General features: G+C 39.6%; 49 protein-coding genes (2 of these 49 cut by a window edge). 20 read left to right on the forward strand and 29 right to left on the reverse strand.

Going from position 1 to position 57,671, the window contains the following annotated elements; genetic code table 11:
* From AAEU30_RS16830 to AAEU30_RS16845, 4 genes are all read right to left on the reverse strand, one after another.
* Nucleotides 1-501, reverse strand: partial view of a sigma-54-dependent transcriptional regulator gene (locus AAEU30_RS16830; protein ID WP_421961507.1) — the start only. The gene continues 864 nt to the left of window position 1, outside the view; only the first 501 of its 1,365 coding nucleotides appear in the window; it begins with the start codon at nt 499-501; its stop codon lies off the left edge, out of view.
* Entirely contained in the window at nt 498-2,234 is a 1,737-nt protein-coding gene (locus tag AAEU30_RS16835; RefSeq protein WP_421961508.1) for a sensor histidine kinase, read from the reverse strand. Before AAEU30_RS16835 ends, AAEU30_RS16830 begins: the two co-directional genes overlap by 4 nt.
* A gap of 27 nt (nt 2,235-2,261) precedes the next feature.
* The gene (locus AAEU30_RS16840; protein ID WP_421961509.1) at nt 2,262-4,199 is read right to left on the reverse strand and encodes a TonB-dependent receptor plug domain-containing protein; all 1,938 of its coding nucleotides are present in this window, start codon (nt 4,197-4,199) and stop codon (nt 2,262-2,264) included.
* 161 nt (nt 4,200-4,360) lie between these two features.
* Nucleotides 4,361-4,624 (reverse strand): CBU_0592 family membrane protein, encoded by a 264-nt coding sequence (locus AAEU30_RS16845; RefSeq protein WP_421961510.1) that lies wholly within the window; start codon nt 4,622-4,624, stop codon nt 4,361-4,363.
* Nucleotides 4,625-4,835: 211 nt separating this feature from the next.
* Here AAEU30_RS16845 and AAEU30_RS16850 point away from each other — a divergent pair, with 211 nt between their 5' ends.
* Both AAEU30_RS16850 and AAEU30_RS16855 read left to right on the forward strand, forming a co-directional pair.
* Nucleotides 4,836-5,750, forward strand: a complete 915-nt coding sequence (locus AAEU30_RS16850) for a M14 family metallopeptidase (protein ID WP_421961511.1) — start codon at nt 4,836-4,838, stop codon at nt 5,748-5,750.
* A 208-nt stretch (nt 5,751-5,958) separates the two neighbouring features.
* On the forward strand, nt 5,959-6,372 hold the full coding sequence (locus AAEU30_RS16855) for a hypothetical protein (RefSeq protein ID WP_421961512.1): 414 nt from the start codon (nt 5,959-5,961) through the stop codon (nt 6,370-6,372).
* 23 nt (nt 6,373-6,395) lie between these two features.
* Here AAEU30_RS16855 and ccoG read toward each other — a convergent pair whose 3' ends face one another.
* The gene (gene ccoG / locus AAEU30_RS16860) at nt 6,396-7,778 is read right to left on the reverse strand and encodes a cytochrome c oxidase accessory protein CcoG (protein ID WP_421961514.1); all 1,383 of its coding nucleotides are present in this window, start codon (nt 7,776-7,778) and stop codon (nt 6,396-6,398) included.
* 144 nt (nt 7,779-7,922) lie between these two features.
* Complete coding sequence (locus tag AAEU30_RS16865; RefSeq protein WP_421961515.1) at nt 7,923-9,341, reverse strand: sigma-54 interaction domain-containing protein; 1,419 nt, start codon at nt 9,339-9,341, stop codon at nt 7,923-7,925.
* Nucleotides 9,342-9,480: 139 nt separating this feature from the next.
* Between AAEU30_RS16865 and AAEU30_RS16870 the strand changes: the two genes are divergently transcribed.
* Complete coding sequence (locus AAEU30_RS16870; RefSeq protein WP_421961516.1) at nt 9,481-10,416, forward strand: ABC transporter ATP-binding protein; 936 nt, start codon at nt 9,481-9,483, stop codon at nt 10,414-10,416.
* The gene (locus tag AAEU30_RS16875) at nt 10,413-11,612 is read left to right on the forward strand and encodes an ABC transporter permease (protein ID WP_421961517.1); all 1,200 of its coding nucleotides are present in this window, start codon (nt 10,413-10,415) and stop codon (nt 11,610-11,612) included. Before AAEU30_RS16870 ends, AAEU30_RS16875 begins: the two co-directional genes overlap by 4 nt.
* Nucleotides 11,613-11,649: 37 nt before the next feature.
* Here the strand turns inward: AAEU30_RS16875 and AAEU30_RS16880 are convergent, their stop codons facing one another.
* Nucleotides 11,650-12,195 carry a TIGR00645 family protein gene (locus tag AAEU30_RS16880; RefSeq protein WP_421961518.1) on the reverse strand — a complete coding sequence of 182 codons (546 nt, stop codon included), beginning with the start codon at nt 12,193-12,195 and terminating at the stop codon, nt 11,650-11,652.
* 287 nt (nt 12,196-12,482) lie between these two features.
* On the opposite strand from AAEU30_RS16880, the gene AAEU30_RS16885 reads away from it, so the two are divergent.
* On the forward strand, nt 12,483-12,725 hold the full coding sequence (locus AAEU30_RS16885; protein ID WP_421961519.1) for a hypothetical protein: 243 nt from the start codon (nt 12,483-12,485) through the stop codon (nt 12,723-12,725).
* 99 nt (nt 12,726-12,824) lie between these two features.
* Here AAEU30_RS16885 and topA read toward each other — a convergent pair whose 3' ends face one another.
* Together topA and AAEU30_RS16895 are read right to left on the reverse strand one after the other, a co-directional pair.
* Nucleotides 12,825-15,545, reverse strand: coding sequence for a type I DNA topoisomerase (topA, locus tag AAEU30_RS16890; RefSeq protein ID WP_421961520.1), 2,721 nt, complete (start codon nt 15,543-15,545; stop codon nt 12,825-12,827).
* Nucleotides 15,546-15,803: 258 nt separating this feature from the next.
* Complete coding sequence (locus AAEU30_RS16895; protein WP_421961521.1) at nt 15,804-19,664, reverse strand: hypothetical protein; 3,861 nt, start codon at nt 19,662-19,664, stop codon at nt 15,804-15,806.
* A 204-nt stretch (nt 19,665-19,868) separates the two neighbouring features.
* On the opposite strand from AAEU30_RS16895, the gene AAEU30_RS16900 reads away from it, so the two are divergent.
* Nucleotides 19,869-21,200, forward strand: a complete 1,332-nt coding sequence (locus AAEU30_RS16900; RefSeq protein ID WP_421961522.1) for a dicarboxylate/amino acid:cation symporter — start codon at nt 19,869-19,871, stop codon at nt 21,198-21,200.
* 578 nt (nt 21,201-21,778) lie between these two features.
* Here AAEU30_RS16900 and AAEU30_RS16905 read toward each other — a convergent pair.
* The 3 genes from AAEU30_RS16905 to AAEU30_RS16915 all read right to left on the reverse strand — a co-directional run bounded on the left by AAEU30_RS16905 (nt 21,779) and on the right by AAEU30_RS16915 (nt 24,307).
* Entirely contained in the window at nt 21,779-22,702 is a 924-nt protein-coding gene (locus AAEU30_RS16905) for a pirin family protein (RefSeq protein ID WP_421961523.1), read from the reverse strand.
* A gap of 63 nt (nt 22,703-22,765) precedes the next feature.
* A complete protein-coding gene (gene ycaC / locus AAEU30_RS16910) occupies nt 22,766-23,389 on the reverse strand; it encodes an isochorismate family cysteine hydrolase YcaC (protein ID WP_421961524.1) in 624 nt (207 codons plus the stop codon).
* Between the two features lie 51 nt (nt 23,390-23,440).
* Nucleotides 23,441-24,307 carry a pirin family protein gene (locus AAEU30_RS16915; RefSeq protein WP_421961525.1) on the reverse strand — a complete coding sequence of 289 codons (867 nt, stop codon included), beginning with the start codon at nt 24,305-24,307 and terminating at the stop codon, nt 23,441-23,443.
* A gap of 112 nt (nt 24,308-24,419) precedes the next feature.
* On the opposite strand from AAEU30_RS16915, the gene AAEU30_RS16920 reads away from it, so the two are divergent.
* The gene (locus tag AAEU30_RS16920) at nt 24,420-25,325 is read left to right on the forward strand and encodes a LysR family transcriptional regulator (protein ID WP_421961527.1); all 906 of its coding nucleotides are present in this window, start codon (nt 24,420-24,422) and stop codon (nt 25,323-25,325) included.
* 134 nt (nt 25,326-25,459) lie between these two features.
* Here the strand turns inward: AAEU30_RS16920 and AAEU30_RS16925 are convergent, their stop codons facing one another.
* Nucleotides 25,460-25,903 carry a hypothetical protein gene (locus tag AAEU30_RS16925; RefSeq protein WP_421961528.1) on the reverse strand — a complete coding sequence of 148 codons (444 nt, stop codon included), beginning with the start codon at nt 25,901-25,903 and terminating at the stop codon, nt 25,460-25,462.
* Between AAEU30_RS16925 and AAEU30_RS16930 the strand changes: the two genes are divergently transcribed.
* Nucleotides 25,888-27,069: a PQQ-dependent sugar dehydrogenase gene (locus tag AAEU30_RS16930; protein ID WP_421961567.1), complete on the forward strand. Its 1,182-nt coding sequence runs from the start codon at nt 25,888-25,890 to the stop codon at nt 27,067-27,069. The two genes, AAEU30_RS16925 and AAEU30_RS16930, sit on opposite strands and share 16 nt — an antisense overlap.
* A 168-nt stretch (nt 27,070-27,237) precedes the next feature.
* Here AAEU30_RS16930 and AAEU30_RS16935 read toward each other — a convergent pair whose 3' ends face one another.
* The 8 genes from AAEU30_RS16935 to lrp form a co-directional block, all read right to left on the reverse strand.
* The gene (locus tag AAEU30_RS16935; RefSeq protein ID WP_421961529.1) at nt 27,238-27,657 is read right to left on the reverse strand and encodes a hypothetical protein; all 420 of its coding nucleotides are present in this window, start codon (nt 27,655-27,657) and stop codon (nt 27,238-27,240) included.
* Nucleotides 27,654-28,139, reverse strand: coding sequence for a hypothetical protein (locus AAEU30_RS16940; protein ID WP_421961530.1), 486 nt, complete (start codon nt 28,137-28,139; stop codon nt 27,654-27,656). Before AAEU30_RS16940 ends, AAEU30_RS16935 begins: the two co-directional genes overlap by 4 nt.
* Before the next feature lie 631 nt (nt 28,140-28,770).
* A complete protein-coding gene (gene serS, locus AAEU30_RS16945; protein WP_421961531.1) occupies nt 28,771-30,069 on the reverse strand; it encodes a serine--tRNA ligase in 1,299 nt (432 codons plus the stop codon).
* 9 nt (nt 30,070-30,078) lie between these two features.
* A complete protein-coding gene (gene crcB / locus AAEU30_RS16950) occupies nt 30,079-30,465 on the reverse strand; it encodes a fluoride efflux transporter CrcB (protein WP_421961532.1) in 387 nt (128 codons plus the stop codon).
* Complete coding sequence (locus AAEU30_RS16955; protein WP_421961533.1) at nt 30,452-31,795, reverse strand: replication-associated recombination protein A; 1,344 nt, start codon at nt 31,793-31,795, stop codon at nt 30,452-30,454. The genes crcB and AAEU30_RS16955 overlap by 14 nt, the downstream gene beginning before the upstream one ends.
* Nucleotides 31,796-31,800: 5 nt before the next feature.
* Nucleotides 31,801-32,427 carry an outer membrane lipoprotein periplasmic chaperone LolA gene (lolA, locus tag AAEU30_RS16960; protein ID WP_421961534.1) on the reverse strand — a complete coding sequence of 209 codons (627 nt, stop codon included), beginning with the start codon at nt 32,425-32,427 and terminating at the stop codon, nt 31,801-31,803.
* Nucleotides 32,428-34,908 carry a DNA translocase FtsK gene (locus AAEU30_RS16965; protein ID WP_421961535.1) on the reverse strand — a complete coding sequence of 827 codons (2,481 nt, stop codon included), beginning with the start codon at nt 34,906-34,908 and terminating at the stop codon, nt 32,428-32,430.
* 122 nt (nt 34,909-35,030) lie between these two features.
* Nucleotides 35,031-35,510, reverse strand: a complete 480-nt coding sequence (gene lrp, locus AAEU30_RS16970; protein ID WP_058558927.1) for a leucine-responsive transcriptional regulator Lrp — start codon at nt 35,508-35,510, stop codon at nt 35,031-35,033.
* 141 nt (nt 35,511-35,651) lie between these two features.
* Here lrp and ald point away from each other — a divergent pair, with 141 nt between their 5' ends.
* On the forward strand, nt 35,652-36,773 hold the full coding sequence (gene ald / locus AAEU30_RS16975) for an alanine dehydrogenase (RefSeq protein WP_421961536.1): 1,122 nt from the start codon (nt 35,652-35,654) through the stop codon (nt 36,771-36,773).
* Between the two features lie 90 nt (nt 36,774-36,863).
* Here the strand turns inward: ald and pssA are convergent, their stop codons facing one another.
* Nucleotides 36,864-38,189: a CDP-diacylglycerol--serine O-phosphatidyltransferase gene (gene pssA / locus AAEU30_RS16980; protein WP_421961537.1), complete on the reverse strand. Its 1,326-nt coding sequence runs from the start codon at nt 38,187-38,189 to the stop codon at nt 36,864-36,866.
* Nucleotides 38,190-38,476: 287 nt separating this feature from the next.
* On the opposite strand from pssA, the gene trxB reads away from it, so the two are divergent.
* The 5 genes from trxB to infA all read left to right on the forward strand — a co-directional run bounded on the left by trxB (nt 38,477) and on the right by infA (nt 44,445).
* Complete coding sequence (trxB, locus tag AAEU30_RS16985) at nt 38,477-39,427, forward strand: thioredoxin-disulfide reductase (RefSeq protein WP_087533738.1); 951 nt, start codon at nt 38,477-38,479, stop codon at nt 39,425-39,427.
* Between the two features lie 350 nt (nt 39,428-39,777).
* The gene (locus AAEU30_RS16990; protein ID WP_421961538.1) at nt 39,778-42,591 is read left to right on the forward strand and encodes a bifunctional aconitate hydratase 2/2-methylisocitrate dehydratase; all 2,814 of its coding nucleotides are present in this window, start codon (nt 39,778-39,780) and stop codon (nt 42,589-42,591) included.
* 131 nt (nt 42,592-42,722) lie between these two features.
* Nucleotides 42,723-43,439, forward strand: a complete 717-nt coding sequence (gene aat, locus AAEU30_RS16995; protein ID WP_421961539.1) for a leucyl/phenylalanyl-tRNA--protein transferase — start codon at nt 42,723-42,725, stop codon at nt 43,437-43,439.
* Nucleotides 43,432-44,136 (forward strand): arginyltransferase, encoded by a 705-nt coding sequence (locus tag AAEU30_RS17000; RefSeq protein ID WP_421961540.1) that lies wholly within the window; start codon nt 43,432-43,434, stop codon nt 44,134-44,136. The genes aat and AAEU30_RS17000 overlap by 8 nt, the downstream gene beginning before the upstream one ends.
* 90 nt (nt 44,137-44,226) lie before the next feature.
* Complete coding sequence (gene infA / locus AAEU30_RS17005; protein ID WP_002962494.1) at nt 44,227-44,445, forward strand: translation initiation factor IF-1; 219 nt, start codon at nt 44,227-44,229, stop codon at nt 44,443-44,445.
* A 177-nt stretch (nt 44,446-44,622) separates the two neighbouring features.
* Here the strand turns inward: infA and clpA are convergent, their stop codons facing one another.
* A complete protein-coding gene (clpA, locus tag AAEU30_RS17010) occupies nt 44,623-46,887 on the reverse strand; it encodes an ATP-dependent Clp protease ATP-binding subunit ClpA (protein ID WP_421961541.1) in 2,265 nt (754 codons plus the stop codon).
* Between the two features lie 68 nt (nt 46,888-46,955).
* A complete protein-coding gene (gene clpS, locus AAEU30_RS17015; protein ID WP_421961542.1) occupies nt 46,956-47,264 on the reverse strand; it encodes an ATP-dependent Clp protease adapter ClpS in 309 nt (102 codons plus the stop codon).
* A gap of 209 nt (nt 47,265-47,473) precedes the next feature.
* Here clpS and cspD point away from each other — a divergent pair, with 209 nt between their 5' ends.
* On the forward strand, nt 47,474-47,689 hold the full coding sequence (gene cspD, locus AAEU30_RS17020; RefSeq protein WP_058558936.1) for a cold shock domain-containing protein CspD: 216 nt from the start codon (nt 47,474-47,476) through the stop codon (nt 47,687-47,689).
* Between the two features lie 433 nt (nt 47,690-48,122).
* The gene (locus AAEU30_RS17025) at nt 48,123-50,345 is read left to right on the forward strand and encodes an NADP-dependent isocitrate dehydrogenase (protein ID WP_421961543.1); all 2,223 of its coding nucleotides are present in this window, start codon (nt 48,123-48,125) and stop codon (nt 50,343-50,345) included.
* 109 nt (nt 50,346-50,454) lie between these two features.
* On the opposite strand, the gene AAEU30_RS17030 is transcribed toward AAEU30_RS17025, so the two are convergent.
* The 3 genes from AAEU30_RS17030 to AAEU30_RS17040 all read right to left on the reverse strand — a co-directional run bounded on the left by AAEU30_RS17030 (nt 50,455) and on the right by AAEU30_RS17040 (nt 53,990).
* Nucleotides 50,455-51,696, reverse strand: coding sequence for an amidohydrolase family protein (locus AAEU30_RS17030; protein WP_421961544.1), 1,242 nt, complete (start codon nt 51,694-51,696; stop codon nt 50,455-50,457).
* A gap of 12 nt (nt 51,697-51,708) precedes the next feature.
* Nucleotides 51,709-53,091, reverse strand: a complete 1,383-nt coding sequence (locus AAEU30_RS17035; RefSeq protein WP_421961568.1) for an amidohydrolase — start codon at nt 53,089-53,091, stop codon at nt 51,709-51,711.
* Nucleotides 53,092-53,204: 113 nt separating this feature from the next.
* Nucleotides 53,205-53,990: a hypothetical protein gene (locus AAEU30_RS17040; protein WP_421961545.1), complete on the reverse strand. Its 786-nt coding sequence runs from the start codon at nt 53,988-53,990 to the stop codon at nt 53,205-53,207.
* A 339-nt stretch (nt 53,991-54,329) separates the two neighbouring features.
* Here AAEU30_RS17040 and AAEU30_RS17045 point away from each other — a divergent pair, with 339 nt between their 5' ends.
* Nucleotides 54,330-54,698 carry a DUF3718 domain-containing protein gene (locus AAEU30_RS17045; RefSeq protein WP_421961546.1) on the forward strand — a complete coding sequence of 123 codons (369 nt, stop codon included), beginning with the start codon at nt 54,330-54,332 and terminating at the stop codon, nt 54,696-54,698.
* A gap of 63 nt (nt 54,699-54,761) precedes the next feature.
* Here AAEU30_RS17045 and AAEU30_RS17050 read toward each other — a convergent pair whose 3' ends face one another.
* Nucleotides 54,762-55,457, reverse strand: coding sequence for a DUF445 domain-containing protein (locus AAEU30_RS17050; protein ID WP_421961547.1), 696 nt, complete (start codon nt 55,455-55,457; stop codon nt 54,762-54,764).
* A 124-nt stretch (nt 55,458-55,581) separates the two neighbouring features.
* On the opposite strand from AAEU30_RS17050, the gene AAEU30_RS17055 reads away from it, so the two are divergent.
* Both AAEU30_RS17055 and AAEU30_RS17060 read left to right on the forward strand, forming a co-directional pair.
* The gene (locus AAEU30_RS17055; RefSeq protein WP_421961548.1) at nt 55,582-56,442 is read left to right on the forward strand and encodes a fructosamine kinase family protein; all 861 of its coding nucleotides are present in this window, start codon (nt 55,582-55,584) and stop codon (nt 56,440-56,442) included.
* A 147-nt stretch (nt 56,443-56,589) separates the two neighbouring features.
* Nucleotides 56,590-56,793: a CPXCG motif-containing cysteine-rich protein gene (locus tag AAEU30_RS17060; protein ID WP_421961549.1), complete on the forward strand. Its 204-nt coding sequence runs from the start codon at nt 56,590-56,592 to the stop codon at nt 56,791-56,793.
* Here AAEU30_RS17060 and AAEU30_RS17065 read toward each other — a convergent pair.
* Entirely contained in the window at nt 56,790-57,413 is a 624-nt protein-coding gene (locus AAEU30_RS17065) for a riboflavin synthase subunit alpha (protein ID WP_421961550.1), read from the reverse strand. The two genes, AAEU30_RS17060 and AAEU30_RS17065, sit on opposite strands and share 4 nt — an antisense overlap.
* Nucleotides 57,414-57,547: 134 nt before the next feature.
* Here AAEU30_RS17065 and AAEU30_RS17070 point away from each other — a divergent pair, with 134 nt between their 5' ends.
* On the forward strand, nt 57,548-57,671 hold the start of the coding sequence (locus AAEU30_RS17070) for an MATE family efflux transporter (protein ID WP_421961551.1). Its footprint extends 1,229 nt past the window's final position; only the first 124 of its 1,353 coding nucleotides appear in the window; the start codon lies at nt 57,548-57,550; the stop codon falls past the right edge of the window.

Consider the following 57,671-nt stretch of genomic DNA (forward strand, 5'->3'; position numbering starts at 1 on the left):
AATAACAGTGTTAAGTAAGTGCATCATATGCTGCATTTGCGGGGTGTCACCTAAAATTCTCACCCCGGGCGCAGATGTTTTCTCAACAGCTAGCTTTAATGCTCTATTTTCCATTACTAACGCGCGCTTATCACATGCTCGGGTTAGACAATCTAATAACTGCTCAGTAAGCGGTTTCTCAAATAAATCATATGCGCCTAACTGCATTGCTTTAACAGCAATTGAGACATCAGCAAAACCGGTTAAAAAAATGACGGGAAGTTCACTATCAAAAGCTTTTATTTGTTCAAGCAATTCCAAGCCGTCCATTTTTGGCATATTTATATCACTCAAAACAATACCGTGAAAACGGCGATTTAATTTACTAAACGCACTAATCGGATCACTAAAACATTGAACTTTATAGCCTTCAAGCGAGAGTAATTGTGATAATGAATCTCGAATTATCAATTCATCATCAATTACAATGATATGGTTACAATCTTGATTTAATTCGCTCATAAAGCTCCCTTATCTGAGGCCAACGTTATAATAAACTGAGCGCCACCATTAGGCCTATTATGCGCAGTTAAGCAGCCATCAAATGACTGAATAATTTGTTTTGAAATAGATAAACCTAGCCCTAACCCATTACTTGATTTAGTGCTATAAAACGGCTCAAAAATGGAGCTCAAAGCATGCTGTTCAATACCTGGGCCGGTATCCAATATTGATAATTTCACTCGGTCATCAAAAAGTTCAAGTTCAAAACTTAGCTCTTTAACCACTTGCGTATCCATCGCTTGACTTGCGTTTGTGATCACATTCACTAACACCTGTTCAAACTTAATCCCATCAACCCATACACAAACTGCATCATCAATTTGGATAGGTTTTACCTTTACGTGATTTTGCTTTAATTGTGCGCTTGCAATCAACATGGCATTTTTTAATAACTGAGCGAGACTTATCGAGCGCAATTGAGTTTGTGCCGGTTTACTAAAATGCTTTAGTTGTCCAACTATCTGGTGAACGCGGTCAATTAAACCTTGTACTATGACGATGGTCTCCTGTGCAGCAGTTATATCACCCTTAGCAATCAACCTTTTAACACTTACTAAATAGGTATTCATTGCACTTAATGGCTGATTAATTTCATGGTTAATACCGGCACTTAGTTGGCCAATGGTTGCCAGCTTTGCAGTTTGTATAAGTGCAAGCTGCGCCTTTTCAAGTGCTTGGGTACGCTCAATCACTTCTTGCTCAAGGCTATGGCGAGAATATAGAAGCTTTTTATACCCGGCAAAACGTGCCATTAAGCTGTAACTTAAAACTAATGCTAAAACATAAAACAAACTCAGCCATATTAATCGCGGTATTTGCTCTAAGCTGACCGATGTTACATCAACTAATACTGATATTTTTCCATTCAATTGACCAATTTTCGCATCAGCAAACACATACTGTTTCGTTGTAGTATTTTGTTTTATGTTTAATAAATTTATACCTTGAACGTTAATTATTGTTGAGCTTACATTACTTGGCTTATGCTCAAGATACCTTCGTGATTTAATCAGCTTTTGCAGGACTGTGTCGCTTAACTCCTGAAATGTATTTAAACGCCAACTAGGCTGGTTCGACATAGCAACCACACCATCATCAAGCATCAAATAGAAATCACTTGCCTGAGAAGTGTTTAACAATTGTCTATCATTTTCAAATTTAGACACATTGATTTTCAACACGACTACGCCAATCACTTGATTAGCATTGTAAATAGGCTCTGAAAAATAAATCCCGCGCTCTTTTGAGCGCTGTCCAAGGGCAAAATATGCCAAAGGTTGTCCCGCTAAGGCTTGATAAAAATAAGGGCGAAACGCGAAATTACTGCCAACATAAGTGTAGTCCAACAACCAATTACTCGATGCAATAACATCTCCTTTAGTATCGAGTACATAAGCATCAGAAGCACCACTAGCTTGCTGAATATCTATTAAGTAACTATTGATTGCATTGTTTGATAGATCATTATTCTCAATAAATTGGCTAAGCAGTTTATTATCACTTATTAAATGTGGAATTGAAGCAAAGCGCGTTAGTTCTGCTTTTAAGTAATGACTAAGTTGCTGGACTTGTTGCTCAGCTTGACTCTGACTTTTAGACAGGTCGTAATGCCGACCATAGAAATACACACCAAGTAATAATACCAATAGTACAGCAAAGCAAACTGTATTTCGTTTTAATAGAGCTTGCATTTATTACCTAGCTTGCAAGAGGACAACTTAAAATTTTAATCGGTAGTGTAACGATATTTCTCTCGATACTCCAGCAACCGCACCATTCCCTACTCTGGGATCAAAACTATTATATTGTTTATCAAAAAGGTTATCGGCTTTTAAGGCTATATTACTGCGTTCTGTTAATTCATAAGATATCGTTGCGCCAAACAATAAGTAACTTGGCTGTGAAAATTTAGATAAATCATGCCCTGTAACGTTAACCTCATCACGCCATATTGTATTCACGCTGTACATCATTGGTGTCATCTCGAAGCTTGCCAGAAAACTCGCAAAACGTTTAAAGGTTGGATTCATTGGTTGATCAAAATACTGTGTATAAGTGCCAGTTAATGAAAAATCAGGTGCTATGTGCCATTGAGTATCTACTTCAATCCCACGGTTGGTATCATTTAACTGATTTTCAAAGGTAAACATATTTGTGTTAGATGCATGAGGAACTGTGATAATAAAATCATTAAGTTGGTTATGAAAAAATACTGTATTAAAATGCCATTGCTCCGCCTGATAACGCCAAACTAACTCAGTTGTTTTTACATATTCTGATTTTAAGTTTGTATTACCTATTGTTACATCGTCATTGGAATACAACTCGTTCGTTACCGGCGTTCTAAATGATTCCCCATATTGTAATTTAACTGTATTAGCTAAACTTGGTTGGTAAATAGCGGCTATTCTGGGAGAAAGTTTACTATCGATGTGTTTAACGTCATCATATCGCCCCCCCACAAATAATGTGAATTGATGTGATAAAGGTAGTTTTAATTGGGAATATAAACTGTGTGTTTCAAACGTAGCTTTGAGGTTTTTAAATGCTGCATAGCCTTTAATCGTCGTTATCGCCCCTAAATAATAGGGTTGTTCAACGATTATTTCACCGCTCACTTGGTCATAATAATTAGAGCGGACATCTGCTGATATTTGTTTTGAATTTGCATATTCATAGCCCGCATTTATCACCCAATCATTATTAAAGTGATGGCTATAATCAATGTCTATATTCAAGTCAGTGGTTTGCCAATCAGGCCCTAATAAAAAGTCTTCACTTGCCTTAGGGTTATCCGCACCCGCTAAGATCAATCCTGCACTGGCTATTTTGTGATCTGAATAAGCTATTTTAGTGGCAAGTTCTGTCGTCGCGTTTTTTATCACGCTATAAGCAAGTGACACAAAACTATTTTCGCTGTTGTGCTGGTTTTGTTTCGAGTAGCCAGCTAAGTTAATAAACTCATCGAGTTCAACCTGATTATAGCGACCTCTTAACTCTAATTCAGCTATATCGAGACCAAATTCAAAATACACTGATTGCAGCGGATCTTTTACACCTTGTGGGTAATTTTCTCCCTCTTTTTGGTTTATCGCAATTGACACAAAACCCATTAGATCATCGGTAAGTTGCTTAGAAACGCTGGCCGAAACCCCATACTTACCGTGTGTACCAGTCATAGCGGCTAAAGTATTATCAGTATGCTTAGTAATTATATTCATTACACCGAGAAATGCATTACTGCCATACAAAGCAGAACCAGGGCCACGAATAAACTCGACCTTATCGATGACTTCAATTGGAATAAACGGCATATACACAGATGCTTTACCAAAGGATGACTCGTTAATTCGCTCACCGTTAATCATCACTAAGATATTACCACTATCTAAATAAACACCTCGGGCATGATCTTTTGGGACAGCACCAACCCAATCGCCTCGGGTAGAGTGCATACCAGGCACAAAATTCATTAATTCGTAGGCACTTTCAACCCCTAATAATTGAATGGATTTTTCATTAAATATTGTGATTGTTGAAGGAGCTGATGCAATTGTTTCTGGTGTTTTTGATGCAATATCGACCTGTACTTCCAGTAAATCTTCAAGTTGCATAGTGAATAAATCATCAGATTCAATTGCAAATAAGGAAGCCATGTGGAAACACAAAAAGATACAAAAAGAATGCTTTAGAGTCATTACGCCGCATTACACCTAGGATATATTGAATTTATTAGCTTGTTTACACAAACTACTATTAACAATAATAATACAAATGCACGGCGGCGTGAGGTTTTTTTCTAACTATTTACATTTACTTAGGCAGTAACTGCAGTGCGTTTCGCTTTAATATACTTATACAAGCCTATTAGCGAAGCCGCTATCCAAAATATTTCAATAACAAAACTTGCTAAATTAAAGTTATAACAAAGACTTATAAGCAATAAAATAGCACCTGAAAGGTTCATCATATTATAAAGCAAGCCAGTAGGTGTAGCCTTACCAAGTTGTAGCATAAAAAATGCGCCAACCACTAAAAAAGTACCTGTCATACCAATAATATCAAATAAAAGTGCAATCACGAGGGGTTCCCTTGTCCATTACGATAATCACCCACACTACTGGCCCATTCCATGGGGAGGGTTGTTTTCATTCATTGAAACAGCAAACCGAATAATTCTAACAAACTAATAATAACAACACAGGATAAATGTCCGCTATCAGTACCCAGTTGTTGCGTTGAGGTATCGCCATCGATAAGCTATGGCCTTTATTTATAAACGTGAAGATTTTATGAGCGAAAAAATATACCCAATTGGCACCAGCGGCACTCCTTGGTCAGATCAAGAAAAACAACTATGGTTTAATAATCAAACGATTAAGCGCAGCTATAAGCAGCAAGTAGTGTCTGTGATTAATGAATTAAATGAGCAGTTTGATGTACAGCAGTACGGCGCACTGAAGTACAACATTGAACGCTACCCACTTTATGTCATCAAAACTAAAAACTGGCAAGCTGATAAACCATGCGTATTAGTTACAGGTGGTGTTCATGGTTATGAAACCAGTGGTGTACATGGAGCACTGCGATTTGTAAAAACAAAGGCTGCGCAATACAGCGAACATTTCAATTTACTTATTGCCCCTTGCATTAGTCCGTGGGGTTACGAAACGATTAATCGCTGGAACCCTGCAGCCGTAGACCCTAACCGCTCGTTTTATGCTGATAGTCCAGCCCCTGAGTCGGCAGCAATAATGGCCTATATGCAAAACAACAATATCTCGCCAATTGCACATATTGATTTACATGAAACCACAGACACTGATAACAGTGAGTTTAGGCCAGCCCTTGCGGCCCGCGAAGGTACGGTAAATACAAATTGGAATATACCTGATGGGTTTTACCTCGTTGCAGATTCAGTAAAACCAGAGCCTGCATTTCAAACAGCGATTATTAAGACGGTTGCACAAGTTACTCATATTGCGCCAAGTGATGAGAACAATGAATTGATTGGTGTACCTCAAGAGCAGTTGGGTGTAATTAATTATAGTGCTCGTAAATTAGGTTTATGCATGGGTTTTACTGACGCACGATATGTAACGACAACAGAGGTATACCCTGATAGCCCAACGGCGACAGAGGAAGAATGTATCCTTGCCCAAGTTGCCGCTATTACTGGCGGATTAGATTACATTTTAGCAAAATAATTAACAGTTTGGACCAAAGTGTGTATACCTTTCACTTACAGTTTTAAGGAAAAAATATCCACTTTGGTTTATTTTTATAGTTGTCACTTCTATAAAAAATAAAGGCACTAGTTAATTTATGCAAATAACGCAAAGTAGTAATAAAGAACTAGACTTAAGTCTGTATTTGTTTAAAATTCGCGCTCTTTAATTTTAGCAAGGACAGAAATTGGAATTTAAAAATAAGTATGGGCACGTCACTTTGCAACATAAAAACAACATTATTACAGCTAGCTTTGCAGGCAATATTAATGATCGTTTAGTGAATGATGTTAGCAATGCGTTATTAAACCGCGTTAAAACATTCGCAGGCGCCCCCTGGGGTTATATAAGTAATTCTTTTTCTGCTCAAGCTGCTACTCCCGAAGCAGAAAAAAGCTTTGTAAAATTAACAACCCATATGTTCAATGAAGGCTGTATCGCCAGTGCTTATATATTAGGTTCAACCCTTGCTATAAACCAAATGCAACGCGTACTGAATAATGCAGGCCTTAATCACTTAAACATTCATGACTACTTATTTAATAGCTTAGATGATGCAAAGTTATATATTGAAAAGATGATAACAGAGCCTGCACTCTAAACTTTAAAAACCTTCTCGAATCTTTAATTTCGATAAAATAAACTTGGCTGCGTTTGTGTAATACTAGCATCTTCATTTGCTGTAACAACAAACTCAAGCTTTGTCATTTTTTTAGCTAAATCATAGCCGTCAGCAACAATAGTGACTGGTATTTGCTTCATAACACCTGGCTCGACTCGTGTGTTTTGCGGGCTCTTAAGTGTTGCAACATCAAACCCCTTTAATGAAATACGGTAATGCATGGGCTGCTGAGTTTTATTAATAATAGTTAAAGTATAAGGGTTTTCTACCAGGCCTTCATAGTTCATTCTGTAGAGGGCGTTTCTATCACGTAAAACTGAGACTTCGATTGGTGTTCGTGCGCCTAGCCACGCAACCATCGCAATCGATAACAGCAATGTTAGTCCACCATACCCAATAAGCTTTAATCTAAATGGATTGGTCGTCCCACCGGACATTTGTTTTTCACTGGCATATTTTATTAGCCCTTTATCGTAACCAAACTTGTTCATCGTATCATCGCATGCGTCTATACATAAACCACAATTAATACACTCATACTGTAAACCATTACGAATATCTATACCCGCTGGGCATACCTCTACACACAAATTACAATCGACACAATCACCTAAGCCTAACTGTTTAGGATCTGCTTTACGTTTACGTGGGCCACGGTTTTCTCCTCTTTCACTATCATAAGTAACCAGTAACGTATCTTTATCAAACATAACTGATTGGAAGCGTGAGTAAGGGCATGCAACCGTGCACATTTTCTCCCGTAAAAACCCTGCATTGCCATAAGTACAAAAAGCAAAGAAAAACACCCAAAAACTGGTGATATCTGTCAATTGTAATGTAAGCATGTCGCTATATAGTGACTTTGCAGGTATGAAATACGCCATAAATGAAGTCGCTGTAAAAATTGAGATCATTAGCCAAACACTGTGTTTGGTGATTTTTTTACGCCATTTAGTAAAGCTCCATGGTGATTTATCAAGTTTAATACGTTGATTACGAGTCCCTTCAACACGTTGTTCCACCCACGAAAATAGTAACATCCAAATAGTTTGCGGGCAGGTGTATCCGCACCATACCCGGCCAAGCCAGTTTGTAACAAAAAAAAGTGCAAAAGCACTTAACATAAACAGCAGCGCAAGTATCATAAAGTCTTGCGGTAGCAGGGTTAAGCCAAAAATGCTGAATTTCTGCGTTGCAACATCAAGTAAAACTGCTTGCTGACCTTTGTAGGAGATCCATGGAATGGCAATAAAAGTGAGCATAAGCAACCACCCGAGGGTTTGTCGGATGCGTTGGAAAAAGCCCTTTTGCTCACGAATGTATATTGGCCCTTCATGCTTGTAGGGCTTAATGATCATATCTTCTTCTTTAATATCAAACTTCATAATACTTACTTCATAGAGACGGTGATATGTAAGTATTTGCAACTTTCAGACCAAACTAAAAGATAATATAAAGCCTTAAAATACAACACCTTAATAAATTTAATAAAAATAACATTCGTGATATAAAGCGAATTTCGTGATATATCACGAGAACTTAACTAACCCTAACTTTTTCATTTTAGATCTAAGTGTACTTTCAGGGACACCTAATAAACTTGCAGCACCATCAGCACCTGATACTTTATTGTTTGTCAGAACAAGAACACTACTTATATGCTGCCGCAATAAATCATCAAGTGACAGTGAGGTATTAACAGGTGCTTTCGAATGAAAATTCAGCGGTTGAGTTAGATTCAGAATCGGTTGCTTCGATAAAATGGCTTCACGCTCTAACACGTTTTGTAATTCACGAATATTACCTGGCCAATCATAAGCTTGTAATTGACTTAGCGCCTTATTACTAAGCCCTTTTAACTGTTTCCCTAAACGCTTATTTAGCTGTTGCACCAAGTTAATGCATAAAAGTGGGATATCTTCTTTACGCTCTTTAAGTGCGGGGACTCTGATCGGAAACACATTTAGTCGATAATATAGATCAATTCTAAACGTCCCCTCTTCGACCATTTTCCATAAATCGCTGTTTGTTGCTGCAATAACGCGTATATTTACCTTGATTGTGTGGCTGCCACCAACTCGTTCAAACTCTTGTTCTTGTAAAACTCGTAGTAATTTGCTCTGTGCTTCAAGTGGTAATTCGGCTATTTCATCTAAAAACAGTGTGCCGTTATGTGCCAACTCAAAACGCCCTTTACGTCTTTCATTTGCGCCTGTAAAAGCCCCTTTTTCATGACCAAATAATTCAGACTCGAGCAAACTTGCAGTAAATGCTGCGCAATTAACTTTAATAAATGATTGAGTGCTGCGATTGCTCAAACGATGTAAGTTACGCGCAACTAACTCTTTACCCGTGCCATTTTCCCCTAATATTAATACAGTACTGTTGGTTGGACTTACTAATTTTATTTGTTCTAGCATAGCGTGAAAAATATGGCTTTTACCGACTAACCCTGATTCTTGCCAATCTTCGTTTAACTGTGCTGTAAGGTAGCTATTTTCATCTTTCAGTTGTTCACTTAAGTCCTGAACTTGCGCGAGGGCTTGACGTAAAGCTAACTCAGTTTCGTGTTGCTTTGATACATCGCGAAACACAGCGACTGCACCAATTAGTTGACCATTTTTATATATCGGAGTCGATGTATATTCCACAGGAAAGCTTGTACCGTCTTTTCGCCAAAACACTTCATCTTTAACTTGCCGATGAATGCCATCAAACATAGTACAATAAATTTGGCATTCATCAGCCGGATACGGACTGCCGTCTGTATGGCTATGGTGATGGTACTTGTGAATGTTTTTTCCTAAGAGTTCAGTTGCACTCCAACCTGTCATTTGTTCGGCTGCCGGATTCACAAAAACCGCATTACCCGACAAATCAAAACCATAAATTCCCTCTCCTACGGCATTTAATAACAAACTTGGGTCATTTAAAAACTGCTTAATCATTAACAACACATCCACTCGCGAAATATCACGAACAGTATGACACTGTTCCTTGATTCTTTACACTTTTTCTTACAATTTTTTTAGTTACACCATGTTCACCAATTAGTTACAATTAATAAAACAATACCGTAAGGCTCCTATGTCATTAACCATCTCAAATCTTGAAAAACACTACGATAAAGTCTCCGCAGTCAACAAGCTGTCATTTGACGTACAAACGGGTGAAATTTTTGCGCTATTAGGCCCAAATGGAGCGGGTAAATCGTCTCTTGTGAAGATGCTGGTTGGATTTACTTATCCCGATGCGGGCTCTATTAAGCTAACCGATGCAAATGCACAGTATTGTAATATCCCAACTCATTTATTAGGCTATTTGCCTGAAGATAGAGGGCTGTATCCTGAGAAAACGGTTAAGCAAAATTTACATTTTTTTGCTCAGTTGCATGGCGTTAAAGATGCTGACTTTGATATCCGCTGCCAACATTGGTTAGATAAATTCAACTTAGTTGAGCGCATAAACGACCCTCTTAAGTCCCTTTCAAAAGGAAACCAACAAAAAGTTCAGTTGATTACGGCCATTTTACATAAGCCAAAATGGGTTATTCTTGATGAACCATTTTCCGGGCTTGATCCAATCAATCAGGAGTTAGTTGTAGAGTTTTTAGCTGAATTAAAACAACAAGGTATGACCGTGATACTCAGTGCACATCAAATGGCCATGGTTGAAAAGCTGGCCGATAGAGTACTGTTATTAAATAAAGGCCAAAGCGTACTGTATGGTCAGCTTCATGATATTTTTGAGCAATTTAATAATAACGTGATTGATGTCATTTTTGAACAGCCTATCGAGCCGGAACAATACGCTCTTTTAGATACTTACCTAAGTAAACAACTTAGTGCCAATCACGTCTCTATAACACTAAATGAACAGCAATCACTCAGTCAATTACTGCCAGTTTTGATCAGAGTTGGCGACATCAGTGAACTAAAAAACCAATCTCAATCCTTACATTCAATTTATTTACAAGCTGTAGCTGAACATAATAAACAAGTTCATCAAGGAGCGGTATCATGAACAAGCAAAGTTCACTGACACACAAACAAATTTGGACAGTAGCAAAATGGGAGTTCTTGCATTTTTTTAAACTAAAGCAAGAAATTATTTCTAAGCTTGTTATGTTGATAATCGCAGGAATTATTTACTTTTTCGCTACTAATAGCACCCAACTCACCCAACAATATAATATTGCAGTTAATAAAGCCTTTGAGTTAGCAATACCAACTGACACTGCATTTAAATTTATTAAGGTTGATGATGTTAGTGCTGTCGAGCCTAAATTAAATGAGGTCAATGACTATGATGGCATACTGAAATATGATTCCATTACTAAAAAGTACACACTCATAACTGCTGAAAAAGACAGCTGGCAAACTACATTAAAAAGCCAACTTAATTCAGCGCTCAAGCAGGAACAACTCGATGCAATTAACCTAACCCAAGCGCAACGTGTTGGTCTAGCTAAAAATACAGACGTTGAACATTATATTTTAAATGAAGAGCTAAAAAATCAAGCTGATAAAAGCCAAACATACACCGCTTTTGGTGTATTGATTTTACTTTTTGTTGCAATGTTTGGTGTATTTGGTCAGTTATTTGTGAGTATTACTGGTGAAAAACAAAATCGAGTAACCGAGCAATTAATGGCCACTATGACGCCACAAACCTGGATTGATGGCAAACTAAGCGGACAGATTTTATTAGCACTTAAAACCATGTTTGGCACATTACTCTCAATTATACTCTCTATGTTATTTTTCACCGTTGTTATAAATCAACAAACATTGAGTTTAGATTTTATAAACTGGGCAATGCTACCTTGGTTTGCTGTATTTGCAATTGCTGGATTGGGTATATGTGCTGCATTTATGGCAGCAATTGCAGCAGGTATTGATGACCCAAACCACAGCAGTAAAAGCGCGTTAATGATGCTACCCATAGCCCCTATTGCTATTGCTTATTTTATAATAGATACACCTAATAGTGTTCTAAGTACAGTACTGAGTTACTTGCCTATTACTGCATTTGCAGTAATGCCTGTGCGTTTGTCATTAGTTGAATTACCATTTTGGCAGCCATTGCTTTCACTCTTACTGAGTATTGCCTGTTTTTATTATTTACGCATTTGTGCCGCACGGATTTTTAAAATGGGTATGAATATGTATGGAAAAGAACCTACTTTAAAGGCAATGTGGTTAGCAATTTTTAAATAATAAAGTATGGTAGGCTGCTAGAACCAGCCTACCGAGTTTAATGGCTTTGTGTTTTACTGTTTATATAATCTGTTAATGCGAACAATACACCTGAGATTACAAACGTGACGTGGATCACTACTTTTAAAATAAGCTCTTCACTTGTATAGGATGACGAGCTGATAAATACTTTTAATAGTTCAACCGCTGAAATAGCAACGATCGCGCTAATCAACTTCATTTTTAAACCTGAGAACCCCACTTTTCCCATCCACGCAGGACGATCTTCATGATTATCAATATTGAGCTTGGAAACAAAATTTTCATAACCACTAAAAATGATGATTAGTAATAACCCCGCCAACAATGCAGTGTCTACTAACGTTAAAATACCCACTAACAGTTCTTGGCTTGTTGCAGTAAAGGTCGCTACACCCATCAAATATAGCTGTTTGAAAAACTTGAACAGTAATAAAATAACCGCAAACAATAAACCAACAAAAAATGGAGCCAATAGCCAGCGTCCGCGAAAAATCAATGATTCAAGAGCAAGTTCTGCTTTACCTGCTTGTCTTGGGGCTTTATTGCTTGGTTGCTGATCCATAACACTCTTAATTTACTAAAAAACAGACTTTAAACGAGTTTATATTATGATACAAACACTTAAACAGTGTTTATCGTATATTTATTTTATCTTAACGATAAAAATTTTTCGTTATCTTTTATTTTCATTTCGATTAAGAATCTCTATACCAACTGAGCATTTCTCTATTGGTTAACTGTTACTTTTTTATAAGTAATCGTCATACCAGTGACATTATTTAAAACCTGCTATTTAGCAGCGAGTAACTTAGTAAAATTGGTATAAATACTTTATTTAGGAATGAACAAATGAAAAAACCATTGCTAGCACTAATCGTAGCGCCCTTTTTTAGCCTTGCTACGACTTATGCTGTCGCTCAAAACGCTGTTGAAGCCTCTGCTGAAACTATCCAAGAATACACTGAAATGTGTTTAGATTGGGCTAAGGACGACGATATAAGCAATGAAGCGCTTAAACCATACGTTTTGAAGTGCGTAAATGACGAGCTTGAGACTGAAGGCTACAAAAAAGTAACTGACGTTAATATTTAAAAAATCGCTTGATCATACTAAAACCGGGATGACACAAGGTTGTGCATCCCGGTTTTATTACTGGTGTATTAATAGTTGAGCACTTTACGTGCTCAACTACTAATCATCAGTTTTTTTAGCTTTTGTAGCGGCCTTTTTTGGCGCTGCTTTTTTGGCTGGTGTTTTTTTAGCGGCTGCTTTCTTTTTAGGCGCGGCTTTTTTCTTTGCCTCTTCAACCCACTTTCCAGCATTATAATGTGCTGTCCAGCCCGTTGCTTTACCTTCAACCTCGGTCATTACGTACTGCTCTTTATTCTTACGGCTGTAGCGTACAATTGCTAAGTTACCGTCAGGATCTTTTGCAGGTGCATCAGCTAAGTAATAAAACTTAGGTGATATACGGTCTCTAAAACGCTGGAGTTCTTCAACTTTAGGTGCCCGTGTTTCACGTGATTTAGGGAATGTATTAGCAGCTAAGAAAATGCCTGCGGCACCATCACGCAATACAAAATAAGCATCCGACTTTTCGCATTCTAGTTCAGGTAATTGTACTGGATCCTCTTTTGGTGGCGCAGCTTCGCCGTTACGTAATAACTTACGTGTGTTTTTACATTCATCATTACTGCAACCAAAATACTTACCAAAACGACCCGATTTGAGCTGCATGTCTGAGCCACATTTATCACATTCAATAATAGGCCCATCATAGCCTTTTATCTTAAAGGTGCCTTGCTCAACCACATAACCTTTACACCCTGGGTTATTACCACAGACATGCAATTTACGTGTTTCATCAATCAGGTATGAATCCATTGCCGTTTCACATATTGGGCAACGCTTCATTTGCATCAAGGTCTCTGTTTCAACATCTTCGACATCCGCTGCCACTGCCTCATCACCAGAAACTAAGTTCATGGTTTGAGTACAACGCTCTTTTGGCGGAAGATTGTAACCTGTACAACCGAGGAAAACTCCGGTAGAAGCGGTACGTATACCCATTTTACGATTACAAGTTGGGCAATCAATATCCGTCTCGACCATTTCATTTTTACGCATACCACCGTCATCTTCTTCGCCACTGGCAATAGAAAGTTGGGTAGAAAAATCAGCGTAAAATTTATCTAACACTTGGGTCCAAATGCGTTCACCTTCTGCGATATCATCTAAACGCCCTTCCATTTTTGCAGTAAAATCGAAGTTCATTAAATCGGTAAAGTTTTCAACTAACCGATCTGTCACTATCTCACCCATTTTCTCTGCAAAGAAACGGCGATTTTCTACACGTACATAACCACGATCTTGTATTGTTGAAATGATAGATGCATAAGTAGATGGACGGCCAATACCACGTTTTTCAAGCTCTTTAACTAAACTTGCTTCACTAAAGCGCGCAGGCGGCTTAGTAAAGTGTTGCTTAGGATCAAGCTCAATCAAGGTCAATATTTCACCTTCTTTTACTGCAGGTAATGATTGATCTTCTTCATTCTTTTTACGTACAGCTGGTTGCACACGTGTCCAACCATCAAAGCGTAATACACGGCCTTTGGCTTTAAGGTGGAAATCATTCGCTGCAACAGTGAGCGTCGTTAAGTCATATTCAGCAGGCACCATTTGGCACGCCACAAACTGGCGCCAAATTAGCTCGTATAGCTTTTTCGCATCAGGGTCAACACCATCAAGGTGGCCTGATAGAACAGAGACACTCGATGGACGAATTGCCTCATGCGCTTCTTGTGCGTTACCCTTTGAACTGTAGTTAATTGGGTTTGCTGGTAAATATTTCTCACCATATTGCTCAACCACATAATCACGACACATGCCTACAGCGTCTTTTGACAAGTTAGTCGAGTCAGTACGCATATAAGTAATATAACCGGCTTCATACAAGCGCTGAGCTAGCATCATGGTCTTCTTAACACCATAGCCTAAACGCGTACTGGCAGCTTGTTGCATTGTCGAGGTTATAAATGGTGCACTTGGTCTACTTTTACTTGGCTTTTCTTCAACACTAATTACTTTATATTCAGCGTTTTCTAATGAGGCCACAGCGGCCATTGCTTGCGATTCATTAACCGGTTTGAATGGTTTGTCTGCTTGCTTTGCAACTTCTAAGCGTAAGTTTGACTCAGCATTTTTAACATCCGCATGAATATCCCAAAACTCTTCTGGGATAAATGCTTTAATTTCACGTTCACGCTCAACGAGTAAGCGTACGGCAACTGACTGTACGCGCCCTGCCGATAACCCGCGGGCGACTTTTGCCCACAATAATGGTGACACCATAAAACCAACAACACGGTCTAAAAAGCGACGTGCTTGTTGAGCATAAACCATATCAGTGTTTAGCTCGCCTGGTGTTTCAAATGCTTGTTGAATCGCATTTTTAGTGATTTCGTTAAAAACCACGCGTTTATATTTCTCAGGCTCGCCACCAATAATCTGTTCGAGGTGCCAAGCTATGGCTTCCCCTTCTCTATCCAAATCCGTTGCGAGATAGATTTGGTCAGCGTTTTCAGCAAGTTTCTTAAGTTCTTGAACTACTTTTTCTTTACCTGGTAGAACTTCATAATGTGGCTCCCAGCCTTTTTCTGGATCGATCCCCATCCGAGCAACTAGGTTGGTGTAATCACGCTGCTTTTTATAAGCCGCTTTATCTTCAGGAGACATTTTGCGCACTTCAGCTGGCGTTTTAGTCGGCGCTGTTTTGGTTTTGCCAGAACCTGAGGTAGGAAGATCTCGTACATGCCCAATAGAGGACTTAACGATAAAATCGTTTCCTAAATATTTATTAATTGTTTTAGCCTTAGCAGGGGACTCTACAATTACTAGCGATTTGCCCATAGTTGCCTATTTCTAACCAAATATTTTAAATGTGTTTAGCCCACTTCGGGCACGAATATTTATAGGTATATCTACAAACACCAATTGTTACAAGCTTTTAATCGAAACTTTTCTACTTTTAATGATTAATTAAACAATTATTGCCGTTAATTTAGGCAAAACGGTGTTTTTACATATTTGCAGTGGAATATATAAGAATAGATACAAAAATGCCAACCTAATGGTTGGCATTTATTTTATCTAAGTGCTCGAAAGCATCTAACCATCATCACTAATTTGTAATCGTGCTGTTGTGTTATTGCCTTTTGGCGTCGTAAATGAAATAGATAAATCACCAACCGATTTTTTATTCGGCTCAGCTTCGCGACTAATTGCAAGTCCTATAACGGCGGCGTTTGTTGCTGTAGAGTTACCAATCACAAAATCATCTACACCACTATAATCGCCATTTTCACTGCCAACAACTACACTTGTATTTGCTGCAAGAGGGTTATTATAAATATCGGAGTAATAAAAATTAAAAGATAATGCATCCAACTCCACACCAGAGTCATAAGTCTTAATATTTATTTCTGTAATATCACACAGTTCATCATCTTCACTTTCTTCAAGGCCGAGCACTACAATAGATGAATTATCATACTGATTTAGAATATCTGAACAAGTATTAATACTATTAGTAACACCTAACGCATTTGCTGAAAGATTACCGGTTGGATTGCCATCTGCATCTAACTCAGGTTCCGCCATTGCTGCAGCAAACTTACGACGTAATGAATCTTTATCAATTGCAAAGCGATAATAAACGGTACTACCCGACATAATAACTTCAAAAGAACGACGTACATCTACAAGTTCCTTATTACATATATTGGCTGTTTGTGCAGCTTCTGTACATAATAAACCATTATACTTGCCATCCCGTAATGTATGCATGCCATTAGAGTCTATATCACCAATTGGTTCCTCAAAATGGGCACCGTTTGTTGCAAATTCACTACATAGATCAGTGTCTGAACCATCAGTACAAAGTTGAGCATCTTTGACTATAGAAGCTGTTACTGGATCATAAATAGCTGATAAACCATCGTAAGTACCACTTTCATTATGATCAACAAACGCTTCACTCAAATCATAGCCAGAATAATACTCATTACTATCAAATAATCCATTGCCATTAATATCAATAAATGACTCTTGCCCTTTTGCTGTAACTAAAACTGTTGCTCGGGCTCCAAGAGGCACTCCTAACTCATTACTATTCGCATTTAAAATTCCGTTCAAACAGGGCGCTGGTGCATTTCTATATAAATCACAGTTGCGCGTTTCTTCTAGTAATCCAGCAAAATTTGTATCTGCGTTTAATTGTGTCAATGATACTGCATTACTTTGTTCAAAGGTTGGAGCAACAATACCTTCGATATCTTCTAAGTACTTTGCTTTAACAAGTAATAATTTTTTGGGGTTATAATCTGATACTTTATTCCCCCACTTACTTTCCGTAAATGGTCTAGGATTTTGGCTACGCCATTGCACCGTACAGGCACCATCAATAGATCGGCATTCTAGTTGGGGGTTACCCTCCTCACCATCTAAAGTACCAATAGCCCCTCCCTCTGTTGTTAAATAGACAGCGGTTCCATCTGGCACTGGGTTATTAAAATGATCTGCTATAAGTACAGTAATATCAAAGGTTTCGTTGTCATATTGCAGCGTTTCTGTTGAAAAATCAGTTATGGATGCTGTAAAACTATTGTTATCAGGAAGACCAGTACTAATAGAAAGTAAGTCTGATACGCTGATAATTTGTTGATCTAACGACACGAGCGATAAATTTCCAATTGGACAGCTCACACCTTCAGTTCGGTCTGCTTCTGGTTGTTGGCATTGAGCATACACATCTTGCCAACACGTTACATCATCATTTTGATCAGCAGGAATTTGATCATCTGGAATAAAGCACGCTTGCACTCTTACTGCCATTGGCACGAAACCTGAATTAACTTGAACTCGTGCTAATCCATCTGCATCAGTGTCAACACTATGATGCGATAAACTGATCCCACCATTAGTCGATGTAAGACGAAAATCTAAGCGTTTGCTTGTTACATCTTGACCAATTTTATCAATTAATTTAAATGTTAGTTCACTGTTTTCTTGACGGTCAACGCCTCCAGTGCCCTTTAAAGCAATCACATTTGGCTCCGCTGAAATAAATTCAATTGATGCCACATCAGCTTCAGAAACTGGAATATTAACAGATGCAATTTCAGGTGTTCCGCCAGTTAATACCGTTGCGATAACGGTATCACCTTGCGCACTTTTACAGCCATTTGTTCTATAGGTTGAAGTCGCAATCCCGCCAATGCTGATCACGTTTTCATCAATAATCGATTTGCCACTTTCTACACAACTTGATGTAAACTGAACATCAAAAGGAGTAACTATTAAATCATCATTATTGTCTCTAATTTCAACAGTAATAACAGTTGTTGCGCCCGCCGCTAATGGTTGATATTGTCCTTCGATTGGATTGCCCGAGCCATCTAATAAATTGGGTAAACCATTATCAATAGATACATTTAATTCTGCCGTACTAATTGAGAAAGCTTTATCTAAACTGCTATCTTTTGCTGTTGCAGTTAATGTTCCAGCACCACTACTTGCTCCAGGTTGTAATTTTAATAATGCAAAACCAAAATTATCTGTTAATGCTTTTCCTGAATCAGGCAGTAGCTGCCCTAAATCAGTGGACAATTCAGCGATAATACCAGCAATGCCGTCACCACTACTCGTATCAACCACTTTAATAAGAACATCAATCAATACATCTGATGAAAATGTATTAGTCACTGCACAACCAGTCGAAGGATCGAGTGGATTTAATGCCTCAAAATTTCGATTCGCATCCCAATTAGCATTACACCCTTGTAAAAGTTTTATATCTAACTCGGCTTGTGCATTTTCTACCGGGGCGTCATCGCCATTTGAAACAAAACCAGCTGTTTTAGTTATTACTTCGTCACTTTCAGACCCGTAACTTGCTATAACCTGGCCTGCACCTTTGAAATTACCGCTACTTAATGTCACAGTAGCTACACCACTTTCATCGGTTAATGCCGTCCCTAATTCTGGGGTTATTTTACCTGTATATTTAGACGTAAAACTAATTAATTGTGACGCTAATGGAAGTCCATCATCTTTTAATGTTGCAGTGACGATACCTTTATTATCTTTACTGACCGGGTTTAACTCTGAAAATACAGCACCACTTTGGTCTAAAATATTTAAATCGAGAGTAATTGTACCTGATACCCCTGTATCAGTTCCTTGCCCACCGGTTGATTGAAAGTCAAATGTACCTGAGTAAGAATCTCCATCTATACTGTACGTAGCTGTAACCATACCTGCACCAGCATCTTTACCTGCGGTAAGCTGAACTGTTGCTACGCCGTCATTTTGTGTTAAAGCAGAGCCTGTCGTTGGCTGTAACAAACCGATACTATCAGTTAAGGAGAAAACAATGCGCTTACCGGCTACAACTGAATCATTGTATTTTAATGTGGCCCTTAAATCGAGTGGCGCAGCATTTGTCACTGTATTAGATGCAGTTCCAGTGTCCTGCGTATACCCTTGTACAGTAATTGTGTAGTTATCTTGTACAGTGCCATCAGCATCTCCAGTTGATGTAAATGCAAACGACTGTGCGCTACTAATCGTTTCGCCCTCAATCGTGACAAAAGCATCAACAGTGCCAGCTCCTGCGTTACTACCCACCGCTAGAAGAATTTTTGCAGAACCATCATCATCAGTGATCGCAGTGCCTGATGTTGGTTCAAAAACTCCGTACTCACCGTCTGTGCTAAAAGTAACTCTGACATCTGAAACTGCAGCGCCATCTTTCAACAATTTTGCCGTTAGCTGTAAACGTTGTTCTGAGGAGACCTCATTAGCGGCTTCACCTGTTGTTTCAGATACACCACTTACAGTTAATGTATACGTTGCAGAATCTGTACTGTCATCAAGTGATCCCCCGTCCTTTTCAATTGAACCACCGCCACCACAGGCTGCGAGTAGAAAACTGAACATCACAACACTGAGCCATCGAATTAAAGGCATTGATCTCTCCCTAGCGTTTGTTATTAATATTAAAATATATATTTACTCAATATTAACCTATAACTGGCACTAAAATCACAACTTTTTATGAGTTTATTAGTTGTTTTTTTGATCCGACTTTTTTTTACATATTTATCGATTTTTTCTGTATAAAAATCTGCAGGCTGGTAGGCTATGGCAAATTTATAAAAATAGATTGTTACTATGTCGAAAATCCGTTCAATGAGTTTAACAACCCGTATTATGATTGGCATGGCCCTAGGTGTGGCTGTAGGCTTTATTTTCCAAGCTATTTTAGCTGGCGAAGACGATTATCTAATCCCGCTTGGGTTATTCTCTTTGCCAATTAAGAGCTTCTTTGTAGATGGTTTATTTCATATTGGTGGGCAAATATTTATCGCCAGCTTAAAAATGCTGGTTGTGCCATTAGTATTTGTGTCTCTCGTATGTGGAACCTGTAGCTTAAGCGACCCTAAAAAACTGGGTCGTTTAGGTGGTAAATCTATTGGTTTATATTTAATCACCACAGCAGTTGCAATAACAGTTGCGATGACACTTGCTCTTCTTGTCAATCCTGGTGAAGGTATAAACCTTCCGACTGAAGCAGCATACAGTGCCAAACAAGCACCAACACTCGCTCAAGTTATTATTGATATGTTTCCAACTAATCCCATTGATGCTATGGCCAGTGGCAATATGTTGCAAGTCATCGTGTTCTCACTTTTATTTGGTATCGCGATGGCCCTCAGTGGTAAAGCGGGTAAACGTGTCGCTTTAGTATTTGAAGATTTAAATGCTGTTATTCTTAAGTTAGTTACACTGTTGATGAATGTCGCTCCGTATGGTGTGTTTTGTTTGATGGCAAAATTATTTACCACTATAGAGCTTGATTTAATTGTTAGCTTAGCAAAATACTTTGGTGTTGTGATGGCTGCACTCGCTATACACGCATTCATCAATTATTCAATTCTTCTAAAAGTCCTTACCGGACTAAATCCTGTGACCTTTTTAAAGAAAATGAAGCATGCTTGCCTATTTGGTTTTAGCACCTCAAGCTCAAGTGCTACGATGCCAATTACCTTAGAAACTGCGACAAAAAAATTAGGTGCTCATAATTCTGTTGCCTCATTCACTGTTCCTCTAGGTGCCACTATCAACATGGATGGTACTGCCATCATGCAAGGTGTTGCGACCGTATTTATAGCCCAGGTATTCAGTGTTGATTTAACCCTGTCCGATTATTTAATGGTTGTTTTAACAGCAACTTTAGCTTCAGTAGGTACTGCGGGCGTCCCTGGTGTAGGATTAATAATGTTAGCAATGGTACTAAACCAAGTAGGTTTACCGATTGAGGGAATTGCAATTATTATTGGTGTTGACCGCTTACTTGATATGACTCGCACAGCTGTCAACGTTACAGGTGATTGTATGGTAACCTGTGTTGTTGCTAAATCAGAGGGCCAATTAGATGAAGCTGTATTTAATGATCCTAATGCCGCAAAAGAGCTAGAAGACTACCACCAAAAAGAAAACTAAGTTCTCGTAATACCTAAAAAGCCAGCTACTGCTGGCTTTTTAGGTTAGGATCTTATATTGTTTTTTTAACCACATCAGCAGCTGGTTTTCTTAATTTTACGCGTTTAAGTAATATCCTTTTAAGCGAATCTAATACAGGTTTAGAGCATATTGCCCAAATTGAGTTATAGCCTGCATCATATTTACCAACACCAATTGAAATTTTCCCGACTTGGTGAGCACGAACTAATGTACCAAATAACCTAACCCAAATAGCTAAAGCAGAGCCTAAATTTGTATCAAAGTGTTTTGGATTATCACTGTAGTGAATTTAATGTAGCGCAAGACTAATAAACCAATTCTCAGTACGTTTTCCCCAGCTGAGCCATACATGTGAGTGACGAGGGTTTGAGCCCATCGTGTTAAATGCAAATACGGACACGTAGCTCCTAGTACATAAAACATAGAGAGCTGTGTACCAAATAGATAAAAACAAAGACCAATCACTTGTGTGAAGGCCATACGTATAAATAGTAATAAGGTAAATATAAGTACCGTAGTTAAAACGATAGGCCCATATTATATACTTACAGCTATCCCTATTTCCCCGCAACTGGGTATGGGATGAATTCATCTGCATCATTTACTATTTCTGGAAACTGCCTGTCGTCCCATAACTGTTTGGCCTGCTCTATTCGCTGCTTATTACTAGAAACAAAATTCCAATCAACATATCGCTTTCCTAAACTTTCGCCTCCTATGAGTGCAATTTGGCTATCTTTATATGCTGTGACTGTGACATGTTCGTTTGCATCTAGTACAACCATTGAATGTTCAGTTATTTGAGTGTTTTTTAACTTTAACTCACCAGAAACAACATACAAACCTCTTTGTGCCGCATTAGGCAGCTGCAATGATTGCCCCGCTTTTAAATAAGATTCAATATAAAGCGTCGAGCTGTAAGTTTTTACTGGTGATGTAGCTCCGAATGCTGTTCCTATCATTATTCTTACACTAACACCATCGATTTCCAATTGGGGTAAGTCTTGTGCGCGGTAATGATAAAATGCAGGATCCGTTTCTTCATCTTGTTCTGGTAAAGCTAGCCAAAGTTGTAAGCCATGTATCGAGTGCACTTGATTTTTAACCCTTGCAGGCTCTCTTTCAGAGTGAACCATACCTGAGCCTGTTACCATAAGATTTAAATCTCCTGGTCGAATAACTTGCTCACTTCCGATTGAATCTCGGTGTAAAATTTCTCCCTCAAATAAATAAGTTACCGTTGCGATATTAATGTGTGGGTGCGGCCTAACATTAATTCCTTCACCTGCTGCAAAGGTTGCAGGTCCCATGTGATCGAAAAAAATAAAAGGCCCAATATTCTTTATGGCTTGATTAGGTAACGTACGGCGCACACAAAAACCGCCAAGGTTTTTTTCTTTTGGATGAACTATTTTTGTAATTGCACCACAACCGGCCTCAATATCACATGACATTTCAGTTATTTGGCTTTGACTACTCATTTTTATCCCCACTATAATGTATTGAAACAATAAGGCGTGTTTTTTCACGCCTTATTTTATCTACTACTGTGATTTAAATGTTGTATAGCTATTAATCAAATTGCGGTAATCAGGTATATGGTTTGAGAAAAGCTCCCCTAACCCTTCTACATCATTTCGCCAATCACGGTGCAGTTCGCATGCTAAACCAAACCACGACATCATTTGTGCGCCTGCTGCCGACATTCGATCCCATGCGGCATCTCTTGTCATTGGATTAAATGTACCAGATGCATCAGTGACTACAAATACATCAAAACCTTCTTCAATTGCTGATAAAACAGGAAATGCCACGCATACTTCTGTTACGACTCCAGCAATTATTAATTGCTTTTTACCTGTTGCTTTAATTGCCTTAACAAAATCTTCGTTATCCCATGCATTGATCTGACCAGGTCGAGCTATATAAGGCGAATCAGGAAACATTTCTTTTAGTTCCGGTACTAGGGGACCATTTGGCCCTTCCTCAAAACTTGTAGTGAGTATAGTTGGTAATTCAAAATAGTTAGCACAATCTGCCAACGCTAACACATTATTTTTGAATTTATCGGGGTCAATATCTCTTACTAATGATAATAAGCCAGTTTGATGATCGACTAGAAGAACTGCTGCATCTTCTTTATCTAAACGAATATAAGGTTTAGTCATCTTCATTTCTCCTATATAAAGTGCGCAATGCACCATATGCATTTAGGAAACCTAAATGCGCGTTAAACGACCAAACTTTCCAGTTTGATAGTCTGTAATCGCTTGTTTTATCTCAGCTTCGCTATTCATTACGAAAGGGCCATAACCAATAATAGGTTCATCAATTGGCTTTCCTGAAAGTATTAACAATTTACTATCACTAAGTGCTTCTATAGAAAGCCCATGATCTGATCCTGAAATAGCGAGTGTTTGATTTTTAGATAAAATTTTTCCATTTAGTTTTAACTGTCCATCACGAACAACAACAATCGTTGTCCAACCATTTTGTAACGGTAGGTGGTAGTGACCTGAAGTTTTGATTTCACCATCCGCCACTAAAATAGGACTGTGAGTTGATGCCGGTCCTTTTTTGTTAGCTAACTGGCCTGCAATGACACGTAGAAAACCAGTTTTATCAGGCAAAGCCACACTAGGGATTTGCTTTGCTTTAATTTCTTGATATTTAGGTGCAGACATCTTGTCGACCTTGGGTAAGTTGACCCATAACTGCATCATTTCTAATACGCCACCTGTTTCAGCAAAGGCGTTTGAATGAAACTCTTCGTGTACAATTCCACTTGCCGCCGTCATCCATTGCACATCACCTTCACCAATTACACCTTGCTCACCAGTGGAATCTTTATGTGCAACTTCTCCTTGATACACAATAGTGACTGTTTCAAAACCTCGATGCGGATGTTCACCAACACCGCGTTGATGCTCAGAGGGATAAAATTGCATTGGTCCAGCATGATCAAGTAATAAAAACGGGCTAATAGATTGTCCCTGTTGCTGATATGAGAATAATGTTTTTACCGGGAAGCCATCTCCCACCCAATGCAAATCGGGAGCAGAAAAAACACTTTCAACTTCTTTCATTACTGACTCCTATTGTTTAACGTGCTTATTAGTTTAGTTTTTAAATATAAGTTTGAGTAGATAGCAAAAATGAGTATCATAGTTCTAATAATAGAACGATGGTGTTGGAGCTATGCAAGATCTTAATGATTTATATTATTTTGCAAAAACAGTTGAGTATGGTGGGTTTGCACCCGCTGGACGAGCGCTGGGTATTCCAAAATCAAAACTAAGTAGGCGAATTTCAGCCTTAGAAAATAAGCTAGATGTTAGATTGATTTATCGTTCAACTCGTCAATTTAAAGTAACTGAAATCGGTATGACGTTTCTTTCTCATTGCCAAGCAATGCTTGTAGAAGCTGAGGCAGCGAAAGAAGCTGTAGAATTTAGTCATGCAGAGCCCTGCGGCACCATAAAACTATCATGCCCAGTTGCATTACTTCATGTTCATATTGGCCAAGTACTCGCTGATTTTATGGCACAATATCCAAAAGTAAACGTTCAACTCGAAGCAACTAACCGCCGAGTCGATGTAATTGCTGAAGGAATTGATGTAGCTATTAGAGTCAGGCCAGCCCCGATTGAAGATAGTGAACTCGTGTTAAGAGTATTATCACAAAGAGGAAAATGCTTAGTAGCAAGCCCTGCGCTTGTTGATAAATATGGTTTGCCTAAAAGGCCTGAAGAATTATCAACATGGCCAAGTTTAGGCTTAGGCCAACCGCAGCATCATTACCATTGGCTGCTTTATGGTCCTGATGATCAAGAAGCTAAAGTAAGTCATGTACCACGTTACGTAACCACCGATATGATTGCATTACGTAACGCAGCTTTAAAAGCGATTGGCATCGTTGAATTACCAGTACTTATGGTTATGGAGCAATTAAAAGATGGCTCATTGGTTCATTTACTACCTCAGTGGCAACCTAAAACTGATATTATTCATCTTGTATACCCTTCTAGGCGCGGCCTATTGCCAGCTGTTAAGGCGTTAGTTGATTTTCTTACTAATTATTATCAATCATTCGAGGAAGTGTAAAACTTCCCGTGCCTCTTTTAAGTTTATTATCAATCCGATAGGCAACGCCATTAGTCTACTTAATTTCTAAAACACTATCATTTGATAAGTTAATCTATGGAGTTTATTGCTGCTGATGAGTTGAAATTAGGCTGTTAATTTCTTCGGCTTGCTTTAGTTAAAGACCCAAAAATAAAGCCACCTACTGCACCTGCAACTAATTGCAAATAAAACCCCCACCCTCTAGCACCAGCAATGATGGTAATATTCATAATAGATTCAATCGCGATTAAAGTAACAGCAAAAGCGACCACTCCTGATAAAACAAATAGTTGAATAGCATATTTATGATATTTTTTATAAATAAACCCTGCGACCGAAAATGCGATAGCTAGTGCAACGGCTATTATCGCACCGTAGGTCGGCAGTAAGCCGAGCCAGTCATCGAGCGTTAAATTAATGCGATCGCTAAAACCAACCACAACGCCCACATTCACTAATTGATTGACAACGTATTGACTATGAAACAAGCTAGCAAGGGTGAATGTTAGTAACCAAGAGGTTAAAAATGAAGGCAATAAACGTGTTAAAAAGTGCATGGTTATCTCAAATCAAAATAAAACCTTTTACCTACACTAGCAAAGGCTTGCGCCGTAGACAATGTATCTGTTGCTTTACCGCGTTATGGTTTTTGTCACTTCCTGTGAATGCAAATTTTCCTCTACCAGCAGAACAATATAATACCAACACACTTGCCACGCAATTGCAGTCACCGTGGAGTATGGTTGAGCTGCCAAACGGCACATGGTTAATCACCGAACGTGATGGTCATGTAGTCATTGTGAAAGATAACGCACAAACCCGAGTTAAACTAGCGCTCGATGGTTTATACGTTGCAGGCCAAGGCGGATTGCTCGATATCGTGTTATCTCCTGACTATAGCCAGTCCAACGAAATAATTTTCACATATGCTCAAGGTAAAGCTGATGCCAACCGAGTCGTAATTGCTAAAGCCATCTTTGATGGTACAGACTTTTCAAAGCCAGAGATAATTTATCAAGTAGCAATAGATAAAGACACTCCACAGCATTATGCTGGTCGCGCCTTAGTTCTGCCCGACAACACTTTATTATTTTCAAGTGGTGATGGCTTTGATCACCGAGAGCAAGCACAAGTAATCACCAGCCAGCTAGGTAAAGTATTACGCATTAATTTAGATGGTAGCTTGCCAAGCGATAATCCATATATTGAACACGAAAACCTTGCTGCGCGGGCAATTTATTCAATTGGCCACCGTAACACCCAAGGTTTAGTATATGATTACGACACGCAGCAAATAGTCAGTCACGAGCATGGTCCTGCTGGCGGCGACGAACTAAACTACTTAACTGCTGGCACCAATTACGGCTGGCCAGTAATTACCAATGGTAAAGATTATTCTCAAGCCCGTATTTCACCTTTTAGGGAATATGCGGGTATGAAAAAGCCAATAGTTGACTGGACGCCCTCTATCGCGCCATCTGGTATGGCGTATTATGGCTCTAAGCAAAGTGCCTTTCCTGCACTGCAAAAGCATGTACTTATCACTACATTAGTGGATAAAAAACTTTATGCAGTAGATTTAGAATATGGCGAATTTACCCAAACTCATCTATTCCCAGAAGCAGCCGGACGATTAAGAGATGTACTTGTTACAGCAAAAGGAAATGTCGCGGTGCTAACCGATGGTAAAGAGGCAAAGTTATTGCTCGTTACTCCAAAGTGATTAACTACATTAAGACGGTAGCGATTTAACTATTGGTATTTTTAATCACAGTAAATCAGTGGGATCAAGGTTTGAAAGCGGGCAAAACAAGATCTGTATATCCAACCTAAAAAGGATATTCCTACAGCCTCAACGCCGCTGTATATTCTTGTAATATTGCGCTTTATCCTACCCCTGATTTATTTTATGTTGCATATACATCACATGAAAAATTGATGTAAAAAACGGGTTCAACCAAAGTTTGTCACCTTTATGAGATCCTGCAATTGAATTAATACGATTACGTACCATAATTATCCACGTTACATCGAAAGCACTTGATATAGCATGAATAACAATTGAGCTTTTTAAAATTGATAAATCGTGAATATTAGCTAAACCATAAATCAAACTGCCTAATGAAATGATAAATAAAATTATTGTAGTAAGAATAAAATAATTAGGTATTTTAAGCTCTGTATGCTCATTAATTTGGCTTGAAAAACGGTAAAGTTTATATATCAAATATGAGCCAATAGTCAGTACACATAAAACTAGAGTCTTTAGCACAGAGTCAACTTCGAATATATCTGTAAGTCCTTTTTTCATTTATCCTCCAATGCTTTACATAGGCTATAGTCAACACCTTTAGCTACTTGATGCGGCATCTTATCAACTTGGAAATACCCCCAAATAGACAATAAAATTAATAACGTTGGTATTAATAAATGCAATACCGACTTTAAATGCCCCTTCCAGCCTCTAAGAATTTTCGTGGGTTTGTAAACTTTCATTCCCTTGGGAGGAAACTGTTTTTGAATAATACCTCTGTAGCCAACTGGAACAGTCACAACACCAATTATGAAAGCACATAAAAGCGGCAGGCCTACAAATAACGAATACCACAGAACTGAAATTCCAGAATAACCCAGCGAAGTATGGCAATGGGCTGTGTCAGCATACCAAGAGATAAAAGGGAAAACCCATTTATTATGAGTGATCATAATAAATAACCCTAGCAACATTGCTAAAAGTATTCTTCTTAATTTATCTCCTTTAGTGAATTCTTCTGCATATTCGATAACACTCACTCCTTGAGTAAAAACTAACGGCGTATTGAACACAACTTTAGGGGTTATGAGACCCCAAAACGGCGTTTATTACATGCTTTAATAATTCCACTAAACAAATCCAATGTAAACACACAATTACGTATGTTACGAAACTAGCGCTACTACAATACATCAAAGCTACTTTTGCTACTTTTAAAAAGTAATACGACAAAATAAAGGCTTTAAATGCGCTATAAGCCTCTTATTAAATTTAACGCACTAAAGCATGCCTTACAAATGAGTAGAAGCTTTAATATCAAAAGCTTAATCTTTATGTGGGCATAGGCAAATCATAGCTAAAGTCTATTCCTACGTGATAAAATTAACACCGAGTTAATCTCAAAATCAGCTACTTTTACTTTCGCGGTATTGAAAGACAAGCCGATACTTATTAATAATTAAACGCGTTAATGCACGCTCTACAAATGAGCAGAAGCTCTAATGTCAAAAGTTAACTTTTATGTGAACATAAGCACATCATGACTAAAGCCTATTCCTACGTAATAAATTTAATACCGAGTTAATCTCACAACTCGCTAACTAACCCTAGTTAACAAAAAAGCCGCTGTTCGTTACAAACAGCGGCTTCTCATATTAAAGCTCTAAAAGCTTATTTAATCACTTCAAGCCCACCCATGTACGGGCGTAATACTTCTGGCACAATAACTGAGCCGTCGGCTTGTTGGTAGTTTTCAAGTATTGCTACTAGCGTACGGCCAACGGCTAAACCTGAGCCGTTTAATGTGTGCAATAACTCTGGCTTTTTCTCACCATTGCGGCGAAAGCGTGCTTGCATACGGCGTGCTTGAAAATCAACCATGTTAGAGCAAGATGAAATTTCACGGTACGTGTCTTGTGCAGGTAACCATACTTCTAAATCGTATGTTTTGGCAGAGCCAAAGCCCATGTCACCCATACATAAAATCACTTTACGGTACGGTAATTCTAATGCTTGTAAGATTTGCTCAGCATGGCCTGTTAACTCTTCAAGTGCTTGCATTGAATCTTCAGGTTTTACTAATTGTACAAGCTCTACTTTATCAAACTGGTGTTGACGGATAAGACCACGCGTATCACGGCCATAACTACCCGCTTCACTTCTAAAGCACGGCGTGTGCGCAGTTAAACGAATAGGTAAGTCTTTTTCGTCGTAAATTTCATCACGGGCGCTATTAGTAAGCGGGACTTCTGCTGTTGGGATTAAGCTAAAGCCTTCTTGTTCTTCGCCGTCATCATTTACTAGCCCTTTAGTGTGGAATAAGTCTTCAGCGAATTTAGGTAACTGACCTGTGCCGTATAGGCTGTCGCGATTAACTAAGTACGGCACGTACATTTCTGTATAGCCGTTTTTATCCGTGTGGGTGTCTAGCATAAATTGTACTAGCGCACGGTGCATACGTGCAGTTGCGCCGCGCATAACAGTAAAGCGAGAACCAGTAATTTTAACACCCATTTCAAAATCTAGGCCGTTTAGGTCTTGGCCTAAATCAACGTGATCTTTAACTTCAAAATCATATTTCTTTGGCTCACCCCATGTTGAAATTTCAACATTTTCAGACTCGTCCGCACCAGCTGGTACTGATTCATCAGGTAAATTAGGAATCGCTAAAGAGATTTTCTTAAGCTGCTCTAGTATTTCATCTTGCTCAGCTTTAACACTTTCAAGCTCAGCTCCTAGGCTGCTTACTGCATCAAGTAGTGGTTGTGCGTCTTCGCCTTTTGCTTTTGCTTGGCCAATCGCTTTGGAGCGGCTGTTACGCTCACTTTGTAGTTCTTGTGTTTTTACTTGCAGTGTTTTGCGTTTTTCTTCAAGTGCGCTGACAGTCGCTGTATCAAGCTCGTAGCCACGTGCTGCTAGGCGCGCTGCTGTTTGTTCGATATCTTGACGTAATAATTTAGAATCTAACATGTTAGTTTTTTAACCTTTTTGCATTACCAGCTGAAGGCCCAGCCAAGCCATAAAAATACACACCGTCACGTTTAAGACGATATTGAGGGCCATTTTTAAAAAGTGGCCTTGTTGCAATAGCAACAACGAATCCATTGAGAATGTCGAAAAGGTGGTCAAAGCACCTAAAAAGCCAATTCCGATAAGGGATTTAGCGGGGCTGACGGTGATAATTTCGCGCTCTATCAAACCGTATAATACGCCCATCAACAATGAACCCAGAATATTAACCGTCAACGTGCCAAAAGGGAATCCCCTACCCAGCAGTTTTAGCATGGTTTCGCTAATAAAAAAGCGTAAACAAGCTCCAGATGCCCCACCCGCTGCAATCATGAGATAGAGTTTAAGTGTTGTCATAGCGTTTTATGTCACTTTGCTGATCACGCTCTTTGAGGTAATCAAGCTTTTGCTTAATTTTTTGCTCAAGCCCGCGCTCTGTTGGAAAATAATATTGGGTGTCGGCAATTTGCTCAGGAAAGTAATTTTCTCCGGCTGCAAAAGCGCCGTCTTCATTATGCGCATAACGATATTCTGCGCCATAACCTAAATCTTTCATTAAATTTGTAGGTGCATTACGTAAATGCTCGGGCACAGGGTAACTGGGTGCATTTTGCGCATCCGCTTTGGCTTGATTAAAGGCAGCATAAACGGCATTACTTTTTGGTGCGCTGGCTAAATACAAAGTAGCTTGAGCAATCGCCCGTTCGCCTTCGCTTGGCCCTACGCGCTGAAAAATATCCCATGCATTAAGCGCAACTTCCATTGCGCGTGGATCTGCGTTACCGATGTCTTCTGTGGCAATGGCTAATAATCGTCTTGCCACATAAAGCGGATCGCCGCCACCAGCCAGTATTCTACAATACCAATATAAAGCACCATCTGGAGAACTACCGCGCACTGACTTATGAAACGCGGAGATCAAATCGTAAAACTCATCACCGCCTTTGTCATATTTGGCTAAATGTGTTGGCAGTACTTGGCTCAATACGTGTTCATCCACTAAGTATTGACCGTTGCTCTGTGTGGTTAAATCAATAGCTTGTTCGAGTAAATTAAGCACTTTACGGGCGTCACCATCGCTTGCTTGGCACAGTGCTTTTTTTGCGTTATCAGCAAGGGTAATGGTTTTTGTGCTGAGTTCATCATCGCTTTTAAGGGCGCGCTCAATAACTAAATGTAAATCAGCTTCTTGTAATGACTTAAGCACATATACTCGGGCACGGGATAAAATCGCGTTATTTAACGCAAAAGATGGGTTCTCGGTGGTGGCGCCAACAAATATAAAAGTGCCATCTTCAATATGCGGTAAAAAAGCATCTTGCTGAGATTTGTTAAAGCGATGTACTTCATCAACGAATAATAAAGTACGTTGCCCACGGCCCTCAAGGTTATTGCGTGCCTCACTCACTGCATCACGAATATCTTTAATACCTGCCGTTACCGCCGACATTTGAATCAAGGCGGCGTCTGCGTGATTCGCTATAATTTGCGCAAGGGTGGTTTTACCCACTCCCGGTGGGCCCCACAAAATAAGGCTATGACAACGCCCCGCTAATATCGCCTGGTACAGTGGTTTATCTTGGCTTAATAGGTGTTGCTGCCCTATATACTGCTCAAGGTTTGTCGGACGCATGCGCGCAGCTAAAGGGCGCACATCAGGACCAAAATTAAAGCCTAAATTACTCACTTTAATTATTCGCCTTGGCTTTGGTCGTCTATTTCAACGTTTTCGGGAATAGTAAATTCAAACGTTGCGTTAGCTAGTTGCTCATTCACTTTGGTATCACTAAAGGTGAAGGTAGATGATTGACCTGAACTGTCTTTAACCAGTAGTTTTTCAAGCCCTGTTTGGCCTTGTGAAAATACAATATCAAGCTGTTCAACTTGGCTTTCAACGCCTTTATTTGGTGTTACGCTAAAGCCTGTGTCAGTAGCTTTAACTTGGTACTTTTGCCACTGCGCTGGGTCTTTTGAGGTTAATAATACAAACGGCGTTGAATCAATCAAGCTATGCGTATTCATGATAGTCACTTGCTCAGCAAAGCTGTCAAAATAATACGTTTTATCACCATTTGATATAAACAAGGTATCGTCTGGGCTGGCTTGTTGCCAACGGATCATCATAGGTTGTTGTAAGGCAATATTGCCCTTCCCTTGCATGATTGACTCACCTTGGTCGTCATTAACTTGCTGTACAAACTGCGCTTGAAAACTTTTTAGCTCGGCAAGTTTATCTTGTAGTGCTTGGCTGTCACTGGCAATTGCTGTTGTAGATAAAACACAACTTATTGCTAGTGCTAAATATTTAAGTTTTTTCATTTAATTTGCTCCACTGTTGGGCACTAAAACATCGCGAGCACCATTATGTCCTGGTGCGCTCACAATACCCGACGTCTCCATTTGTTCTACTAAACGCGCTGCGCGGTTATACCCTACACGCAACTTACGTTGTACACTTGAAACCGACACTTTGCCGGTTTCAATCACAAATGATACGGCTTCATCATAAAGCGGATCTGATTCTTCATCCGCGTTTTCGCTGGCTTCGCCTGGCAGTAATATCTCTTCTGTGGCATCGCCGTTAAGTATTTCATCTACGTAGTTTGGTTTACCACGTTTTTTCCAATCATCAACGACCGCATGTACTTCGTGGTCATCTACAAATGCGCCGTGTACACGTACAGGTACGCTGGTCCCTGGTGGTAAGTACAACATATCACCCATACCCAGTAGATTCTCAGCGCCTTGCTGATCCAAAATTGTACGTGAGTCAATTTTGCTTGATACCTGAAACGCCATACGCGTTGGTATATTCGCTTTGATTAAACCGGTGATAACATCAACCGATGGGCGTTGTGTTGCCAATACTAAGTGAATCCCCGCAGCACGGGCTTTTTGGGCAATACGTGCAATCAGCTCTTCAACTTTTTTACCAACAATCATCATCATGTCGGCAAATTCATCAATCACTACAACGATACTAGGCAGTTTATCAAGCTCATCTGGGCCTTCTTTCATGCCGTCGGTGTCTTTAAATAATGGGTCTAAAATTGGATAACCCGCTTCTTTGGCTTCCAGTACCTTTTGGTTATAACCTTTTAAGTTACGTACACCTAACGCTGACATTAACTTATAACGACGCTCCATCTCGCCCACACACCAACGTAGCGCATTTGCGGCCTCTTTCATGTCGGTGACAACTTCACACAATAAATGTGGGATACCTTCGTAAACCGAAAGTTCCAACATTTTCGGATCTATCATGATCATGCGTACATCATCTGGGCCTGATTTATACAGTAAGCTTAATATCATCACATTAACGCCCACTGACTTACCTGAGCCCGTTGTACCGGCTACTAGTAAATGCGGCATTTTGCCTAAGTCGGCACAAATTGGCTCACCGGCGATGTCTTTACCTAGCACCATAGTAAGCGGTGATGGATTTTGCTCAAACTTAGGCGCGTCAATGACTTCAGATAAACGCACTATTTCACGGTGTTTATTTGGCAGCTCAATCCCTACGTAGGTTTTACCTGGGATGACTTCAACAACACGTACGCTCACCGCTGATAATGAACGGGCTAAATCTTTTGCAAGGCCAGTAATTTTAGAGACCTTTATGCCCGGAGCTAAATCTAATTCAAAACGAGTAACTACAGGGCCTGGGTATACGCCTACAACCGCTGCTTGTACGTTAAAATCAAGTAATTTGGTTTCAACTAAACGAGATACAGCTTCAAGCTCTTCAGGTGAAATTGGGTTTTTCGCTTTGTCTGGCCTGTCAAGTAAATCAAGGGTTGGCAGCGGCGCACTTGGCGGCTTTTCATCTAATAACTGCTCAAACTTTTCTTTCGCTGTAGGTGGCGGCTGATAGGTGCTTTTTGGCTTAGGCATAGGTCTCGCTGGTGAAACAACCGTTGTTACTGGTTTTTCAGGCTCAGCCACATGGCTTTGATCCAGTGCATTTAATGCAGCAGCGGTATCCATTGGCTCATCATCTATGGCGCTAAAGTTGATTTCTTGATCAAGAATATCATCGAGTTCATCAAAGGCATTATGCTGTGGTTGCGACTGCATTTGATCTGCGGTAAATCTTTTTGGTGGTTGTTCGTTAGTTGATTCATCATTAAAACTAATTGCGTCTGCTGCAACTAAAGGTTCGTCTAAATTGCTCTGTTTTTCTGGGCGTGTTGCTTCGCGTTCACGGTGTAACCAACTGTTAAATTGTGCCGCAATGTATTTGTAAATACGTACGACCCAATCACCCAAGAAGTCAACAAACTGCACCCAAGACACACCCGTAAGTAATGTAAGACCAGCGAAGAAAAAGCACAGTAATAAGATTGATGTACCGGTGAAATTAAACGCTGGCATCATGGCCCCAGCAATCACATCCCCTACTACCCCACCCGATGAAAAGTTATAAATGTCATCAAAATTTATGCTGCTAATTGCTGTGGCCGAGGTAATAAATAGCGCAAATCCAATTACTCTTAAGGCAAGTGTGGTGTAATCAAGCTGAAAAATTTTATGGGGTTGTTTAAATAATAAATAACCGAATACTTGGATCGCGGCGGGCACTAAATAAGCTAACCAACCAAAAGTAAGAAGTAAAATATCAGCTATCCAAGCCCCTGCGGCGCCGGTAATATTATTGACGTTTCTAAATTCACCTGTTTGCGACCATGCAGGATCGGCAGGATCGAAACTAATTAACGCACACAAAATAAATATTGCCGCGAAGCTACTAATGATTAGTCCGGTTTCTAATAGTCTTTGTACACCGTTTAGGCGCATAATTCCCTATTCCTCATTTTTCTTTATTCTCACACTTAGCAGTGGAATACCTTAGCAGGAAATACTTTTTGTTGCACTTTATCTTAACCTTGATGGCCTGATTATGAACGGCTTTTTAAGATTTACGCGATATAAGGACGAATGATCACGCCTTGTTCGCCTTTTACTTCTTCCATCACCACATAAGTACGGCTTTCACTGACATTAGGTAGCTTTAATAAAATATCACCTAATACCCCTCGATACTCGGACATATCATTAACCCGGGTTTTTAGTAAAAAATCGAAATTACCCGACACCAAATGACATTCTATAATTTCATCGTGCTTTTTCACCGCTGCGCTAAACTCATCAAATACATCCGGGGATGTTTTAGTAATCGTCACTTCAACGTATACAGATAAACCCTGTCCTAACTTGGCTGGGTCAACTACTGCTTTATAACCTACAATGTAACCTTCTCGTTCAAGCTTTTTTACGCGCTCTAGGCAGGGCGTGGCGCTGAGGCCAACTCGTCGGGCCAGTTCAACATTAGAAATACGGCCATCATGCTGTAATTCCATCAATATTTTACGGTCAATTCGGTCTAATAACTCATGCATTTGGCCAACTAGTTTTTTACACTGTTTATTTTCTATATTTAGATTATATCACTAGATAGCAACTTAAAAAAGGTGAGACACACTGGCCAATGATGAATATAATAGTGAAAAATTTCATCCCGTTCCAACAAGGCAAAGATTATGATTATTGGTGTACCTAAAGAAATTAAAAACCATGAATACCGTGTAGGTATGGTTCCTGCGAGTGTTCGTGAATTAGTAAATCACGGCCACCAAGTGATTGTTGAAACTGATGCAGGTATGGGCATTGGTTTTACTAACGAAGATTACACCCTTGCAGGTGCTGAAATCTTACCTACAGCTGCTGATGTATTTGCAAAAGCAGAAATGATTGTAAAAGTAAAAGAACCACAAGCTGTTGAGCGTGCAATGCTACGTGAAGACCAAATTCTTTTCACTTACCTGCACCTTGCACCGGATCTTCCACAAACTGAAGACCTTGTTAAGAGCAAATCAATCTGTATCGCTTATGAAACAGTCACTGATTCACGCGGTGGTTTACCACTTCTTGCTCCTATGAGTGAAGTAGCTGGTCGTATGTCTATTCAAGCTGGCGCACAAGCACTTGAAAAATCAAACCACGGCCGTGGCATGCTATTAGGTGGCGTACCAGGAGTTGAGGCAGCTAAAGTCGTTGTAATTGGCGGTGGCATGGTTGGTCGTAGCGCTGCACAAATGGCTGTAGGCCTAGGTGCTGACGTTGTTGTACTTGACCGTAATATCGATGTACTACGTGCACTAGACGCACAGTTTGGTAACAAAGTTAAAGCGATTTACTCAACGGCTGATGCACTTGAAAAGCACGTGTTAGAAGCTGACTTAGTAATCGGTGGCGTGCTTATCCCAGGTGCAGCTGCACCTAAGCTTGTAACAGCAGAGCACATCAAAGCAATGAAGCCTGGCGCTGCAATTGTTGACGTTGCAATCGACCAAGGTGGTTGTATCGCAACTTCTAAAGCAACCACTCACGCTGATCCAACTTACATCGTTGATGACGTTGTGCACTACTGTGTTGCTAACATGCCAGGTGCTGTACCGCGTACTTCTACGTTTGCACTTAACAATGCAACACTGCCTTTCATCATTAACCTTGCAAACAAAGGTTATAAGAAAGCTTTATTAGATGACGCTAACTTCCTTAAAGGTCTAAACGTGATCAAAGGCCAAGTTACTTACAAAGAAGTTGCCGAAGCGTTCAACATGGAATACGTGGACCCACGTACTGCTGTTGAAAATGCATAATCTGCAACACGCATAAATGAAAAAAGCAGCTAAATTTAGCTGCTTTTTTTGTATCTAAACCTTAGAGTCTGCTGTCAACAAACCCTAGTGTTAGATAAAGCGTTTAATTATAAAGTCGACTTTAACGCGCTTAGCCTGCCCTAACAATTTCTTCACCGCTTGCGGATAGTTATCCATTGTTTCTAAATCTTCTGGCCCATCAAGGCGCCTACAGTGTTTTAGGATCTCTGCTTTTTCATTATCAATTGCAGGCATGAGCGATTGCTCAGGATCTTCCAGTAAGATGCCGTTTTCAATATCTAAGCCCCATGCACGTGGGTTTAAATTATGACCACTTAGTAAATGATACTTACGATCAGAGCAGATACCTTTTAAGTGAAACGAATTGCTGTCATGCTTCCACAAATAGACATTTAAGTTACCATTGGTAATGTGACGTTTTTGCGATTTTAAAAACTTAAGCAAAATCGTTTCATATAAATAAGGCAATGCACCAATTTTACTAAATGGCTCACTCGGCGGTAGATAGAAGTCATTGGCAGTTTTATCTCCGACCACGATGGTGACTTGCTTGCCTTGTTTAAGCAAACGTCTTAAAGAGCGCATTAACGGTGCAGGAAAATTAAAATAAGGTGTATATAACACCAACTCCTGCTCTGTGGTGTCAAACAGTGACTTTATCAATCGATTAAGCTCATTACTGCGACGACCTAGACCTAAAAACAGTCTGACCCCAAGCGGCTGTGTATTTTCATCGACTGCGTGAGCGTAACTAGCTTGTTTTAAAGAGCGCATCAATTGTTTTTGTGCGAGTTTAATGTCATTAAACTTAGTAAGCGGACGTGTATCAATGCGCGGAACCGCTTCAGAGCTTAATAATTGCCCTTCAATAAAATCAACAACCGCATTACACAATGATGCCTGCTTAACTAAAAAATAACGGTCCAGGCGATAGCGTTCATCATACTGTAAATACACATTATTTAAGCTTGCACCGCTATAAAGCAAGGTATCGTCTATTACGAAACCTTTTAAATGTAATACACCAAATAGCTCTTTTGCTTTTACTGGAACGCCATATACTTGAACATTCGATTGATAATTTTGTTGATACTCACAATATAAGCTGGCGTTACCATCTGATTTTGCAGCGCCAATCAACCCGCGTTGAGCACGGTGAAAATCAACCAGTACTTTTACTTCTAGTTCTGGTTTGGCTAATGATGCTTGATGCAATGCCTCAAGTATTTCTCGCCCTGCTTCATCGTCTTGTAAATAAAGCGCGGTAATATAAATACGTGTCTGTGCGCTTGCGATCAAAGCAAGTAATTGTGTGTGGTACTGTTTTGCATTGGTTAAGACGTTAACGTCTTTTGAAGTCAACCCAAATGCGGGTTTTTCCTGCCAAAATAACATAGTTGCCTATTCACTTAGGTCACCCTTTTACAGGGGGACAAATCAAAATTAATTAAAACATATCAAAAAAACTGAGCTTGGTCATGAATTAACGGTGTCAGTTAGATTAATAATGGTCTGATAGTTCATATATCATACAGAACGGTTATTTTGTGCATTCTAGTACACAATATTTGACAGCTTTGCGATTTGCTAAAAAAAATAATCGATAGTTTTATTTACTTCCCCCTTGTTTCTCTTAAAATCGAGCACATTAATACGCTATCAAAACGTTTAGGATAAAAAGCATGAGTGAAGCAAAACATTGTAAGTTACTAATTTTAGGTTCTGGCCCTGCAGGCTATACTGCAGCAGTATACGCAGCACGCGCAAATTTAAACCCTGTATTAATTACAGGTATGCAGCAAGGTGGCCAACTTACAACAACAACTGAAGTTGAAAACTGGCCTGGCGATGCTCATGGTTTAACTGGTCCTGCATTAATGGATCGTATGAAAGAACACGCAGAGCGTTTTGAAACTGAAATTGTGTTTGATCACATAAATAAAGTTGACGTATCAAAACGCCCATTTACCCTTACTGGCGATCAAGGCACATATACATGTGATGCTTTAATCATCGCAACCGGTGCGTCTGCTAAATACTTAGGTTTAGAGTCTGAGACAAACTTCCAAGGTCGTGGTGTTTCAGCATGTGCTACCTGTGATGGCTTTTTCTATAAAGGCCAAAAAGTAGCGGTCGTTGGCGGTGGTAATACAGCCGTTGAAGAAGCGCTTTATTTATCAAACATTGCGGATGAAGTACATGTTATCCATCGTCGTGATAGTTTCCGTAGTGAAAAAATCTTGGCTGACCGTTTAGCAGAAAAAGCAGCAAACGGTAACGTGGTGCTACATTATAACCGCACATTAGACGAAGTACTTGGCGACCAAATGGGTGTGACAGGTATTCGTATTAAAGATGCCAATTCAGATGCGACCGAAGAGCTTGATTTAGCCGGTGTATTCATCGCTATCGGCCATAAACCAAATACTGACATGTTTGTTGACCAACTTGAAATGAAAGACGGCTATTTAGTTGTTGAATCTGGCCTAAACGGTAACGCAACTCAAACTAGCGTACCGGGTGTCTTTGCAGCCGGTGATGTATCTGATCACATTTATCGCCAAGCAATTACGTCTGCAGGTACAGGTTGTATGGCTGCATTAGATGCAGAACGCTTTTTAGATAACCTGTAATTTATACACTTATACCAATTGCATGAAGGGCTGATTTTTTCAGCCCTTTTTTGTGCCTTGCTCTAAAGACTTTATTACCGAGTTATTTTGATAGTTTATTTATTGCCATTACCTTGTGATAATAAACAGCATTCACAAAATTTATAGTGAAGATTCATTTTATATATACAATTAATGGTGGAAGTACGGTAGGATCTGAACGGTGCAATGATTACCGTCAAAGTAACGCAAGTAAAATGAGCTATAATTATAGTTGGCCATAAACGCTTTATTCATTTGGGCATGACGAAAGACTGTAAAATAAGTTAAAATGTCCAGCTTCATATCAAGTAAAATACCGAGAGTTTTCTATGAGTTTGTATACAAAATATATGGAAGAAATCCAAACCCGTAAAACGGAACTTGGATTAAACCCAAAACCAATCGATAGTGCTGAGCTAGTATCTGAATTAATTTCTCAAATTAAAGATACTGATAACGAGCACCGTAAAGATTCACTGCATTTCTTTATCTTCAATACATTACCAGGAACAACCAGTGCTGCGGGCGTTAAAGCACAGTTTTTAAAAGAAATCATTCTTGGTGAAGAAACGGTAGCAGAAATCACTCCAGACTTTGCATTTGAGCTTCTTTCACACATGAAAGGCGGCCCGTCAATTGAAATGCTACTTGATTTAGCATTGGCCGAAGATGCTAAAATTGCTGCACAAGCTGCCGAAGTTCTTAAAACACAAGTATTCTTATACGATGCTGACATGGCGCGCATAAAAGCGGCATACGAAGCAGGCAACGCAATTGCTAAAGATTTACTAGAGAGCTTTGCAAAAGCTGAGTTCTTTACAAAATTACCTGACATCGAAGAAAAAATCGATGTAGTAACTTACATTGCTGGTGAAGGCGACATTTCAACTGATTTACTGTCTCCAGGTAACCAAGCGCACTCACGTGCCGACCGTGAATTACACGGCCAATGTATGATCACACCTGAAGCACAGCAAGAAATTGTTGAACTTCAAAAGAAACACCCAAATGCTAAAGTAATGTTGATTGCTGAAAAAGGCACAATGGGTGTTGGTTCATCACGTATGTCGGGTGTGAACAACGTAGCGCTCTGGGCAGGTAAACAAGCAAGTCCTTACGTTCCTTTCATCAACATTGCACCTGTTGTTGCAGGTACTAATGGTATCGCACCAATCTTTTTAACTACCGTTGATGTAACCGGTGGTATTGGTCTTGACCTTAAAAACTGGGTTAAAAAAGTCGATGCTGACGGTAATACAGTGACTGATGCAAATGGTGATGCTGTTCTTGAAGAAGCGTACTCTGTTGCCACTGGCACTGTTTTAACAATCGATACTAAAGAGAAAAAACTTTATAACGGTGATAAAGAACTTGTTGATGTTTCATCAGCATTCACACCGCAAAAAGTTGAATTCATGAGAGCTGGCGGTTCTTATGCTGTTGTATTCGGTAAAAAACTACAAACATTTGCTGCTGAAACACTCGGCATTGAAACACCGCTTGTTTATGCACCTTCAAAAGAAATTTCACATGAAGGTCAAGGTTTAACTGCGGTTGAAAAAATCTTTAACCGTAATGCGGTAGGTGTACTATCTGATACGCCACTTCACGCAGGTTCAAATGTTCGCGTTAAAGTGAACATCGTTGGTTCGCAAGATACAACCGGCCCAATGACTTCTCAAGAACTTGAAGCGATGGCTGCGTCAACGATTTCACCACTTGTTGATGGCGCATACCAGTCTGGTTGCCATACAGCGTCAGTATGGGATAGCAAAGCACAAGCTAATATTCCAAAGCTAATGGCGTTTATGAATAAGTTTGGTCTTATCACTGCACGTGACCCGAAAGGCGTTTACCATGCAATGACAGACGTTATCCATAAAGTATTGAACGACATTACAATTGACGACCGTGCAATCATCATCGGTGGTGATTCGCATACACGTATGTCAAAAGGTGTCGCGTTCGGTGCCGATTCAGGAACTGTTGCGGTTGCCCTAGCTACGGGTGAGTCAGCGATGCCAATTCCTGATTCAGTTAAAGTGACGTTTAAAGGCGCAATGGCTAAGCACATGGATTTCCGTGATGTGGTACATGCAACTCAAGCACAAATGCTGAAGCAATTTGGTGGAGAAAACGTATTCCAAGGCCGTATCATTGAAGTTCACATCGGTACTTTAATGGCTGACCAAGCGTTTACCTTCACTGACTGGACTGCAGAAATGAAAGCGAAAGCGTCAATCTGTATTTCAAACGATGAAACATTGATCAAGTCAATTGAACTGGCTAAATCACGCATTCAAATCATGATCAACAAAGGCATGGAAAACGAAGCGAAAACACTGCAAGGTCTTATCGACTTAGCTGACAAGCGTATCGCGGGCATCCAATCTGGTGAAGAGCCTGCTCTATCTCCAGATGACAACGCTAAATACCATGCAGAAGTTGTGGTTGATTTAGACCAAATCGTTGAGCCTATGATTGCTGATCCAGACGTAAATAACGATGATGTATCTAAGCGTTATACTCACGATGTGATCCGCCCTGTTTCATTCTACAATGACAAACCTGTTGATTTAGGCTTTGTTGGTTCGTGTATGGTTCACAAAGGCGATATGAAAATTATTGCTCACATGCTACGTAACCTAGAAAAGAAAAACGGTTCAATTGAATTTAAAGCGCCATTAGTTGTTGCGCCACCAACCTATAACATTGTTGATGAGCTTAAAGCTGAAGGCGATTGGGATATTCTAGCTAAGTATGCTGGTTTTGAGTTTGATGACTCTAAACCTAAAACAGCGGCACGTACTAAGTATGAGAACATCTTATACCTAGAGCGCCCAGGCTGTAACTTATGTATGGGTAACCAAGAAAAAGCTGAACCAGGCGATACCGTTATTGCTACATCAACACGTCTTTTCCAAGGCCGTGTTGTAGCTGATACATCTGAGAAGAAAGGTGAATCACTACTAGGTTCTACACCACTGGTAGTACTTTCTACTGTACTTGGTCGCTTCCCGACTATGGACGAGTATAAGTCTGCAGTTGAAGGCATTGATCTAACATCGTTTACACCGGTTGAAGAAGCAATGACAACTAAATATGACGCTACGCAAGCAGTGCCAGTGAAAGTTGTTAGCTAATTCGATTGAGTTAGTAGTTCAAATAAGCGCGTTTTTATAACGCGCTTTTTTTATGCCTAAAATTTGTTGTTTGTGATTTTAAAGCAACAAGTTACAATTTATCTGCTCGCGTAGTAACAAGAAACGGTGTTATGACAAAACAACTCTATCAATTATCCCAAGACCATTTTATTTTCCCTGATCCACAGTATGCGCTAGATGATCCTGATGGGTTACTAGCTGTAGGAGGCTGTTTATCTGTTGCGCGATTAAAAAACGCTTACAGTCAGGGAGTTTTTCCTTGGTTTAGTGAATACGAGCCTATTATGTGGTGGTCGCCGAGTGAGCGTGGCATTATCGAGTTTGCTGATTTTCATGTCAGTAAAAGTTTGCGTAAGCATTTACGTAAGAACCCCGTGACTGTTACGATTAATACCGCTTTTGATGAAGTGATTGAAGCATGTCAACAACAACGTATTGACGCCGAAGGGACTTGGATCACAGAAGAAATGCTCAATGCCTATAAACAAGCTCATTTAGACTCTCTGGCTCACAGTGTCGAAATATGGGATAACGATGTGCTGGTAGGCGGTTTGTACGGCATAATGCAAGCTGGAGTGTTCTGTGGCGAGTCTATGTTCCATTACCAAACCAACTGCTCAAAGCTTGCGATGTGGGCGTTGGTTAATTGGCTTAAACGCCACAATGCTCATTTTATTGATTGCCAACTAGAAAACCCTTACTTAGTTACTTTAGGTGAAAAAATTGTACCTAGAGCTGAATTTTTAACTAAACTTGAACAAGCAGCAAGTTACAAAATTCCAGCAACTATGTGGCAAGCGCAGGAGCTTAAAGCAATTTATGACTGATCATCTTCCAGCTCGCTTAGGTTTAAGCCAACAATTTGATTGCAGCTATTTGGGCGACCGCCAAGAGCAATTACTGGTTATCTTAGATCCCAGCTGTTACAACAGCAGTAAATTTGAAGCCTTACTTGGCTTAGGCTTTCGCCGAAGTGGCGATCAAATTTACCGACCACACTGCCCTGTGTGCAGTGCGTGTAAGTCGGTGCGTGTGTTAGCCAACAAATTTTTGCCGTCTAAATCTCAAAAACGTAAACTTAATAAAGCAAAAACGGTCTTTGAAGTTAAATATTCAGAGCAAGAGCGCGCTGAATATTACCCACTCTATAATAAGTACATCACCGAGCGTCACCAGGATGGCTCTATGTACCCTCCAGAGCAATCGCAATATAAAAGTTTTCTATTTTGCCATTGGTTGCCTATTACATTCATTGAACTATGGCACGCTGACACCTTGGTCGGCGTTGCTGTAACTGATTGTATGGACAATGCAATTTCTGCTATTTATACATTTTTTGATCCTGATTTTGAGCATTACAGTGTGGGCACTTTAATGATTTTAGAGCAAATAAAGTTCGCGCAAGCGTATAATAAAGAACATGTCTACTTAGGCTATCAAATAGACGAATGCGCTAAAATGCGTTATAAAACTCAGTTTTTGCCTGCCGAAAATAGGGTTGGTGATGATTGGCTGGCTATTTAATTTACAAAAATAGCCGCTGTGGCTTTACTTATTGGTGTATTTTGGGCAAAATCTGCATCGTTTAACTATTAAAGAGGTGTTACGCTAAACATGGCGAAAGAAGACGTAATCGAAATGCAAGGGACGGTCCTTGATACTTTACCAAATACAATGTTCCGAGTTGAGCTTGAAAATGGTCACGTTGTTGTGGCTCACATTTCAGGTAAAATGCGTAAAAACTATATCCGTATTTTAACCGGCGATAAAGTTACCGTAGAAATGACCCCATACGATTTATCAAAAGGTCGCATCGTATTCCGTGCTCGCTAAGTTAGTGCGTTAACGAAATATCAAGTTTTTAGCTAAGTTGATTAAGTAACTTAGTTACTTTCTACACAGCTTGAAGCGTTTATTAAATGTAATTGAAAGCACCTGCAGACCATTACATTTAATAAACAAAAAGCCCAGCATTTGCTGGGCTTTTTGTTGTCTACATGATTGCAACGATTATGCAGGCGTTAAATCGGTTTCAAAATCAAAACGCAATTTTTTATCTTTCAGTGACACTTTTACTGTGCCCCCTTCGATTAACTCGCCAAACAAAATCTCATTCGCCAATGGCTTTTTAAGTTGCTCTTGAATAACACGTCCCATAGGGCGTGCTCCCATTGCCTTGTCATAACCTTGGTCCGCTAACCATTCACGTGCTTTTGAAGTCAGTTCAAGGTTAACTGATTTTTTGTCAAGCTGGGCTTGAAGCTCGACAATAAACTTATCGACCACTAATAAGATCACATCACGCTCTAGGTGGTTAAACCAAATAATGTTATCTAAACGGTTTCTAAACTCAGGTGAGAACACCTTGTTTATCTCGCTCATCGCATCATGAGAATGATCTTGCTCAGTGAAGCCAATTGACTTACGCACAGTCTCTTGTACACCGGCGTTAGTTGTCATTACCACAACTACGTTTCTAAAGTCAGCTTTACGGCCATTATTATCAGTTAGGGTACCGTGGTCCATTACCTGTAATAAAATATTGTAGATATCTGAATGCGCTTTTTCTATTTCATCAAGCAACACCACTGAATGTGGGTTTTTAATAACCGCTTCAGTGAGCAGGCCACCTTGTTCAAAGCCAACATAGCCTGGCGGCGCACCAATTAAACGACTTACAGCATGACGTTCAACGTATTCAGACATATCAAAACGAATAAACTCAACGCCCATACATTTTGCTAGCTGTTTAGTGACCTCAGTTTTACCAACACCCGTTGGCCCTGCAAACAAGAACGAGCCGACTGGTTTATCCTCGTTTGATAAACCTGAGCGAGACAAGCGTATCGCCGAGGTTAACGCGTCAATTGATTGGTCTTGACCAAACACTAACATTTTCAAATTACGATCAAGATTTTTGAGTGTTTCTTTATCACTCGATGACACGCTTTGCTGTGGAATACGAGCCATTTTCGCGACAATTGATTCTATATCTGCTACACCAATTGTCTTTTTACGTTTTGAGCTTGGTTGTAAGCGTTGACTCGCACCTGCTTCATCAATCACATCGATAGCTTTATCTGGTAAATGACGCTCATTAATGTATTTGGCACTGAGCTCCGCAGCTGCTTTAAGTGCTTTTTGCGTATAACGAATACCGTGGTGCTCTTCGTAACGCTCTTTTAGACCATTAAGAATCTTGGTGGTATCAGCCACACTTGGCTCAAGCACATCAATTTTTTGAAAACGGCGCACTAAAGCACGGTCTTTTTCAAAGATGTTTTTGTACTCGTTGTAAGTTGTAGAACCCATACAACGTAGTTTGCCACTTGATAATAGCGGCTTAAGTAGATTAGAAGCGTCCATAACACCGCCTGACGCTGCTCCCGCACCAATAATGGTGTGAATCTCATCTATAAATAAAATCGCGCCAGGTTGCGCCTGAAGCTCTTTAAGCAAGGCTTTAAAACGTTTTTCAAAATCACCGCGGTATTTAGTGCCTGCTAATAGCGCGCCCATATCTAACGAGTAAACGACTGCATCAGCTATTACATCCGGTACTTGTTCATTTACAATGCGATACGCAAGGCCTTCAGCAATAGCGGTTTTACCAACCCCAGCCTCCCCCACTAAAAGTGGGTTGTTCTTTTTACGGCGACATAAAACCTGAACGGTACGCTCGACTTCGTTATCACGACCTACCAGTGGGTCAATATTACCCTCAATCGCTTGCGCATTTAGATTAGTGGTAAAGTTGTCAAGCTTAGTGGGTTCTTCACCTTGCACTTCTTGAACTTCTTCATGGATATCATCAGCGTCTTCACCGCCTAAATCATCATCAGATTTTGCAATCCCATGGGAGATGAAATTAACGATATCAAGGCGTGAAATATCACTCTTTTTGAGTAAGTAAACCGCTTGGCTTTCTTGCTCAGAAAAAATAGCAACCAATACATTAACGCCTGTTACTTCGTTTTTGCCCGAAGATTGCACATGAAATACTGCACGCTGCAATACACGTTGGAAACCCAGCGTTGGTTGTGTTTCACGCTCTTCCTCTAGATCAGGAATAACTGGCGTGGTTTCGTCAATAAATTCTGATAGCTCTGTTTTAAGCGCTGCCATATCGATTGCGCAAGCATTGAGCGCCTCGCTTGCAGAAGGGTTATCTAGTAGTGCAAGTAATAGGTGCTCTACTGTCATAAATTCATGGCGGCGAGTACGCGCTTCACGAAACGCCGCGTTTAAAGTTAGTTCTAAGTCTTTGTTTAGCATTGGCAACCCCTTACTGAGATAAATATATATACCGTTGTGATGGGTATTTTGATCACCCTACCTTGGTATTATTCCTGCTCACAACTACAAAGCAGTGGATGCTCGTTATCACGTGCATAACGGTTTACTTGCTCAACTTTGGTATTTGCAACATCTGCGGTATACACCCCACATATCGCCCTACCGTTTTGATGAACTTGTAGCATCACATCTGTTGCTCTATCGCTATCCATATTAAAAAACGTCACTAGTACTTCTATCACAAAGTCCATAGGCGTGTAATCATCATTATTTAAAATGACTTTGTATTTTCGCGGTGGTTGTAGCTTTTGCTTTTCACTGTCGCGAACTGTGTCTAAAACACCTGAATCTTTCATGCCACTCATAATTAAATATAGTCTTGTCTTTGGAACTCAAGCAAACTTGAATAAAAAAATAAATTAATTGTTAAAAAATAGTTTAAAACACTTGACTGATCGTATAAATAAACTACAGTCAATTATAGATTGATTAAACCTTAGTCAGTCTATCAAATTATACGGTTTAGAATAACTAAATTAGTCAACTTATAGAAGGATGTAGAAGTATGGCTTGTGGTAAAGTCAAATGGTTCAATAACGCCAAAGGTTTTGGTTTCATCGTAGAAGACGGCTGCGAGAATGATATATTCGCCCATTACTCAACGATTGTAATGGACGGTTATAAAACACTTAAAGCTGGTCAAGATGTAACATTCGAATTGCAACAAGGCCCAAAAGGCCTACATGCGACTAATATTGCTCCTAACGAAGAGTTAGTGTAGTTGTTATAGAAGTTCGACACTACAAGCGAGCGACCTGTAAAGATCCTCGCTTAACTTCTTTTTCTGATATTTTCTATTCCCTTCTCTATTACAGCTCTGCGCTTTGTTAATTAAATACTTTAAAAGCACAAAATCTGTCCTTAGTCTTGAAATTACTTTTTAATGCCCAATTATCATATTAGTTATTAGCCCTTTTGTGCCAAGCTTGTTACACTCTTTGTGTTTAAAAAGCCCGAAAATGGCCCTTTAAGTGGTAAAACTATGCTAATGGCTAATTCCATTGGCGGGTTTTTAACATTAAATTTATAGCAGTTCGTCAGGTGTGGTTATTGAATTACAGTATTAACACCTAACAGACTGATCATTGCCAGCATTGGTGATGATATTCTTGCATTGTTGAATATGGCTTTATGCCTACTATCTAGGAATGATGATGACATCAAAAATTATCTATACTAAAACAGACGAAGCTCCGGCACTCGCAACTTACTCTTTGCTACCGATCATTCAAGCATACACAAATGCCGCTGGTGTTGAAGTTGAAACACGTGACATCTCTTTAGCTGGCCGTGTAATTGCTAACTTCCCTGAGTATTTAACCGAAGAACAACGCATTGGCGATGCACTAGCTGAACTAGGTGAGCTTGCTAAGACACCTGAAGCTAACATCATCAAGTTACCAAATATCAGTGCGTCTGTTCCACAATTACGTGCTGTTATCAAAGAACTACAAGAAAAAGGGTATGCACTTCCAGACTACCCAGCTGAGCCTAAAACAGACGAAGAAAAGGCCGTTCAAGCGACCTACGACAAAATCAAAGGTAGTGCAGTAAACCCTGTATTACGTGAAGGTAACTCTGACCGTCGTGCACCTGGCTCTGTTAAAGAATATGCACGTAACAACCCACATTCAATGGGTGCATGGAGCAAAGAGTCTGCATCTTATGTTGCTAGCATGAGCGAAGGTGATTTCTTTGGTTCTGAGCAATCAGTAACTGTTGAAGCGCCAACTGATGTACGCATTGAGCACGTTGCTAAAAACGGTGATGTGTCTGTGCTTAAGGCAAGCACACCACTACTTGCTGGCGAAGTAATTGATGCTTCTTCTATCAATGCAACTAAATTACAAGCTTTCTTAGAAGCTGAAATTCAAGCTGCAAAAGAAAAAGGCGTATTGTTTTCATTGCACATGAAAGCAACCATGATGAAAGTATCTGATCCAATCATCTTTGGCCACGCTGTTAAAGTATTTTATAAAGACGTATTTACAAAGCACGGCGAATTATTTGAAGAACTAGGTGTTGATGTAAATAACGGCCTTGGTGACGTATATTCTAAAATCCAATCTTTAGATGAAGCAAAGCGCACTGAAATCGAAGCTGATATCCAAGCTGTTTACGCACAGCGCCCTGCAATCGCAATGGTTGATTCAGACCGTGGCATCACTAACCTTCACGTACCAAGTGATGTGATCATTGATGCATCTATGCCGGCAGCAATTCGTTCTAGCGGTCAAATGTGGAATAACGATGGTAAATTACAAGATACTAGCTTTGTAATTCCAGATCGTTGTTACTCAAGTGTTTACCAAGCAACTATCGACTTCTGTAAAGAACACGGCGCATTTGATCCTACCACTATGGGTAGTGTGCCAAATGTTGGCCTTATGGCGCAAAAAGCAGAAGAGTACGGTTCTCACGACAAAACATTTGAAGCAAAAGCTGACGGTGTAATTCGTGTTGTTGATGCTAACGGCACTACTTTACTTGAGCACAACGTTGAGCAAGGCGATATCTGGCGCATGTGTCAGGTTAAAGATGCACCAATTCAAGATTGGGTTAAGCTTGCTGTAAACCGTGCTCGCGCTACAGGTAACCCAGCTATTTTCTGGCTTGATGAAAACCGTGCACACGATGCGCAAATCATCAAAAAAGTAAATGCATATTTACCAAACCATGATACTGATGGTCTTGATATCCAAATTTTAGCACCGCTTGAGGCAACTCTTTTCTCACTAGCGCGTATTAAAGAAGGTAAAGACACTATCTCAGTAACAGGTAACGTATTACGTGATTACCTAACTGATTTATTCCCAATTCTTGAGCTTGGTACAAGTGCAAAAATGCTTTCAATCGTACCACTTATGAATGGCGGTGGTTTATTTGAAACAGGTGCAGGTGGTTCAGCGCCTAAGCATGTACAGCAATTCGAAAAAGAAAACCACTTACGTTGGGATTCTTTAGGTGAGTTCTTAGCTTTAGCTGCTTCACTAGAACATTTAGCAGTGAATACAGATAACAAAAAAGCACAGGTACTTGCAGATACACTTGATAAAGCAACGGGTACTTTCCTTGCTGAAAACAAGTCACCTTCTCGTAAAGTAAAAGAAATTGATAACCGTGGTTCTCATTTCTTCTTATCTTTATTCTGGGCTCAAGAACTTGCTAAGCAAGACGATGATGCAGAGCTTAAAGCTCAGTTCACTCAGATTGCTAGTGACTTAGAAGCACAAAAAGAGCAGATCGTGTCTGAGCTTAACAACGCACAAGGTGTTGCTGTAAATGTAGGTGGTTATTTCCAACCTAACGATACATCAGCATTTGAAGCAATGCGCCCAAGCGCAACATTTAACGATATTCTAGCTAAACTAGTTTAATCGCTAAGATGTAGAAAAGGCGCTCACTGAGCGCCTTTTTTGTGTCTGAAAAAATTATTAACTACATAAAAAAAGCCGCAATAGCGGCTTTTCATAAACTACTTAAACACTACTTAGTGTATGCGCGTGGCATTTCTGAGTCAGTCATGTAACGATTACGTAATTTGTCCTGACGTGATTCAGTTGATACTTCTTCGCCGTTGATGAACATTTTAGTCACATGGCTGTTGAGCTCAAATGGGTCATCATTCCACATAACTAAATCAGCCGCAGTACCTACTGCAACACGGCCTGCATTAATACCAAACACATCAGCAACATTAGCTGTAATGGCTTTTAACGCACCTTGTTGTGTCATACCATACGACACAGCATTACCGGCATCGAAGCGCAATTGATAAACATTATGGCTGCCGTCACCAGCAATTGCCAGTAACACTTTTACGCCAGCTTTCTCAAGTTCACCCGCATTGCTTAAACTAGCATGTAGTGAGTCAAAGCTACCAGGCAAGTTATCCATTGAGCTTACAATCACTGGTACTTGTGCTTCTGCTAGTTGCTGTTTAACAACCACTGCATCTTGCGCACCTGCAATCACTAAATTAAGTGAAAATTGCTGTTTTAGCTTAATAAGCTCAATAATGTCAGATGCACGAGACGCACTAACTAAAAGCGGCATATCGCCCGCCAACACTTTGCTTAGTACGCTGTGCTCTGTACTTGGTGTAGCATCATCTTTTTTATCTTTCTTGGCTGACTTTTGTTGATGTTCAGTAAGCTTATCAACTAACGTTTTAAGCGACATTGCACGAGAGCCTTTACGCTTTTCGCCTAAGTGAACAACTAATGCAACCTGTGTTTGTTTAACGCTGTCAAACTCACCACTTAAATCGACTACACTGGCAAGGCCTGCAAAGATGCTGTCACCACCGTGCGGAGTAACTACATCACGAGTAATGCCGCCTTTACGTGCATAAGGAATAAGACTTGAGCGAGGATTAAAAGCCAAGCTTGGATCAAAGTCGATACCGGCTTTGTCATCCCCTGCATCACGCGAGCCTGCAACAGCCCCAACTTCAACCAGACCTAGTTGATTCATGCTACCAATAAAACCAGCAGTTACAATTTGCCCTTTAGCATCAACAATAGTGTCAGCTTCTACTTTAGCAGGATTAATCGCTGTAATTTTGCCTTCATCAATGATGATACTTGCGCCTTGTAAAACCCCTTGCTCAGTTGATGTGTGAACTGTGGCATTAATTATGGCTAAAGACTCTGCATTAGCTGTTGCACTTGCGATTAAACCAGCAGCAACTAGCGAGAGCGAAAATGATTGTTTTAATTTTGTCATTCTAGTTACTCCTTATTTTTGACCTAACATGAAATCACTTTGTGCTTGGAATGCTTCATCATCACGATCATACACTTTAGCACCATCAACAAAGACTTGTTCTGCTTTAGCATAAACACTAAAAGGACTTTGATTCCAAATGACTACATCGCCTTGCTTACCTGCTTCAAGTGAGCCTGTTTTATCTGCAATACCCAGTGATTTAGCAGCATTAGCTGTGATCCATTTAATGGCATGCTCTTCAGAGATATCAAAACCATTATCATTAGCACGGAACATCACTTTACCCGCTTCTTGGTTTAAGCGCTGAATAGTTGTATCAGAATCAGAGTGAACAACGGCACACGAGTTTTTCACTGCATCAACAATCGCAACGTTTTCTTGAACCATGTCGTAGGCTTCCATTTTGAAGCCCCACCAGTCTGGCCAAAGTGCAGCACAAGAGCCGTTTTCAGCTAATAAGTCAGCAATTTTATAGGCTTCAATACCATGGTGGAAGGTACCTGCGTGATAACCAAACTCTTTAGATAGGTCAATCATCATTGCCATTTCTTCGGCTTTATAGCAATGATTATGGATCATGACTTCACCATCTAATACGCCACGTAATGTATCGTATTTGATATCGCGATGTGGCACTTCAGGGTTTTTACCTGCAGCGTAATCTGACTCGTATTTATCCCATTCACGCTTATATTCAGCCGCGCCAATCCATGCAGTACGATAGCCTGCCATATTACCCATTCGTGTTGAAGGCAATACGCCTTTACGACCATAAACACGCTTAGGATTTTCACCACACGCCATCTTTAAGCCATACGGTGCATCAGGGAACTTCATTCCTTGCATAGTGTGAGCAGGCACATTTTTAAGTGTTACCCCACGACCACCAAATAAGTTTGCAGAGCCTGGTAAGATTTGCAACGAAGTTATGCCGCCTTCACGTGCACGGTTAAAACCTGGATCTTGTGGCCACACTGAGTGTTCAACCCATACTTCTGCCGTATTAGGGCTGGTCATTTCATTACCATCTTGATGTGATTCAACCGATGGGTTTGGATACGCACCTAAATGTGAGTGAACGTCGATTAACCCAGGCGTTACCCACTTACCTTGTGCATCAATTGTAAGATCAGCACTAGCAGCTAAGTCTTTACCCACTTGTTGTACTTTACCATCAACCAGTAAAACGTCAGCTTCTTCTAAACGCTCGCCGGTGCCTGTTAAAACTGTGGCATTAGTGATCAACGTACTCGTTGATTTAAGTGGTTGATAGGTACTTGGGTATGGATTTTTATTAATTGTTACTTTTTCGTCTTGTGGCCCGTTATCTTGGCAGCCGGCTAAAGCGACACCAAGTGCAACGACCAGCAATGAAGGAGCAAATTTTTGCATCATGTTAGTCTCTATTGTTTTTTTATTAATGTATATAAAAGTGCAGCATAAAGCCAAAAAATAAGCTGAAGCTGCATTTAATTAAGGTAAATGTAATTTAATTACAACATATGTTATTTTTTTATATAGTTAGTGTAGAGCTTATCTAAAGCAGCTTCTGTAGTTAAACTTGGATCTTTATTAATAAAATGCTTTACCGTGCGCGTAACAAAATCTGAGTTTTGTTTATGCTGCTTTGAAAAATCTTTTATTAAGCTATTACCATCTTTTGCTGCTGTCACTTTGTCGTGGCGATGGCGATACTGACTCAGCGCCTTATTGAAATCACCTTGGTAGTCTTCAACCAGTATTTTATAAAAGTCACTTTTGTGTACTTTAAGTTCTGAAATACAGTAATTAAGTGCCTCTTTAAAATCGGTAAAGATCACACCTTCAACATCAAACTCAGGTGTTTTCTCTCTAACGGTGACTTTAGCCTCTTCGGTTGCATAGCTAAAACCAGTAAATGCCATGCGTTGCGATGCTTCTTCGCCAAGTGTCATACCTGCTTTAATACTATGGGCAAACTCATCACTCATGTCACTAAGCTCACTCTCATGCCACATATTATAAACACGTAAGGGCTTTGCATATTTAGTTGCAAGCTTTTTCTTAAGCTTTGTAAAACGCTCATCAATTGTCAGTAATCGTTCATTATGTAGTAAAGCATGGCATTCATAACAAGCTGCAATACTTATAAAGTCAGCATCCTCACCCAAATCTATAATGCTTTGTAGCATATGTAATGGCGGGCAATGGTCTCGCTCTGTAGCCTCGCAGCCACAATAAAAACATTGATTAAAGTTTTGTTGTTCGCAAGCATAAGCTTGCTGGTAGTAACGGGAAAACTTGCTACTCACATAGTCTCCATAGCGAGATAAAAATAATTATTGAGAATGATAACAGCCTGAGAGTATATGTCAGCCAAGATAAATCAAAAAGTGCTTTTACTCTAAAGTAAATGTGCTGTAAAGCCTATGAAAACAGGTTGAAAAACAATCAAAAGCCAATAAAAGATAGAAAAATAAATCACCTTAAATGTGTCAAAAAACATACTTTAAATTATCTTAAATCAAGCGTTTAAATTAGTAATACATGACTGACATAGTTACTTACATATTGTCGATTTTCATTTACAGCATTCTTTTAAAATTAAGCCAATAATTAACTCGTCAACTGACATCAACCACTGGAGAATGATGATGAAAACTTTAGCAACAACACTTTGTACAACTTTACTTATTGGCGCAGCAACATTGGCAGCAACCACAACTCAAGCAGCAGAGTTTGTTGCCGCAGATAACAGCCCTAGTACTGAAGTATGTATGGCGGTTACATCAAACAAACCCATTACATTGTCTGCCACTTTGCGTGACGTACGAATGAGTAAAAAAGTAGCCATAAACAAGTTACACTGTAACAATATGGAACTAGGAAAATTTGCTGGCATGTATGGTTTTCATAAAAGTGCAAAATATTTAAACCTTGATACAACAGGTAAAACAAGTATTCATGATTTAGCGAAAACAAACGATAGCACTATTTTAGTCGTCGCTGGTTCAAAATAGAGTATGGAATACTTAAGCCATCATTAAGCAGGCGTGTAGTTGACCTGCTTAATATTTTTACCGTTAAATAATAGCTGCAAGCAGACCAAATAAACCACCGAATACCCCACCCCAAACCACGAGCCAACCAAGGTGTTCACGGATCATGGTTTGAATAATATCTTTAACCATTGCGGGTGTTAATTCGTTTAACCTGTCATCTACAAGACCCAATACCGTATCGTATAATTTGTCTGAGGACATTGCTTTTTGCATGAGCTTGTCATTTACAAGTTGTTTAAACTGTGTAGTTTCACTCATATTTGATAGTGAATTTTTCATTTTTTCAATAAATGATTCACGCATTGGCTCAACCGCTTCAGTACCACCAAACATTGCAAGCATTGCACCAAACTGAGATTGCTCTATCACTTCAAGTAAACTATCGAATGCAGGATTTAGGTCCACCTCTTCAATCACCGGTTTTAAATCTAGCTGCGGTTGTTTAGTTGCAAGTAATTGTTCTATTTTCTCTTTAGAGAAAAACTCAGTAATTACAAGTTCTCTAATAGCGTGTTTAAATTTGGCAAACTTTACTTGAATAACACCTGAGCCATATAAAAATGGCACCTTTTCAAACAACATATGCACTGCAAGTAGGTTGGTAAAAGCTCCCGATAAAGCAAACAAACCAATTGAGAGCACAATCGCTTGGTTAAAAAAATAACCAACTAACACTAAAATTGTGGCTGTTAAATTAGTGAGCATACTTTTGTTCATTTTATTCTCCACAGATGGCTAAATCATTGCTTAAAACTGATTATTGAATTTTACATACAAGAGTTTGTTTAATTAACTACTTTTTGCCATAGTTTAGTAATCTGTATAAAAGGTGAGCAATATTATGTGGAATACCGTTAATGAGCAGATCAGCCAAGCAATGCATTTTGACTTTAAGCATACCTTCAAACGCCAATTGCAAAGTTCAAATGACGATATGTTATTTGAAATAAGCGATGGTACCCACACATACTTTGTAAAAGTTGCCCATCATACACAATTAGAGCGGTTTGAATATGAGGCCCATAGTTTAAAACTTCTAACCCAAGAAAGCCTCTTTATGGTGCCCGATTGCGTCACAAGTGGATCCAACATTGAATATGCATTTTTAGTACTTGAATGGCTTAAGCTCGATCAACAACCACATACTATGTGGCATATTATGGGTAAGCATCTGGCAAGCCTCCACCAAAAACATCAACAAGCAATGTTTGGCTTTGATCATGACAACTTTGTTGGCCCAACTTTACAGCCCAACCGATGGCATAAAAAGTGGGATGTATTTTACGCTGAAGAACGTATTGGTTGGCAATTACAGTTACTTGAGGAAAAAGGCATTAATTTAGTTGATAAAGAATATTTGATCCGATTTATAAAAGACTTACTCCATAGTCACCCTGTGGAGCCCTCGCTACTGCATGGCGATTTTTGGCGTGGGAATATGGGCTTTATTCAAAGCGTACCCTGTATATTTGATCCTGCTAGTTATTATGGTGATCGGGAAGTTGATATTGCCATGAGCGAACTATTCGCCCCGCTTCCCGAAGCGTTCTACCTAGCTTATAATAAGCAGTACCCGCTGAGTAATGGTTATGAGAGCCGCAAACGAATCTACCAACTTTACCCAATATTAAATCATGCTAATATTTTTGCTGGTCATTATCTCACTGAAGCTAAACAACAAATTGATTCACTGTTAAAATAACGTGCTTTTTATTGTAAAGACGATGTCATAAAGCCGTAATACCGACTATATTTAAAACAGGATTTTGAAAACGCGTGCAGTCGCTAAAATAACTCAATACATGTTTAGCACTGTTACCTTTGGCTCAATTGCCAAGTCGGAGCATTTATGAAAAATCAACTCTCACAACGCATAACCTGTCCACATTGCGGGCATCATATCCACGTAACCTTAGACGCCAGCGAAGGCGACCAAGACTACTTTGAAGATTGCAGTGCCTGCTGTAACCCTATTCATTTTAATATGCATATCGATCATGCTTATAATAAAATAGAGTTACACATTGATAGTGACAATGAGCAAATATTTTAACGGCTTTGCTTTAGATAATTCTCAACAGTGTTGATGATCGTAAAGGTTTGTTGATCAACCTCAATATTTAGCTGCGCGCCGACTTCTGCTAAACCCAAGTTGGTAATAGCTAATGTCTCTGGAATTAAATGTAACCAAAAGCCGTTAGCATCGGTTTCACCCACAGTTAGACTCGCGCCATTTACACCGACAAACCCTTTGTACAATACATATTTTTGCCACTGGGGAGCTAAAGCTAGTTTTATTTTACAATTATCTTGCGTATTAATAATGTCATCGATACGCGCTGTACAATGAATATGACCCGACATAATATGCCCACCTAATTCAGAGCCAAATGTCATTGAGCGCTCGAAATTAACTTTGTCATCAGCCGCTAATTGATCTAGGTTTGTTAATTTGAGGGTTTCGTCAATCACATCAAAGTAAACATGTGCTAATTGGTTTTCAGCCGCACTAAATTTCACTACAGTTAAACAACAACCATTAATCGCAATGCTTGCACCGATTTCTAATTTATCAATGTATTGGATGCCCACCGAGAGTGTTAAGCGTAATACACCTTCACGCTGCTCTGTCGATAAAACTGTCGCTTTAGTTTGTACTATTCCAGTAAACATATTAAATCAATCTTCACTTTTCTACGTTGGTAGTGAGTTTATCACTTAAGGGTTAGTGAATCATCGATATAAACTTTTATTCTTTTATAAATCAATTACACTAGCGGCTAATTATTTCTTATTTAGCAAGCACTATGACTTTTTGTAATTGGGAAGCTAAACGCCTTATTTCTCTTGCGATCCCAGTCTTTTTAGCACAAGTAACCTTAGTATTAATGTCGGTAGTTGACACTATTATGGCCGGTCAAGTGAGCCCTA

It is taken from the genome of Pseudoalteromonas mucoides, assembly GCF_049257175.1.
In the GTDB taxonomy this organism is placed as follows: domain Bacteria; phylum Pseudomonadota; class Gammaproteobacteria; order Enterobacterales; family Alteromonadaceae; genus Pseudoalteromonas.

Bases quoted from the DNA above. Each gene is read 5' to 3' on its own strand.
- AAEU30_RS16965 (WP_421961535.1), bottom strand. From the start codon at position 34,908: ATGCGCCTAAACGGTGTACAAAGACTATTAGAAACCGGACTAATCATT.
- AAEU30_RS17035 (WP_421961568.1), bottom strand. From the start codon at position 53,091: ATGCAAAAATTTGCTCCTTCATTGCTGGTCGTTGCACTTGGTGTCGCT.
- lrp (WP_058558927.1), bottom strand. From the start codon at position 35,510: ATGCATGAGTTATTAGACCGAATTGACCGTAAAATATTGATGGAATTA.
- AAEU30_RS16990 (WP_421961538.1), top strand. From the start codon at position 39,778: ATGAGTTTGTATACAAAATATATGGAAGAAATCCAAACCCGTAAAACG.
- AAEU30_RS16885 (WP_421961519.1), top strand. From the start codon at position 12,483: ATGAAAAAACCATTGCTAGCACTAATCGTAGCGCCCTTTTTTAGCCTT.
- aat (WP_421961539.1), top strand. From the start codon at position 42,723: ATGACAAAACAACTCTATCAATTATCCCAAGACCATTTTATTTTCCCT.
- AAEU30_RS17065 (WP_421961550.1), bottom strand. From the start codon at position 57,413: ATGTTTACTGGAATAGTACAAACTAAAGCGACAGTTTTATCGACAGAG.
- AAEU30_RS17045 (WP_421961546.1), top strand. From the start codon at position 54,330: ATGATGAAAACTTTAGCAACAACACTTTGTACAACTTTACTTATTGGC.
- AAEU30_RS16895 (WP_421961521.1), bottom strand. From the start codon at position 19,664: ATGCCTTTAATTCGATGGCTCAGTGTTGTGATGTTCAGTTTTCTACTC.
- AAEU30_RS17000 (WP_421961540.1), top strand. From the start codon at position 43,432: ATGACTGATCATCTTCCAGCTCGCTTAGGTTTAAGCCAACAATTTGAT.
- clpA (WP_421961541.1), bottom strand. From the start codon at position 46,887: ATGCTAAACAAAGACTTAGAACTAACTTTAAACGCGGCGTTTCGTGAA.
- ccoG (WP_421961514.1), bottom strand. From the start codon at position 7,778: ATGAAGTTTGATATTAAAGAAGAAGATATGATCATTAAGCCCTACAAG.
- ald (WP_421961536.1), top strand. From the start codon at position 35,652: ATGATTATTGGTGTACCTAAAGAAATTAAAAACCATGAATACCGTGTA.
- AAEU30_RS16835 (WP_421961508.1), bottom strand. From the start codon at position 2,234: ATGCAAGCTCTATTAAAACGAAATACAGTTTGCTTTGCTGTACTATTG.
- crcB (WP_421961532.1), bottom strand. From the start codon at position 30,465: ATGACAACACTTAAACTCTATCTCATGATTGCAGCGGGTGGGGCATCT.
- AAEU30_RS16905 (WP_421961523.1), bottom strand. From the start codon at position 22,702: ATGAGTAGTCAAAGCCAAATAACTGAAATGTCATGTGATATTGAGGCC.
- serS (WP_421961531.1), bottom strand. From the start codon at position 30,069: ATGTTAGATTCTAAATTATTACGTCAAGATATCGAACAAACAGCAGCG.
- AAEU30_RS16935 (WP_421961529.1), bottom strand. From the start codon at position 27,657: ATGAAAAAAGGACTTACAGATATATTCGAAGTTGACTCTGTGCTAAAG.
- infA (WP_002962494.1), top strand. From the start codon at position 44,227: ATGGCGAAAGAAGACGTAATCGAAATGCAAGGGACGGTCCTTGATACT.
- AAEU30_RS16900 (WP_421961522.1), top strand. From the start codon at position 19,869: ATGTCGAAAATCCGTTCAATGAGTTTAACAACCCGTATTATGATTGGC.
- AAEU30_RS16880 (WP_421961518.1), bottom strand. From the start codon at position 12,195: ATGGATCAGCAACCAAGCAATAAAGCCCCAAGACAAGCAGGTAAAGCA.
- AAEU30_RS16915 (WP_421961525.1), bottom strand. From the start codon at position 24,307: ATGAAAGAAGTTGAAAGTGTTTTTTCTGCTCCCGATTTGCATTGGGTG.
- topA (WP_421961520.1), bottom strand. From the start codon at position 15,545: ATGGGCAAATCGCTAGTAATTGTAGAGTCCCCTGCTAAGGCTAAAACA.
- ycaC (WP_421961524.1), bottom strand. From the start codon at position 23,389: ATGACTAAACCTTATATTCGTTTAGATAAAGAAGATGCAGCAGTTCTT.
- AAEU30_RS17025 (WP_421961543.1), top strand. From the start codon at position 48,123: ATGACATCAAAAATTATCTATACTAAAACAGACGAAGCTCCGGCACTC.
- AAEU30_RS16870 (WP_421961516.1), top strand. From the start codon at position 9,481: ATGTCATTAACCATCTCAAATCTTGAAAAACACTACGATAAAGTCTCC.
- AAEU30_RS16850 (WP_421961511.1), top strand. From the start codon at position 4,836: ATGAGCGAAAAAATATACCCAATTGGCACCAGCGGCACTCCTTGGTCA.
- AAEU30_RS17030 (WP_421961544.1), bottom strand. From the start codon at position 51,696: ATGACAAAATTAAAACAATCATTTTCGCTCTCGCTAGTTGCTGCTGGT.
- AAEU30_RS16840 (WP_421961509.1), bottom strand. From the start codon at position 4,199: ATGGCTTCCTTATTTGCAATTGAATCTGATGATTTATTCACTATGCAA.
- trxB (WP_087533738.1), top strand. From the start codon at position 38,477: ATGAGTGAAGCAAAACATTGTAAGTTACTAATTTTAGGTTCTGGCCCT.
- cspD (WP_058558936.1), top strand. From the start codon at position 47,474: ATGGCTTGTGGTAAAGTCAAATGGTTCAATAACGCCAAAGGTTTTGGT.
- AAEU30_RS16875 (WP_421961517.1), top strand. From the start codon at position 10,413: ATGAACAAGCAAAGTTCACTGACACACAAACAAATTTGGACAGTAGCA.
- lolA (WP_421961534.1), bottom strand. From the start codon at position 32,427: ATGAAAAAACTTAAATATTTAGCACTAGCAATAAGTTGTGTTTTATCT.
- AAEU30_RS17055 (WP_421961548.1), top strand. From the start codon at position 55,582: ATGTGGAATACCGTTAATGAGCAGATCAGCCAAGCAATGCATTTTGAC.
- AAEU30_RS17060 (WP_421961549.1), top strand. From the start codon at position 56,590: ATGAAAAATCAACTCTCACAACGCATAACCTGTCCACATTGCGGGCAT.
- AAEU30_RS17050 (WP_421961547.1), bottom strand. From the start codon at position 55,457: ATGAACAAAAGTATGCTCACTAATTTAACAGCCACAATTTTAGTGTTA.
- AAEU30_RS16925 (WP_421961528.1), bottom strand. From the start codon at position 25,903: ATGCACTTTTTAACACGTTTATTGCCTTCATTTTTAACCTCTTGGTTA.
- AAEU30_RS16865 (WP_421961515.1), bottom strand. From the start codon at position 9,341: ATGATTAAGCAGTTTTTAAATGACCCAAGTTTGTTATTAAATGCCGTA.
- AAEU30_RS16920 (WP_421961527.1), top strand. From the start codon at position 24,420: ATGCAAGATCTTAATGATTTATATTATTTTGCAAAAACAGTTGAGTAT.
- clpS (WP_421961542.1), bottom strand. From the start codon at position 47,264: ATGAAAGATTCAGGTGTTTTAGACACAGTTCGCGACAGTGAAAAGCAA.
- pssA (WP_421961537.1), bottom strand. From the start codon at position 38,189: ATGTTATTTTGGCAGGAAAAACCCGCATTTGGGTTGACTTCAAAAGAC.